The sequence below is a fragment of the Amycolatopsis sp. CFH S0740 genome (assembly GCF_004522315.1).
In the GTDB taxonomy this organism is placed as follows: Bacteria; Actinomycetota; Actinomycetes; order Mycobacteriales; family Pseudonocardiaceae; genus Amycolatopsis; species Amycolatopsis nivea.
On the sequence record NZ_SDLS01000029.1, the window covers coordinates 54,343 to 109,917 of the forward strand.

Here is a 55,575-nt window from a genome sequence, read left to right on the forward strand (position 1 = left end):
CAACAAGGCGCGAACTCGGGAAACAGGCACTCCAGCGCTTTCCGCTACCTCTTCCGGAGCCCGGCCAGCCCGCGGAAGCAGCGCGTCGTAGACCCGTGATGCCTCCGGACCGAGATTGTCCGTGGGCCGCCGACTCGACTCGGCCGCGGGAGCAGCGGTGCCGAACCTGCCCACGGTTTCGAGCACCTCGTCAACCGAAGTGACCAACGTGGCTTTGCAGTCCCGGATCAGTGCGTGGCAACCGGCTGAACTGCCAGAATGCACTGATCCCGGCAACGCCATCACGACCTTGCCCAGCGCACCCGCGATAGTGGCGGTGTTGCGCGCACCACTGCGGATTCCGGCCTCTACAACGACTGTGCCGTCGGTAAGACCTGCGATAAGGCGATTCCGCACCAGAAATCGATGGCGCGCGGGCGGGGTCTTCGGCGCGTACTCGCTGACGATCGCACCGCCCTCGGCGACGATGCGGTCCAACAAGCCGCTGTTCCCAACCGGATAGGAGTAGTCGACAGCGCAACCGAGGAGCGCGACCGTGATCCCGCCGCCGCTGAGCGCGCCTCGGTGGGCGGCGGCGTCGATGCCCAGGGCAGCACCGGAGAAAACCGGTACTTGGCGGGTTGCCAAGGCGTGGCCGATCTCGACGGCGTTGTGCAGGCCGTAGTCCGTGGCCATCCGAGCGCCGACGACCGCCACCGCGCGGTCCGCGACTTCCGCCAGGCTCGCGTCGCCGCGCACCCAGAGCCCGAGCGGTGCCGCCACGTGCTTCACACCGTTTCCGGTTGCTACCGCTAGCGACAGCAGTGGCCACGCGGGCCATTCGTGGTCTTCGGGAACCACGAGCCGGGCACCGGCTTTGGCGGCTGCCTCGAGATCTTGTTCCGCGATCGTGGATTCCCGCCGCGCGGCCGTTTCGCGGAGAACCTTCTCGGGACAGTCCCCGGCCCGGACGCGCTCGGCGGCCGCGACCGGGCCTTGTTCGCCGACGAACTCCAGCAGATGCGGTGCCGGTGGTTCCGCGACGCCGAGCAGATACGCGCGGGCGAGGCGTTCGGAGTCGGTTGCCGCGGTCTGGTCCTCGACAGCGATGCTCACGCCGCACCTCTTCGGCTGCCGGGGTTTTCGGGGCGGACGACGGCGAGGTGGCGGTGCAGCGCCAACCGTTCTCGGACCCGGACCGGATCGTGTTCGGGGCGGACTTCCCGGTGCCGGACCGGATGCAGATGCCGGACGATCTTGTGCTGCGGCGTCTTCGGCCTGCGGTGCCGGGTGCGCGGGGACGAGGACGGGATGGCTCGGTGGGACATGGTGCTTTCCTTTCGTTGGGATTCCGGACGGGCAGGCTTGCCGGTCCGAGACTGGGGGCCACGGCCGCGACTGGGCTGGGCTGGGCTGGGCTGGGCTGGGCTGGGCTGGGCTGGGCTGGGCTGGGCTGGGCTGGGACGCAGGATTGCGGATCTAGGAGTTGGGACATCTGGTCCGGACATCGGCGAGAAAGCGCTGGGCGGAGCTCCGGGGATCGCCACCGTCAGCGCGCATGGCCGCTTACTCGGCCTGTTCGCCGGGCACGGCTGAGCAGACGGCAGAACCTCTTGCCGGAGGCGGACCCTGCACCGAAGCGAGCTGATACCTGCCGAAGTTTCCTGGCACTCGCCTTGGGCAGGCTCGGCCTACGGGGTGGATCAGCCGGTTTTGCGTTCTCGGAAGTCCAGGGCCGCGGTGACGTGGTCGGTGTCGGGTTGGGGCAAGGCCGCCAGGTCGGCCAGCGTCCAGGCGATGCGCAGGCATCTGTCGGCTCCTCGGGCGGTCAGCAAGCCTCGGTCCAGGGCTCTGTCTAAAACCGCGGTGGCGGGGGGTGGCAGGGCGAAATCTCGGCGCAGGATCGGGCCTGGGACTTCGGTGTTGGACTGCCAGCCGTGTTCGTGCCAGCGGTGTTTGGCTCTTTCGCGGGCGGCCAGGACGCGGGCTCGGACGGTCGAGGACGGTTCTGGGGCGGTGGATTGGTGGGCGGAGATCGCAGTCAGAGGGCGCAGGCGGACGCGGAGGTCTACTCGGTCCAGGAGAGGGCCCGAAAGGCGCGACAGGTAGCGGCGGCGGGTGGGTACTGAGCAGGTGCAGTCGGTTTCTCGCGGTGGGGCGCAGGGGCAGGGGTTGGTGGCCAGCACCAGTTGGAACTGGGCGGGATAGCGGACGACGCCCTTCGCGCGGGCGATGCGGACTTCGCCTTCTTCCATGACGGTGCGGAGCGAGTCGAGGCGTTGGTTGCCGAATTCGCAGGCCTCGTCTAGGAAAAGGACGCCTCGGTGGGCTCGACTGATGGCACCCGGAGCCGCTAAGCCGGTGCCGCCGCCGATTAGGGCTGGTGGGCTGATCGAGTGGTGTGGGGCGACGAAAGGCGGGACTGTTACCAGGGGCGATGACTTGGACAGGGAGCCGTCTACTGAGTGGATGGCGGTTACTTCCAGGGACTCGGCTGGGGAGAGGTCGGGCAGCAGGCCGGGGAGGCGTCTGGCCAGCATGCTTTTGCCTACGCCAGGCGGGCCGGTGAGCAGGAGGTGGTGGCCGCCTGCTGCGGCGACTTCCAAGGCCCATCTGGCTTCTGGTTGGCCTACTACGTCGGCCAGGTCGGGGACTTCTACTGGGGCGGCGGCTGCGGGAGCGGCGGGTGGTTCCAGGTCGGCTTCGTCTTTGAGCCAGGCGATGAGTTCTGCCAGGCGGGTTACTCCGGAGACTTCCAGGCCGTCTACCAGGGCGGCTTCTACCAACGACTCGGTGGGCACGACGGCGCGTTCGTGGCCGGCGGCTTTGGCTGCCAGCAGGCCGGGGAGGACGCCGCGTACGGGGCGGATTCGGCCGTCCAAGGCCAGTTCGCCCAGCAGGATTGTGTGCAGGAGTTTTCGGGCTGGGACGGCACCGATGGCGGCTAGGACTGCGGCGGCGATGCCCAGGTCGTAGCCGGAGCCCATTTTGGGCAGGTTGGCGGGAGACAGGGCCAGCGTGATCTTGCCGTCGGGCCAGGATTGGCCGGAGTTGCGGACTGCGGAGCGGACGCGGTCTTTCGCCTCGCGGAGGCCGGCGTCGGGCAGGCCGACCAGGGTGACTCGGCTCAGGCCTCCGCCTAGATCGGCTTCGATTTCCACCACGCGGCCTTCGATGCCGAGCAACGCGACGGACCAGGTTTTGGCGTGTGGCATCAGAAAGCACCCACCAGGTGCCGGACGACCGGCTCTTCGCCGTCGGGGGCGTAGACGGTCACGACGTCGTAGCGGATGCGGCACCAGCCGACTCGATGTTCCTTGAGCCAGCGCATCGCGGCTCGGTGCACGCGGTCGATCTTGTCCTGCGTAACGGATTCGGCGGGAGTGCCGTATTCAGTGCTCGATCGGGTTTTGACCTCGCAGAAGATCACCCGGTCGCCCTCGGACAGGACTAAATCCAGCTCGCCCTCGCGGCAGTGCCAGTTCCGGCTGAGCAGGACCATGCCGGCGGCCTGCAGATGCCGGGCGGCGAGGTCCTCGCCCCAGCGGCCGAACGTCCGTCGCCAGGCCGCGCCGGGGTGCGGGCCGTCGTTCATGGTGTCCCCCTCGGACAGCGTGAGCACCGTCGATCACGGTGCGTGTGCTTTCACGATCGCAGTGTGATCAAACGCAGCGCCAGGGGGATTCCGAGCAACTGTGGATAAGCCGGGGGTTGTGGATCAAGCGCTGGTCTACGGGCGAGAAAACCGGCGGATTGTCGGTGCGGTGTGCATGAGGGCAGAGAACGACGAAGGCCACCCGGGCAGGTGCCGGGTGGCCTCGTGGTGAGAGAAAAGCGGGGGTCAGCCCGAGAACGGACCGTCCTCGGGGAGCCGCAGGTCGGGCTTGTCCAGTTCTTCGACGTTGACGTCCTTGAAGGTGATGACCCGGACGTGCTTCACGAACCGGGCGGGGCGGTACATGTCCCACACCCAGGCGTCCGACATGCGCACCTCGAAGTACACCTCGCCCCCGCCGTCGCGGACCTGGACGTCCACCGCGTTGGCCAGGTAGAACCGCCGCTCGGTCTCCACCACGTACGAGAACTGGCCCACTATGTCGCGGTACTCGCGGTACAGCGAGAGCTCCATCTCGGTCTCGTACTTCTCGAGATCCTCTGCGCTCATGAAATCCGCGCCCCTCCTCGCATTCGTCCTGCTCCGGCGGCGGAGCGTTCATTCTTACCCACCGAGCGGCCCGGGGCACGGACCGGCCCGCCCGCTTTTTCCAGGGCATTCTCCAGTGCAGCGTAGGTGAGCACGACCGGATGCGGGGCAGTGAGTCCGTGTGCGAGGGCGACAGTGGCGACATTCGTGTAGGACCAGCGGTGCGCCGGGCTCGGGCCGTGCTCACTCAGCGCAGCCAGATGGTCCGAGGTGCTGTAGCCCTTGTGCACGTCGAAGCCGTACGCCGGCAACTCTTCGTGCAGGCCGGCCATGATCCGGTCCCTCGTCACCTTCGCCAGGACCGACGCCGCCGCGATGCTCGCGACGCTGCGGTCTCCCTTGATCACCGCGACATTCGGCGCGGGAATGCCGGGAACCGGGAAGCCGTCGGTGAGGACGTACCCGGGATGCGTGCGCAGTCCGGCGACGGCGCGGCGCATGCCTTCCAGGTTCATCACCCGGATGCCGAGCAGGTCCACCTGCTCGGAGGGGATGACGATCACCGAGTAGTCGAGGGCGCGCTGCAGGACCCGGTCGTAAACCCGGTCCCGGGCCTTCGCGGTGAGCATCTTCGAATCGGTCAGTTCGGGCAGGCGCGCGCCGTCGCCGGGACGGAGCACGCAGGAAGCCACCACGAGCGGGCCCGCGCAGGCACCGGCGCCGGCTTCGTCCACGCCGGCGACCGGGCCGAGGCCGCGTCGTTCGAGTGCGCCTTGCAGACCCCAGAACAGCTCGCCGCGCACCACGGCGCGCGGCGGGCGCAGCGGTTCCGCCGGAGTGCGGGGAGGAGGGAGAGTCACCGAAACACCACCCGGGAGTCGCGGACGACGGAGCGCACCGCTCAGCGTCTCCGGCCGGCCGCCTTGCGGAGGCCTGCCTTCAACCGGCGTCCGACGAAGAGCGTCGGCACCGCGGTGGCGAAACCGATGCCGAGCGGCAGCCCTTGCTGCCACGCGGGCGCGCCGAGCGCGACCGGCTGGGCGTTCTGCTGCGGATTGTGGTCCGAGATCCCGCCCCAGCGGCTCGGCGGCAGCACGATGATGCGGGCCTTGCCGATGACGTCGTCGACCGGAACCGCGCCGTTGGGCCCGCCGCCGCCCTGATAACGCGAGTCGGCGGAGTTGTTGCGGTTGTCGCCCATCACCCAGAGCGCGCCCTGCGGGACCTTCACCGGGGCGAACGACTCCTGCACGCGGTGGTTGTCGTCTTCCCAGTGGATGTAGGGCTCGTCGAGGGCCTTGCCGTCCACGATCACCCGGTTGCGGTCGTCGCAGCACTGGACGGTCTGGCCGCCGGTGGCGATGACGCGCTTGACGAAGTCCCGCTCGTCCGGCGGCGCGAAGCCGACCAGCGAGCCGAGACCGCGCAGCGCGCGCACGACGATGTTGCTCGACTCCTGCGGCGCGATCTCGTTCTCGGTCCACGCGGGCGGGCCCTTGAACACGATCACGTCCCCCGGGGAGGGGTCGGTGAAGTCGTAGGTGACGCGGTCGACCAGAATCCGGTCGCCGGTGCAGCTCGGGCAGCCGTGCAGCGTGGACTCCATGGATCCCGACGGGATCATGTAGACCTTGGCGAGGAACGCCTGGATCAAGATCGTGAGCACCAGGGCGATCACGATCAGGATCGGCAGTTCCTTCCAGAACGACCGCTTTTTCGAGGACTTGCCCCGCCGGTGCGACCCCCGACGCCCGCCGGACCGTTCCTGGTCCTCCTCCGGGCGTTCGGGGCCGTCCTCATCGGCGTTCCGCGACACAGGTTCGACCACGTCGCCAGGCTACCGGTAACCGGCTCGTCACTCAGGAGGCGGAGGTGGTCTCGCGGTTCTCGCGGCGCTCCTTGATCTTGGCCTTCTTGCCGCGCAGCTCGCGCAGGTAGTACAGCTTCGCCCGGCGGACGTCGCCGCGCTTGAAGACCTCGACCTCGGCCAGGTTCGGCGAGTGCACCGGGAAGGTGCGCTCGACGCCCACGCCGAACGAAACCTTGCGCACGGTGAAGGTCTCCCGGATGCCGCCGCCCTGACGGCGGATCACGACGCCCTGGAAGACCTGGTTGCGCTCGCGGTTGCCCTCGATGACGCGGACGTGCACCTTGAGCGTGTCGCCGGGGCGGAAGTCCGGGATGTCGGAACGCAGTGACTGCGCGTCCAGCGCGTCCAGGGTGTTCATCGGTGGTCCGTCCTCGTATTCGTGTGGCTTACGTACAGCTCGAGCGCGCAGCGGATCACTGCGACTAGCCCGGGGCTGATGGCATTCACGGTTGACTGCACGGTTTTCGCTTCGGACAGTGGCCAAAGTTCAAACTGACGCGGCACGCCAACCAATCCATTATGGCAGAGGCCCCCGGAGACCTCGCACGGGGCCTATCCGGGCTGGTCGTCCAGCCCTTCGAGGACCTCGCGGTCCCGCTTGTCCAGGCTGCCCTCGGGCAGCCGGTCCAGGAGATCCGGCCGCCGCTGAGCGGTGCGTTCCAGCGCCTGGTCGCGCCGCCAGCGGTCGATCAGCGCGTGGTTGCCCGAGCGCAGCACCTCCGGCACCGCCAGGTCGCGCCACACTTCCGGACGGGTATAGCTGGGGCCTTCGAGCAGGCCGTCGGAGAACGAGTCCTCGGCGGCCGACCGCGCGTTGCCGAGCACGCCCGGCAGCAACCGGACCACGGCCTCGACGATCACCAGCACCGCGGCCTCGCCGCCGACCAGCACGTAGTCGCCGATCGAGACCTCGTCCACCGGCATCCGGCGGGCCGCGTCGTCGACGACCCGCTGGTCGATGCCCTCGTAGCGGCCGCAGGCGAACACCAGGTGCTTTTCCTCGGCGTAGGAATGCGCCAGCTCCTGGGTGAACGGCTTGCCCGCCGGGGTCGGGACCACGAGCCGGGTCCCCTCGCCGCACACGTCGTCCAGCGCCGGACCCCAGATCTGCGGCTTCATGACCATGCCGGGACCGCCGCCGTACGGCGCGTCGTCGACCGCGCGATGCACGTCGTGGGTCCAGTCGCGCAGGTCGTGCACGCCGACCTCGATGAGGCCGCGGTCGATCGCCCGGCCCAGCAGCGCCGCGCGCAGCGGGTCGAGGTACTCGGGGAAAATGGTGACGACGTCGATGCGCAAGCGGTTACCAGTTCCAGTACTCGGTGGCCTGGGCGTGCCACGGGCTCGGGACGTCCTGGTCGATCGCGAAGGCCATGCCCAGCCCCTTCGCGATCTTGATGCTGCGGTGCAGGGTCTTGCGGATCGGCGACCCGGCGGGCAGCCCGTTGTCGTCCGACCACGTCTCGGTCTGTGTGACGCAGGTGCGCGCCCCGAAACGGGCGTTCGAGCACGGAGCGGGCGCGCCCCACGTCTGCAGGTGCTCGAAGTGGACGACCTTGCCCGAGCTCTTCTCGGTGATCGTGCCGTGCGCGACGAGCCGGTAATCGGTGGACGGCACCGTCCAGCGCACGTAGTGCTGGCGGCCGCCGTCGGACGGGATAGGCGTGCAGGTGGAGCCGGTGCACGCGAGTTCTTCGGTGACCCGCTCCGTGTAGTACGTGCCGTTGCCGTCCCAGCCGTCGATCAGCACCCAGTCGCCGGAGCGGACGAAGTGCTCGGCGGTCGCGGGCGGCCACGTGACCGGGTCGCCCCAGGTGATCTGCGATTCGGTGGCCGACTGCGGCGACCACGCCCATTGGAACGCCTTCTCCCCCGGCGGCGCGTACTGTCCGGCGCTGCGCTGGAACATCATCGAGAAGTCGCCGTACACCGGCGAAGCGGCCTGCGCGGGCGGCGCGGCGAAAGCGGTGGCCAAAACGGCTGCGAAGACAGCCTTCGTCCAGAACTTCACGAACTCCCCCTCAGTCAGCGTCGAGGAGGCCTTCGGGCGGATCGAGCACGACCCGGCCCTCCGCGACGTCCACCACCGGAACGATGGCGCGGACGAAAGGTACCAAGACCGAGCGTCCGTCATGATCGAGTTCGAGCAATTCCCCGGCCGGCGAGTGGACCACCTCGACGACCTTGCCCACGGCCGTCCCGTCGGCGAGTTCGGCGCGAAGCCCGGCCAGCTCGTGGTCGTAGAACTCGTCCGGGTCGCCGGTGGGCGGGAGCGTTTCGGTGTCCGCCAGCAGCAGGGCGCCGCGCAGGGTTTCCGCGACGTCGCGCGTGAGCACTTCCTCGAAACGCACCAGCAGCCGCCCGCTGTGTTCGCGGGCGGCTGCGATGGTGAGTTCTCTCGTGCTGCCGTCGCGCAGCTTCGTCGTGACGACCGCACCGATCGCGAACCGCTCCTGCGGCGAATCCGTGCGCACGTCGACCGCGAGCTCGCCGCGGATGCCGTGCGCCTTCGCGATACGGCCGACTACGACGTCCATACCTGACCGTTTCCGAGAATCTCAGGTCAGCGATCGGTGTCGACGACGTCCACGCGGACGCCTCGGCCGCCGATGCCGCCCATCACGGTGCGCAGAGCGGTCGCGGTGCGCCCGCCCCGGCCGATCACCTTGCCGAGATCGTCGGGGTGGACGTGCACCTCGAGCGTGCGGCCACGACGCGTGGTCAGCAGCTCGACCCGGACCTCGTCCGGGTTGTCGACGATCCCGCGCACCAGGTGCTCGAGGGAGTCGGCGAGGAAGCTCACTCGGACTTCTCGCCCTCGGCAGCCTCGGCCTTGTCGGCTTCGGCCTTCTTCGGGGCCGACTTCTTCTTCGGCGTGACGGCCTCGGTGGAGGGCTCCTCGCCCGCCGCGGCCAGCGCCGCGTTGAACAGGTCCTGCTTGGACGGCTTCGGCTCGGCCACCTTCAGGGTGCCCTCGGCTCCCGGCAGGCCCTTGAACTTCTGCCAGTCGCCGGTGATCTCGAGGATGCGCTGGACCGGCTCGGTCGGCTGCGCGCCGACGCCCAGCCAGTACTGCGCCCGCTCGGTGTCGACCTCGATGAAGCTCGGCTCTTCCTTGGGGTGGTACTTGCCGATCGTCTCGATGGCCTTGCCGTCCCGGCGGGTGCGCGCGTCGGCGATGATGATGCGGTAGTACGGCGCACGGATCTTGCCGAGGCGCTGCAGCTTGATCTTGACGGCCACGGGTGTGGGTACTCCTCAGTGCTGTGTGGTGCAGGGCGCGCGCGAAACCCGTGGGGACAGGCTCGCGACGCCCGGAGGTCAGGAGCTTCCACACGGCGAGAGGGTCCGGCGGAAGCGGGCAAGCGAACATTCTGCCAGATGCCGTCGTTGTGCCTGCGCAGGGGCCTCAGAAGGACGCGAGGCCGAGCGCGCCGAGCAGGATCGCGACGGCGGGCAGGAAGTTGTTGACCGCGTGCGCGACGATGCTGCCCGCCAGCCGTCCGGTGGACAGCCGGGCCAGCCCGATCGGGATGGAGATCACCAGCAGCAGCGTGGTGCGCAGCGGTTCCAGGTGGCTGGCCGCGAAGACCGCGGTGGACAGCAGGAACGCGGCGACCCGGCCCCAGCGCTCGCTGCGCCACTGCAGCCGCTCGACCGCGCCCCAGAGCAGGCCGCGGTAGATGATCTCCTCGCAGATCGGCCCGAGCAGCCAGAGGTAGCCGAACATCACCGCGGCGGCGGGCACGGACATCTTGCGGTCGTCGACCAGCGCGCTGATCGCCGACGTCGCGTCCGCCGTGCCGACCAGCTGGGTCCACACGTAGGCGCTCAGCGAGGTGAGCACGAGGCCGAGCATGCCGAATTTGAGCCCGGTCCAGACGTCCGCCCAGCGCCATTCGAGCCGCAGGTCGAGCTTCGGGCCGTTGCCGCGCACGACGGTGATCAGCACCGCGACGCCCGCGGCGATCATGGTGGGCAGCATCGTGCCGAGCAGCACCGTGCCGATCGGGAGCGGCTTGCCCGGAGCCGTGGGGCCGGCGAGCGCGCCGATGAACGCGGCCGACGCCAGCAGCACCGCCTCGACCAGCAGGAACGCCCCGAATCCCCAGCGATGCGCCGGGAACGCGGTCGGTTCGGCCACCAAGTCCTCCGGGGAGAGCGCGCGGGAGAAAGGTTCACGGGGCTGTGATGTGGTCACGCCCGCCTCCCCGTGCTCGCTCTGCTCACCGGTCGAGCCTAGCGGCCGAAATGGTTTCGCACAGTACTCGGCCGGTCACCGGTTTCCCTCAATGCCCGGTGAAGAGAAGGACGGCGGGCGGCAGGTTGTTCGCCGCGTGCGCGAGCACGCTCGCCGAGGTCCGGCCGGAAAAATGCCGCGCCAGCCCGAGGACGAGGCCCTGGCCGAACAGCGCGATCGTGCGCGTGGTCTCGCCGTGCAGCAGCGCGAACACCAACGAGGTGAGCACGAGCACCACCCACGGCGGGATCCGGTAGTGCAGCAGGGCGTTCCACAGCGCCCCGCGCAGCAGCAGTTCCTCGGTGAGCGGGACGGCGACCACCAGCACCAGAGCGGTCGCGATCAGCCAGACCGGGCTGCCGCCGGACACGTCGGGCAGGTCGGTGAGCGGGCTGTCGGACACCTCGTCGCCGCCGAAGACCGCGATTTCGGCGGCGTTCAGCACGAAGCCGACGACGAGCGCGAGCAGGCCGCAGGCAAGGCCGATGCGGAGGTCGCGGCCCCGGGTGCGGAGCCCGAAGTCGCGTTCGAGGCCGGAGCCGTACCGCAGCGAGGCGGTCGCCGGGCCGAGGCCGAGGACCAGGTTCGGCAGGAACGCCAGCAGGAGCAACGGTCCCGCGTACGCCTCGACCGGGTCGTCGTCGCCGACGTGCCGGTTGAACGCGGCCGCGGTGAGGAGGGTGACGAGGTAGTAGCCGGCTACTCCGAAGAAGAACGCGGCGAAAGCCCAATGGGCGCCCAGGATTCGCTTTCCCCCACCGTCTTCGGCCACGGGTTCACGCTATGTGGCTGGGGTGTGGCGCATCGAGGCGGGGTCGTCTCGTGTTCGCTCGCGGGGAGTTTCGCGGTAGGGGCGGGTGCGGATGTCGTGAGGGGAACCCTGAGGGAATCTGATTCTCTCAGGGTGGCCCTCACGGACGTCAACTGGAGCGAGGAAGCAAGGCGGCCCGGTCGACGCTGCGCATCCGCCGTACCGACGCCGCGCGCCGCTACTGAGAAAAACCCCAACGTGGCATTGGGTGCATGCGACGCACCGAATGCCACATTGGGTGCGTCAGATGCACCCAATGTGGCATTGGGGTGGTCAGTGGAAGACCGTGCCGCCCAAGACGATGTGAGTCGGGTGGTGCAGGGCGGCCAGGTCGACGCGCGGGTCGTCGGCGTAAACGATCAGGTCCGCTGGGGCGCCGTGTTCGATGCCGGGGTGGCCCAGCCATTCGCGCGCCTCCCAGGAAGCGCTCGCGAGAGCCTGCGTACGCGACATGCCCGCGCGGTGGAGCGCTTCGACTTCGTCGGCGATACGGCCGTGCGCGACCATGCCGCCCGCGTCTGTTCCCGCGAAGACGCGTACGCCCGCTTCGACCGCTGAGGACACCATCTCGCCCACACCGGCGTGCAGTGCGCGCATATGGGCCGCGTACGTCGGGTACTTGCCAGCCTTGTCCGCGATGCCCGGGAAGTTCTCGATGTTGATGAGCGTGGGCACCAAGGCGACGTCGCGGCGCGCGAGTTCGGCGAGCTGGTCTGGCGACAACGCGGTGCCGTGCTCGAGACAGTCGATGCCCGCACCGATCAAGCCTGGCAGCGCTGCTTCGCCGAAGACGTGCGCCGTGACGCGTGCGCCGAGATCGTGGGCAATACCGATGGCTTCAGCCAGCACGTCGTCCGGCCAGAGCGGCGCGAGGTCGCCTTGGCCGCGGTCGATCCAGTCGCCGACGAGCTTGACCCAGCCGTCGCCGTCGCGGGCCTGTTCGGCGACTGCTTCGGGCAGCAGGGCCGGGTCGTCCAACTCGATCGCGAAGCCGGGGATGTACCGCTTCGGCAGCGCCAGGTGGCGTCCGCAGCGGATGATCGTGGGCAGGTCGGCGCGGGATTGCAGCGGGCGGACGTCCAGCGGGAGGCCGCAGTCGCGGATCAGCAGGGTGCCCGCGTCGCGGTCGGTCGCGGCCTGGTCCGCCGCCTCCTCCACCGACAGTCCGCCGCTCGGGCCGAGGCCCGGGTGGCAGTGCGCGTCGACGAGCCCGGGGACCACGAATCCGCCGGTGGACAGCGTTTCCGCGCCGGGTACCGGCTCGAAGGACAGCTTTCCGTCCTGGATCCACAGGTCACGCGGTTCGCCGTCGGGCAGGACGGTTCCGTGCAGGTGCAGCGGGCTCAATTGTTCTTCGGGTCCTTCGGCAGCTTGAACTTGGACGGGTCGAAGCCGGGCACGTCGTTCATGCCGCCGAGCTGCGACAGGTCCGGCATCCCGCCGGGCATCCCGCCGCCGGGGGGCAGCATCGGCATGCCGCCGGGCATCCCGCCGCGCATCCTCGGCTGCGTGGGGCCTTTCTTGCCCTTCTTCCCCTTCTTGCCCTTGCGGTTCTTGCTCCCGCCGCCTCCGCCGCCGAAGCCGAACCGGCCCGCCATCTGCGCCATCATCTTGCGCGCCTCGAAGAAGCGGTTGACCAGGTCGTTGACCTCGCGGACGGTCACGCCGGAGCCGTTCGCGATGCGCAGCCTGCGCGAGCCGTTGATGATCTTCGGGTCGGCGCGCTCGGCGGGCGTCATGCCGCGGATGATCGCCTGGAGCCGGTCGAGCTGCTTGTCGTCGACCGCGGCGAGCTGGTCTTTCATCTGGCCCGCGCCGGGCAGCATGCCGAGCAGGTTGCCGATCGGGCCCATCTTGCGCACCGCGAGCATCTGCTCGAGAAAGTCCTCCAGCGTGAGCTGCCCGCTGGTGAGCTTCTGCGCGGCCTGTTCGGCCTGCTCCTGGTCGAAGTGCTGTTCGGCCTGCTCGATCAGGGTCAGCACGTCGCCCATGCCCAGGATGCGCGAGGCCATCCGGTCCGGGTGGAACGTGTCGAAGTCTTCGAGCTTCTCGCCGTTGGACGCGAAGAGGATCGGCTGGCCGGTGACCTCGCGGACGGACAGCGCGGCGCCACCTCGGGCGTCGCCGTCGAGCTTCGTGAGCACCACGCCGGTGAAGCCGACGCCGTCGCGGAACGCTTCGGCCGTGGTGACCGCGTCCTGACCGATCATGGCGTCGACCACGAACAGGACCTCGTCCGGCTGCACGGCCTCGCGGATGTCCGCGGCCTGCTTCATCAGCTCTTCGTCGACACCGAGACGACCGGCGGTGTCGACCACGACGATGTCGTGCTGCGCGTGCTTGGCCTCTTCGATCGCCCGGCGGGCGACGTCGACCGGGTCGCCGACGCCGTTGCCCGGCTCCGGCGCGAACGTGACGACACCGGCGCGCTCGCCGACGACCTGCAGCTGGGTGACCGCGTTCGGCCGCTGGAGGTCACAGGCGACCAGCATCGGCGCGTGGCCCTGCTTCTTCAGCCACATCGCCAGCTTGCCGGCCAGCGTCGTCTTGCCAGCGCCCTGGAGACCCGCGAGCATGATCACCGACGGCGGGTTCTTCGCCAGGTTCAGCCGCCGCGTCTCGCCGCCGAGGATGCCGACGAGCTCCTCGTTGACGATCTTCACGACCTGCTGCGCAGGGTTCAGCGCCTGGGAGACCTCGGCGCCCTTCGCGCGGTCCTTGATCTTCGCGATGAACGCCTTGACCACCGGGAGCGCGACGTCCGCTTCCAGCAGCGCGATGCGGATCTCGCGCGCGGTGGCGTCGATGTCGGCGTCGGACAGCCGGCCCTTGCGCGAGAGCGACTGCAGGGCCGAGGTGAGCCGATCGGAGAGGGTGTCGAACACGGGGGTGCACGCTCCAGCTGGGTCGAAAGTTCGCGTGCCGGGCGGTGCTCGGCACCCCCGGCATCTTCCGAGGGTAGCCGCCCCGGCCACCCGGCCTTCACGGGTACGGGAAGGGTACTACGCATGCGCGTACTAATTGACCACACGACAACAGCTCAACCACGCGAAAACCGGTCGACCAGCGTCCGAAATCAAGTAAACATAGGCGTATGACATCAGCTACGGCCCGGCGTCCGACGCTCGCCGAACCGGCAGGGGACGAGGACGACCAGGTCCCGTTCCGCCGCATCGCGGGCCTGTTCCGGCCGCACCGGCGGGCGCTGGCCGGGCTGTGCGCGCTGCTGGTCGTGCAGGCCGGGCTGGGCGTCACCTCGCCGTTCCTGCTGCGCGAGATGCTGGACGACGCGCTGCCGCACCGCGACGCCCTCCTGGTCAGCCTGCTGGCGGCCGGGATGATCGCCGCCGCGCTCGGGTCCGGCGCACTGAGCGTGCGGACCACCGGCCTGTCCAACACCATCGGCCAGCGGGTGATGAACGAGCTGCGGGTCGCGGTGTACAGCCATCTGCAGCGGATGTCGCTGGGCTTCTACACCCGGACCAAGACCGGCGAGGTGCTGTCACGGGTGTTCAACGACATCGGCGGCGTGGACAACGTCGTCACCGGGACCGCCGCGTCGATCGTGCAGAACGGCACGACAGCGCTGGCGATCGCGGTGGCGATCCTGGTGATGGACTGGCAACTGGCGCTGTTGTCGCTGGTCGTCGTGCCGTTGTTCCTGCTGTTCACGCTGCGCCTTGGCGGCAAGCAGCGGAAGCTCGCCCGCGGCCGGACCCGGCGGATGGCGCGGCTGACCACGATCGTCGAAGAATCGCTGTCGGTCACCGGCGTGCTGCTGGCCAAGACGATGGGCAACGCGAAGCTGATGCGCGACCGGTTCGCCGAGGAATCACGCGAGGTCGCGTCTCTGGAACGCAGTGCAGCGCTGGCCGGGCGGTGGCAGCGGGCGGCGCGGTCGATGAGCCTGACGATCATCCCGGCGCTGGTCTACTGGGCGGCCGGACTGGAACTCGCCGGGGGCGCGGCGCCGATCTCGCTGGGCACGGTCGTCGCGTTCACCAGCATGTTGAACCGGCTGCTCGCGCCTGCGACGGCGATGCAGACGGTGGGCCAGAACGTCTCGTCGGCGAAGGCGTTGTTCGGGCGGATCTTCGAGGTGCTCGATCTGCCGGTGGAGATCGACGACCGGCCGGGCGCACGGACACTGCACCCGAGCGGCGGGGCGGTCTCGATGCGCGGAGTCTCTTTCCGCTACGACGACGAGGGGCCGTGGACGTTGCGCGATATCGACCTCGACGTGCCTGCGGGGACGACGACGGCGTTGGTCGGGTCGACGGGTTCGGGGAAGACGACGCTCGCATACCTGGTCGCCCGGTTGTACGAGGTGACCGAGGGAAAGGTGTGCGTGGACGGGACGGATGTCCGGGATGTCACGCTCGCGTCGCTGGCCGCCGGGGTCGGGCTGGTGTCGCAGGAGACGTATCTGTTCCACGCGTCGGTGCGGGAGAACCTGCGGTTCGCGAAGCCGGACGCCACCGACGAGGAGCTGGAGAACGCCGCGAAGGCCGCGCACATCCACGACACGCTGGCCGCGCTGCCGGAGGGATACGACACCGTCGTCGGGGAACGCGGCTACCGGTTTTCCGGCGGGGAGAAGCAGCGGATGGCGATCGCGCGGATCCTGCTGCGCAATCCGCCGGTGCTGATCCTGGACGAGGCGACGAGCTCGCTGGACAATCGCACGGAACGCGCGGTGCAGGCGGAACTGGACCGGCTCGCCGCGGGCCGCACGACGATCGCGATCGCGCACCGGCTGTCCACTGTGAAGCACGCGGACCAGATCGCGGTGCTGGACGCCGGACGGATCGTCGAACGGGGGACGCACGCGGAACTCCTCGCCTCCGGCGGCCGGTATGCCGCGCTGGTGCGGGGAGAAACCGCCTAATGTGGCCGCATGGAGACCGAACCCGACGCGCACCGGGCCGACGAGCTGGCGACGCTGGCCCGGACGGTGCGCGAGGGCGTCGGGCGGCTGAACTGGCGGATGCGCTCCGAGGCGGGCTCGCCCGCCCCGGGACCGGCCGTGCTGGCGGTGCTGTCGCGGCTGTACCGCGGCGGCACGCACACGCCGGGCGAGCTGGCCGAGGCCGAGCGGATCCATCCGCAGTCGCTGACGCGGATCCTGGCCTCGCTGGCCGAACGCGAGTGGATCACGCGCACCCCGGACCCGGCGGACGGGCGGCGGTCGCTGATCGAGATCACCCCGGCCGGGCTGCGGGAACTGCGCACCTACTCGGTCGCGCGGGAGAACTGGCTGGCCGCGGCCGTCGAACGGACGCTGAGCCCCACCGAGCAGGAGCTGCTCCGGCTCGCGGCCGGGCTGCTGACGCGGATCGCGGATTCCTGAGGCCCGGGAGTTCCGGGGCGGCCGCTCCCCACGGCCGTCCCCGGAACCGTGGCGGAAGAGCTCACCTCCCCAGGAGGCCTTCCGCCGCGGGCACGCGGAGCGGTTCCCCCTCGGCCGCCCGGCGTTGGGGAGAAGTCTGCCGTCCGGGAGCGGGCGCGCGGCAGCGTGAAGTCCCCCAATCCGGACTGAGTAGGACTACTCAAACGCGGGTGTCGGGTCCCGCGGAGTCGCTCGCGAACTCGAAGAGCGGTTCGGCGTCGGCGAGTTCCTCGGCGGAACAGCTGACCGCGCAGGCGGCGGCTTGCAGGACCTCGGTGAGGACCTCGACCTCGGACGGCGAGACCGTGGCGAGCGCGGGATTGCGGACGTCCATGCGCCCGGCGAGACCGGCCAGGGCGTGGGACAGCGCGTGCTGGCCCGCGACCAGCTGGGTGACCACCTCGGAGAGTTCGCCGAGGGTGGCGGCGGATCCGTCGCCGCGGAGCAGGGCGGAGAGCTCCTCGGCGCAGGTGCGGAGGTGCCCGGCCACGACTGTCGGGGGCAGCGAAAGCTCCGGCAGGTTCTCGTGCCCTCGCATCCCGTTCACCTCGCCCCGTTGCCCGGACCTGCCATCCTGCCATCGGAACCGGGGTCGGCGCCGCCGACACCCCGGACGGGTGAGCCCGGATGGCGCAATGCGGCCGGGTCTGCCCTGGTCATTCGTCCGTGAAGGACTCCTTGACGGAATCTGATTCCCTCAAGGAGTCCTTCACGGACGGTCAGGAAACGGCGGCCAGGACGGCGTCGGTGATCGCGGTGCGCCACGACGGGGTGACGTGGCCGGAGCGCGGCGAGAGGGCGAACGAGTCGACGACGGCGCCGCCCAGGGTCGCGGCTTTCGCCCAGTGGACGTCGGCCTCCGCGCGGCGCAGGGCGCTCGCCACGCGGAACAGCAGGCCGATCCGGTCGGCGGCGCGCAGTTCCAGCACGACGGCGTCGGGACCGCTCGTTTCGTCGTCGAACCAGCGCACCACCGGCTTGACCACGACCGGCGACGCGGTCGCGTAGTCGCGTTCCTTCGCCGCCAGCCGCTGGGTGAGCGGCATCGTCCCGGCGACCGCGCGGGCGAACTGTTCCCGCAGCAGTGCGGGATCCGGCAGCGACCCGAACTTCGGCGACGCGGTGAACACGCCCGCCCGGCCGTAATGCTCGCGCAGGACCGCCGAGTGGACCTCCAGGGAGTTCAGCGCCAGCACCCCGGCCGCGGGAGCGAGCAGTTCGCGGTCCGCGGGGACGGCCAGGAGCACCGTGACGACCTTGCCGTGCGCGGAGATCCGGATTTGGCCGACGCCGGTCCGGGTGGCTTCGGCGACGAGCTCGCGTTGGTCGTCGTCCAAGGGCTCCGGCGGCGTGAAACCCTTGCCGTGCACGGCTTCCTCGCAGCCGCTGACCAGCTCGGCGAGCAGGCGGTCCTTCCAGTCGGTCCAGACGCCGGGTCCGGTGGCCAGCGAATCGGCGCGGGTGAGGGCGTGCAGGAGTTCCAGCAGGACGACGTCGCGGTCCAGGGTTTTCACCACGCGCGAGATGGTCGCGGGGTCGCCGATGTCGCGTCTGGTCGCGGTGTGCGGCAGCAGCAGGTGGTGGCGGACCATCGCGGAGACCGTCGCGACGTCCGCGGGCGGCAGGCCCAGGCGTTGCGCTACCGAGGCGGAGATCTTCGCGCCCAGCTCGGAGTGGTCGGCGTCGCGGCCCTTGCCGATGTCGTGCAGCAGCGCGCCGATCAGCAGCAGGTCCGGCCGCGACACGGTGGTGGTCAGTTTCGCTGCTTCGACGCACGCCTGGACGAGGTGCCGGTCGACGGTCCATTGGTGCACTGGCGACCGCGGCGGCAGGTCGCGCACGGCGCCCCATTCCGGGAACAGCCGGGCCCACAAGCCGGTGCGATCGAGGGCTTCGACCGCGTCGACCAGTCCCTCCCCCGCGCCCAGCAGTTCGACGAGGGCGTTGCGGGCGTCGTCCGGCCACGGTTCGCGCAGCTCGGGGGCGGACTCCGCGAGGGTACGCAAAGTGCCTGGTGAGATGGGTTTTCCGGTCCGAGCCGAGGCCGCTGCGGCGCGGAGCAGAAGCGCGGGGTCCCGGGCGGGAAGTGCGTCTCGGGCCAGCGCGACCTCGTCGCCGTGCAGTACGACACCCTCGGCCAGCGGGCGGCGAACCGGGCGTCGGCCGAAGAGTGGACGCGGCTGCTCCACAGTGGACCGAAGAGCGACATCGACGGCGTACGCGATGGTTCGGCCCGCGCCGGAAAGCTTGCGCGCCAAGGCGAATCGGTCGCCCAGCTCCAGTTCGTGCGCTACGACGTCGGCGTCGGCCGCGCTGAGGATGTCTCGTTCGCGACGTGCTTCGCGGCGGAGTTCGGTGCGGACGTCGAGCAGGAGTTGCTTGGCTGCCAACAGTTCTTCGCCCGGTCGCGCGGTGAGCTGTCCGGCCGCGAGGGCTTCCAGCACGCCGAAGTCGCGAAGACCGCCACGGCCGTGTTTCAAGTCCGGCTCGGCGGATTGGGCGATCTCCCCGCTGCGCCGCCATCGTCCGTGGACGGATTCAGCCAGCTCCGGCAAGCGTTTGCGGGCGGTGCGCCGCCACTGGTCGCGGGCGGCGGACGCGAGGCGTCCGGTGAGGCCCGGGTCGCCGGCCAGGTGCCGGGCGTCGAGCAGACCGAGCGCGGTACGCAGGTCCTCCGCGGCGACTTTCAGCGCCTCGCCGGGCGTGCGGACCGAATGGTCGAGGCCGACCCGCGCGTCCCACAGTGGGTACCACAGCGCGTCCGCGATCTCCCCGACCTGGTTGTTTCCGTTGTGCAGCAACACCAAATCGAGATCGGAGCACGGCACCAGCTCACGCCGCCCCAACCCCCCTACGGCGACCAGCGCGACACCTGGGTCCGCGGTGTCGACGCCGGCCGCCGTCGCTCCTTTCCCGAGCCAGAACTCGTAGAGATCGACCAGGGAGTTCCGCAGCGCGGGAGCTCCGTGCCGTCCTTCGAGCAGCAGCGCAGTGGCTCGGGCGAGTTCGCCCCCGTCGGTCATCGGCTACAGCGCGTCCGTGCCGCGTTCGCCGGTGCGGACCCGGATGACCGTCTCCACCGGCGTCACCCAGACCTTCCCGTCGCCGATCTTCCCGGTGTGCGCGGCGGTGGTGACCGCGTCGAGGACCTTCTCGACCACGACGTCGTCCACCACGACCTCGATCTTCAGCTTGGCCACGAAATCCACCGAGTACTCGGCCCCCCGGTAGACCTCGGTGTGGCCCTTCTGCCTGCCGTAGCCCTGGACCTCGCTCACCGTCATCCCGAGCACGCCCAGCTGCTCCAGCGAGGAGCGGACGTCGTCGAGCGTGAACGGCTTGACGATCGCGGTGATGAGCTTCATGCCTTGGTCTCCTCGAGTTTCGTGACGGGCTTGGCCGGGAACGTCGCCGAGTGGCCGAGGCCGCCCATGCCGGTGAAGTCGTAGGCGCTCTCCGCGTGCTGGCCCTCGTCGATGCCGCTGACCTCGTGTTCGGTGCTGACGCGGAATCCGCCCGCCTTCTTGATCGCGAAGCCGATGATCAAGGTCATGATGAACGAGTAGCCCAGTACCGCAAGCGCGGCGACCGCCTGGATGCCCAGCTGCTTGAAGCCGCCGCCGTAGAACAGGCCGTCCGCGCCCGCCGGGTTCACGCTCTTGGTGGCGAAGAACCCGATCAGCACGGTGCCGACGAGACCGCCGACGAGGTGCACGCCGACGACGTCGAGGGAGTCGTCGAAGCCGAAGCGGAACTTCAGCGAGATGGCGAGCGCGCACAGCACCCCGGCGATCACGCCGATCGCGATCGAGCCGAGCGGGCTCACGAAACCGCAGGCGGGGGTGATCGCGACCAGGCCGGCGACCGCGCCGGACGCCGCGCCGAGCGTGGTCGGCTTGCCGAACTTCAGCTGTTCCACGACGAGCCAGCCGAGCACCGCGGCCGCGGTCGCGACGGTGGTGTTGGTGAACGCGACGCCCGCGAGGTCGTTGGCGCCGAGCGCGGAACCGGCGTTGAAGCCGTACCAGCCGAACCACAGCAGCGACGCGCCGAGCAGGACGAACGGGACGTTGTGCGGACGGCCGGTGTCCTTCGGCCAGCCCTTGCGCTTGCCGAGCACCAGCGCGAGGGCGAGACCCGCGGCGCCCGCGTTGATGTGCACCGCCGTGCCGCCCGCGAAGTCGAGCGCCTTGAGCTGGTTGGCGATCCAGCCGCCCACCGAATCCTTGCCGGTGAATCCGTCGAACGAGAACACCCAGTGCGCGACCGGGAAGTACACGACAATGACCCAGATCGTCACGAAAAGCGTCCAGCCCCAGAACTTCGCGCGATCCGCGATGGCTCCGGAAATGAGCGCCGGGGTGATGATCGCGAACATCAGCTGGAACATGCAGAAAGCGAGCAGCGGCAACGCGTCCGGGCCGGGCCACGGGACGGCGGGCGGGCCCGCGCTGGCGAGGCCGACGAGCTTGCCGAACGCGTCCGTCAGGCCGGCGTAGTCGAAGTTCCCGACCAGGCCGCCGAAAGCGTCGTCGCCGAAGGACAGCGAGAACCCGAAGAGCACCCACAGCACCCCGACTATCGCGAGTGCGATGAAGTTCATCATCAACATGTTCAAAACGCTCTTCGCGCGGACCATGCCGCCGTAAAAGAACGCGAGGCCTGGGGTCATGAGCATGACCAGCGCGGCGCTGATCAGCACCCAGGCGGTGTCTCCGGCGTTCAGCACAATCGTCCTCCCGTGCCGTGGGCAACTGCAGAGGAAGTGTTGGCCGCGGGTGTTTCACCAGGCTTCGGTTCACGTTTCCCTCGCGTGAACTCCGGCACGTGGGTTGTTACGGGGACGTTTCCGGGGAGCCGGGGTGAAATGTCCGGTCAGGCAACCTCATGGTCGAATAGCGCCATGTCTTTGCCTGATCGGGTGATCGAAGCGCTGCGCTGTTCGGTGTGCGCGGAACCGGTCTCGCTGACCGGCCGGACGCTGCGCTGCGAGCGGCGGCATTCGTTCGATCTGGCCCGGCAGGGTTACGTCAATCTTCTCCACGCGCGCATCCCGGCCGGCACGGCCGACACCGCGCCGATGGTGGACGCGCGGGCGGCGTTTTTGTCCTCCGGGGCGTACGCACCGCTCGCCGAGGCGGTCGCTGAGGTTGGTTCTGCTCCTGGATTGATCATCGACGCCGGAGCCGGGCCGGGCTATTACCTCTCGCGAGTACTGGACGCCGCGCCGGACGCGGTCGGGCTCGCACTGGACGTGTCGGCGATCGCGCTGCGACGGGCCGCGCGGGCGCATCCGAGGCTGGGTGCGGCGGTGTGGAACCTGTGGGAACCGTGGCCGGTGGGCGACGGGGTGGCTTCGGTGGTGTTGGACGTGTTCTCGCCGCGGAACGCCGCGGAGTTCCACCGGGTGCTGGAGCCGGGCGGGAAGCTGGTGGTGGCGTCGCCGTTGCCGGGGCATCTCGCGGAACTGGGCGATCTAGTGCTCGCGGTGGACGCGCGTAAGGAAGAACGGCTCGAGGCCGCGCTGGACGGGTTGTTCGAGCGGGAGTCCGGGGTGGAGGTGGTCCGGACGCAGGAGTTCAGCGCGGCGCAGGTGCGGGATGTGGTGGCGATGGGGCCCGCGGGCTTCCATCTGGACCGGGACGGACGGCGGGAGCGCCTCGAAGCGGCGGCTGGACGGGACGTGACGCTGGCGGTTTCGGTGAGCACTTGGCGGAAGAGGGACGACGGGCCGTGAGCCGGGTGCGAGTGGCCGGGTTGAGCGACGTCGAGGCGATCTGCCGTTTCGGCGAGATGCACATCCCACCGCACTACGCCCCGCTCATCGGCGAAGCGGCAGCCCAGCGCCAAGTCCGCCGGTGGTGGAACGAAGCGCATATCGGCGCCGCCGTGACCGACGGGCGCGTGGTCGTCGCCGAAACCGAGGGGCGCATCGTCGGCGTCGGACAGCGCGGACCGGACCATGTCGTCTACAAGCTCTACCTGGATCCGGAACACCGCGGCCACGGATTGGGCCCACAACTGCTCGACGCCCTCGCCAGCCACCTGCCAGAAGGCGTCGACCGGCTGCGCATCGAGCACTTCGCCGCCAACGAGCGGGCCGCGGCGTTCTACGAGCGGGAAGGATTCGCGGTCGAGCGGGTCGAGCCGGACCCCGCTGGCGATCCGGCGCTCGCCGTGGTCTGGCGCGCCCGCCCGATCACTCTCCGGGAGGAATGGCCGCCACCGCCGCCGCTGGGTTAGCGTGGCCGTCGATGAGCGAACGTACCTGGGGCTTCCGCACCCGCGCCCTGCACGCCGGCGGCACTCCCGACCCTGCTACCGGGGCTCGTGCGGTGCCGATTTACCAGACGACCAGCTTCGTGTTCGAGGACGCGGCCGACGCGGCCAATCTGTTCGCGCTGCAGAAGTACGGGAACGTCTACAGCCGGATCGGCAACCCGACCGTCGCCGCGTTCGAGGAGCGCATCGCGAGTCTCGAAGGGGCCATCGGCGGGGTCGCGACGGCCAGTGGGCAGGCGGCGGAGTTCCTCACCTTCTCGGCGCTGGCGGAGGCGGGCGACCACATCGTGTCCGCCGCCGGGCTGTACGGCGGGACGGTCACGCAGCTCACCGGGACGCTCGCGCGGTTCGGCGTCGAGACGACGTTCGTGCACGGTGACACCGAGGACTACGCCAAAGCGGTGACCGACCGCACGAAGCTGATCTACACCGAGGTGATCGGCAACCCGAGCGGCGCGATCGCGGACCTCGCCGGGCTGGCCGATCTCGCGCAGTCGCACGGCATCCCGCTCGTGGTCGACGCGACGCTCGCCACTCCGTATCTCTGCCGCCCGATCGAGCACGGCGCGGACATCGTCCTGCACTCGGCCACGAAGTTCCTCGGCGGGCACGGCACGACGCTCGGCGGGGTCGTCGTCGAGGCCGGGACTTTCAACTGGGGCAACGGAAAGTTCCCCCGGATGACCGAGACCGTCGACAGTTACGGCGGGCTCAAGTACTGGGAGAACTTCGGCGAGTACGCGTTCTGCACGCGGCTGCGCGCGGAGCAACTGCGCGACATCGGCGCGGTGCTGTCGCCGCATTCCGCGTTTTTGCTGCTGCAGGGCGTGGAAACGCTGCCGCAGCGGATGGACGCGCACGTCGTCAACGCGCGGGCGATCGCGGAGTACCTGAACGCGGACCCGCGGGTCGCGTGGGTGTCTTACGCGGGGTTGCCCGATCACCCGGATCACGAGCGGGCGGCGCGGTATCTGCCGCAGGGGCCGGGCGCGGTGTTTTCGTTCGGGGTCAAGGGCGGACGCGCGGCGGGCGAGAAGTTCGTGGAGTCGGTGGAACTGTTGTCGCACTTGGCGAACGTCGGCGACGCGCGGACGTTGGTGATCCACCCGGCCTCGACGACGCACGCGCAGCTGTCCGAGGACCAGCTCGCCGCGGCGGGCGTCGGCGCGGACCTGATCCGGCTGTCGGTCGGGCTGGAGGACGTCGAGGATCTGCTGTGGGACCTCGACCAGGCTCTCGACAAGGCGGTGAACGCGTGAGCTACGACGTCGGAGCGGTCGAACGGCGGCGTCTTCTCGGGCGCACGAAATCGGTGACGGTCGTGGGCGCGTCGGCGAACCCGGCGCGGCCGAGCTACTTCGTGGCGACGTATCTGCTGTCTTCGACGCGGTACGAGGTCAACTTCGTGAACCCGCGGCTCGACACGTTGCTGGGGCGGCCGGTGTATCCGTCGCTGGCGGACGTGCCGGGCGAACTGGATCTGGTGAGCGTGTTCCGCAAGCACGACGACCTCCCCGGGGTCGCCGAGGAGGTCATCGAGGCCGGCGCGCGGACGTTGTGGCTCCAGCTCGGCCTGTGGCACGAACCGGTGGCGGACCGCGCCCGCGAAGCCGGGCTGGACGTGGTGATGAACCGCTGCGTGAAGATCGAGCACGCGCGGTTCGCGGGCGGGCTGCATCTCGCGGGGTTCAACACCGGGGTGATCAGCTCGCGGCGGCAAACCGCGCCCTGAACCGGCTAAGTTCGGCGAGGTGAACCCGAACTGCCCGCACGGCTGGCCGCGGCCGGAAACCGAGATGACCTGCCTGGACGACCGGGAAGTCGTGTTCCGCGGCGACCAGGTCTCGGTGCGGTTCGGCGAAGCCGCGGCCTCGCCCGGTTCCTCGACGGGCTCGACTTCCGCGGCTGGGAAGGCGAGCGACGCTGGGTCAACGCCGACCGCGACCTGATCGTCTCCGCGACCCACCACTCCGGCGGCCGCGTCGAACTGGCCTGGACGCTGCGGCCGTGGCGGCATTCCGTCTACGGCGAATGGGAAGCCACCGTCACGACCACGATGGAGGCGGGCGCGGAGAAGGACGACCTGGCCGCGCAGCTGCACGATTTCCTTACCGCCGAAGGGTTTCCGGTCGAATACAGCGACGCCGAGTTCAGCTGACCGTCGCCACCAGGAACTCCTCCCCCGACGTCTTCAGCCCGTCCGACCGACCGGACAGATACCGCTTGTTCAGCTCAGCCGCGCTGACATGCCGGACGTCCTGGAAACCGCACTCCCGCGCGAAATCCAGCATCTCGTCCGGCGCGAAGAAGCTCACGAACGGCGTCCCCGCCGCCTTCGCGCCCTTCATCGCCGCTGCCCTGGCCGCGCGATCGGGTTCGTCCAGGTACTCCTCCGGCATCTGGAACGTCATCGCCACCACGGTGCCCGGCGCGAAACCGGCGAGCGCGCGCAACGTCGCAGCGTTCGCCTCGCGAGTCAGGTACATGCTGACTCCCGTCGACGCCACCACGGCGGGCTTCTCCAGCTCGTAACCGTTGGCAGCCAAGCGTTCCGGCCACTGCTCGCCGGATTCGAAGTCGACCGGCACGAACCGGTACGGGGCGGGCAGCCCGAGCTCGGCCAGCCGCGCGCGCTTCCACTCCTGCGTGCCCGGCTGGTCGATCTCGAACACCCGCACGCCCAGCTCCGGTTCCCGCTGCGCGAACGTGTCCAGCCCGGCGCCGAGCAGGACGTACTGCGAGACCCCGCGTTCGCGCACCAGATCTTCGACAAACCGGCTGCGCAACGCGATTCCCGCGCGGAACCGGCGGGTGAAGTCCCGGTCCATGTCCGGCCGGGAGCGCCAGTCCGGACCAGGATCGGCCAACTGGAGCCCGATCTCGTCGGCCAGCGCGTGCGGCGGCGGATCGGCGAGCACGTGCAGCGCGCGCCACAACGCGACGCGCACCGCGGTGTGATCCGGCTCGCTCACTTCGGGGCCCGCAGGGTCCAGATCCGGCCGTCCGGGTCCCGCACGGTCATCTCGCGCGTGCCGTAGTGAGTGTCTTCGAACGGGGTGACGACGTCGAGTTCCGCGTCGACCGACTCGTCCGGCACCGCCACCACCACGGCCGTGCGCGGCTCCTGGTTTTCCGGCACCTCGACGACGAACACCGGCGCGCCGTCGCCGTTCGAGAGCTGGCCCGAGTTGTGGTCGGTCTCGAAATCGAGGCTGAACCCCACGCGCTGCAGGAACTTCGCGGTCTTGCCCCAGTTGTGCGTCTCCATGACGAACATCGTGATGCCGTCGCTCATGTCAGCCGTCCTCTCGTTGGTCGGGCGAGGTGCCGAGATAAGCCCGCAAGGCCGCGGTGACCAGCGCGGACAGTGACTGCTCGGTCTCGATCGCCCGGTACTTCACCTGCTTGATCAGCTCGACCGGCAGGTAGACGTTGAATTGTTTGACCTCTTCACCGGCCATTCTAGGATGCTAGCAATCTAGCCAGCGGCGGACAAGGCCCTCCCCTGGCGCTCGTGAGAAGGTGGAGGCATGGCGAAACCCTCCGGGCTGCAGATCAGGAACATCATCGCCGCCGTCCTGATGGCTGCCGCGTTCGTGTTCAACCTGGTGACCGGCGGCCCGTGGTGGGTCACCGCGATCGTCGGCGTCGCGGCCCTGCTGTCGTCCTTCTCCGCCTACCTGAACCGCCCCAGCGCGCGCGGCTGACCCGTCCGTCCCTTCCGGCCCGCACGCTCGGGCAGGAAGATCGTCCCGTTCAGCCTTCGTCCGCACGCACGTCGCCTCCGGTTCAGCCGCCGCTGCTCTACTCGGCGCGGCCCGATCGCGGCAGGCGAAGGAGTGTTGGTGGCAGGGAACGGCTTCACCGTCCACCCGGACGAGTTGCACACATTCAGCGAGTACCTGGACAAGACCACCGTGCCGACGGTGAACGACTCCGCGAAGGCGGTGGACGACGCCAACGGCGGGGACATCGACGCGTTCGGCGTCGTGCTCGCGCAGGTGCTCGCGATTCCGGCGCGCATCGCGCTGAAGGCCGTCTCCGACAATCTGCACGGCGTCGCGAAGGACGTGACCGACAGCGCGGACAAGACGCGACAGGCCAGCGAGCAGTACAGCAAGGGCGACCAGGACCTCGCGAAGGCGTTCGACAAGTTCAAGCCGGAGCAGGTGAAATGAGCGTCGTCGAGCCCATCACCGATGCGAACAGCACCACCGGCGCCGGGGTCGCGGACAGCTGGCACAGCGTCGTCTCGTCGATCCAGGAAATCCAGCACCTGCACGGCGCCGACGCGGCCGCGGTGGGGGTCGAGATCGGCGTCTCGATCGTCGGCGCGATCGCGGACACCGCGGCCTTCGTCCTCGACCCGTTCGGCAAACTGATCGCGGCCGGGCTCGGCTGGCTGATCGAGCACATCTCGTTCCTCAAAGAGGGCCTCGACAAGCTCGCCGGCGACCCCGCGGCGATCAAGAAGATGGCCGAGGAACTGCACAAGACCGCGCAGAACCTGCGCAACGCGGCGAAGGACCTCGACACCACGCTGCAGAAGACGGTCACCGACTGGCAGGGCGACGGCGCCGAGGCGTTCAAGAAGAACATCGGCGACCGGCGCGGCCAGATCGACAGCGCCGGACAGGCGGTCGACGTCGCCGGTTACGTCGTCGAGACGACGATGGCCCTGGTCACCGTGGTGCGTTCGCTGATCCGCGACCTGATCACGACGTTCCTCGGCGACGTCATCGCGACGATGCTGATCGCGCTCGCGATGGCGGCGTTCACGTTCGGCGCGTCGATCGTGGTCGGGGTCGGCAACGTGATCCGGTCGGGGATTTCGCTGGCGCTGACGATGGCGTCCAAGATCGCCCGGGTGGTCGGCCTGGGAGGGCGGACCGCGAGCCGGTTGGCGCAACTGGCGGAGAAGGTGAAACCCGGACGCGGCGGCGGCTCGCACGGCGGCGGGAACAACCACGAGATGACCGACCTGGGCGGCAACCACGGCGGCGGCCATGGCGGCGGGACCGGTGGCGGCGGTGGCGGTGGCGGTCAGGGCGGGCAGGGTGGTCACGGCGGGAACAACACGCCGCATGACGACACGCCGGGTGGCAACAACAACCACCACGACGACACCCCGGACGGGAACAACGCCCCGCACGACGACACCCCCGGCGGCAGCAACACCCCGCACGACGACACGCCAGGTGGCAGCAACCACCACGACGACACCCCGGGCGGGAACAACACGCCGCACGACGACACGCCAGGCGGCAACAACCACCACGACGACACACCGGGCGGAAACAACACCCCGCACGAAGAGCGGCCGAACAACCAGCCGCACGAGGACGATCCGTTCGACACCTGGCTGGCCGCGGATCAGCACTTCAACCCGCCGCCCAACCGCCCCCACGACACTCCTGGCGGCAATCCGCACCACGAAGACACCCCGGGCGGGGGCGGCAACCACGAGAACACCCCGGGCGGCCACGACAACACCCCCGGCGGGAACAACCAGCACCACGACACCCCCGGCGGCAGCAACACGCCGCACGATGAGACTCCCGGCGGGAACAACCACCACGACGACAACCCGGGCGGGAACCAGAACCACGAGACCAACGGCGACCATCACGGCGACAACGCGGGTGGCGGCAACCAGCACAACGACAACACCGGCGGCGACCACCACGGCGACAACGCAGGCGGCAATCACCAAGAAGGCAACGCAGGCGGCAATCACCAGGAAAACAACCAAGGCGGCGAGCACGGCAACACCCAGGGCAACGGAGGCGGATCCGGTCGTCCCCCAGGCCCGCAGTCGCCGCTCAAGCCTTACGAGTTCAGCTGGATGAAGAAGCACGAAAGCTGGCTCGAGAACATGTGCAACCTCCCCCAGGTCCAGAAGTACACCGGGGGCAAGAACGTCTGGAAGGACATCGTCAAGGCCCCGGACGAGTACTTCAAGACGCACCCGAAGCTCTACCCCTTCCTCAAGGGTCTGGCCGATGCCAAAAGCAGCAAGAACTTCGTGGGCTGGATCGGCAAGGACGCGATCAACTTCGACAAGGCGATCACCGACATCCACATGCAGGCCGAGGAAGCCTGGAAGACCTCCGACGAGGAGTGGCGCAAGGAGCATCCGGACCCGGCCGCCGAAGGAAGCACCGCGGAGTAACGAAAAAACCGTGCGGGTCACCCGGAAGGAATTCCAGGGTGACCCGCACGGCTGTGACCGAGCCGAAAGGTCAGTCGGACGTCTCCGCGAACCGTGCAGTCATGGCTTCCCTGCCGCGTTTGCTCAGTTCGCCGAACAGGCGCAGCCGGGCGAGGCCGCCGTCGGGGTAGATGTCCAGGCGGACTTCCGTTACCTCGGGGCCGTCGTCCGCCAGGGCGAAGCGGTGCCGGGTGTCGGGCTGCAACCTGGTGCGCGGCAACAGTTCCACCCACTCGCCCTCGTCCAGGCGGCCGCTCACCGACGCCCAGCCGGGGGCGTTTCCCTTGAGGTTGCTGGTGTCCAGTTCCACGAACCGGACCAAGCCCGCGCCCGCCAGGGAGACCGTCGCCCAGTCGTTGCCGTCGTCGCGGCGGCGGGCGGTTTCCCAGCCCTCTGCCTGGTGCGCGGCGAGGCCCGGCGACAGCATGTTGTTCGGCGACGAATAGAACATGTCGCTGCACCCGGTGACGACCGCGCCGTTCTCCAGTGCCGCCAAGTCCAGGGACCGCGGATCGAGCAGCGAAGGGTCGGGAACCGGCGAACCGTGCACACGCAGTCGGGCGACGCCGCCGTCGGGGTGCTGGGTGAGGCGCACGTGGGTGTAGCGCCGCGGGGACGTCACCTTGTAGTAGTTCTCCGAGTCACCGACTGCCGGTTCGTGGTCGACCAGGACGTCCCAGTCGGCGTCCTGCAGTTCGGCCGCGCTCGGGTAGCCGGGGACGGACGTCGCCGCCACGGACACGAACGGCGGGTAGTTGCCCTTGAAGAACGCCGTGTCCACCACTACCCCGGACACCACGCCGCCGAGGCCGAGGCGGATCAGGGCGTGGTCGTCGCCGGGTTCGCGGTGCCGCCGGGTCTCCCAGCCGTCGTACACCTGGCCTTTCGGGCCGAACGTTTCGGCGCGGTGCGCCGGCCGCCACGGGTTGACCAGGTTTTCCTTCTCGGCGAACAGTTCGTCGCTCGCCCACATCACGGTGCCCCCGAACAGGCGCGAGGCCAGATCGGGCTGGGTAGTCCACTCCGGACGGTCGGACACGTGCTCCTCCATCTCTTCAGCAATTGCCCCGGGTCAGCAGAGTCCCCCTCGGTTCGCCGCCGGTCACCGGCTCGCCGCGCAGCCACGTGCCGCGCACGACGCCGGCCAGCGGACGCTGGTCGTACGCGCTCACCGGGTTGCGGTGCTTGAGCTTCGCGACGTCCACGACGAAAGCCTCGTCCGGCGCGAAGACGCAGAAATCGGCGTCGCAGCCCACTTCCAGCTTGCCCTTGCGCGTCATCCCGACCTGCGCGGCCGGTCGCTCGGCCATCCACCGCACGACATCGACCAGACCGAAGCCGCGCTGGCGGGCCTGCGTCCAGATCGCGGGCAGACCGAGCTGCAGGCTGGAAATACCGCCCCAGGCAAGACCGAAATCGCCGGTGTCAAAGCGTTTCAGCTCGGGCGTGCACGGCGAATGGTCGCTGACGATCGTGTCGATCACGCCGTCCGCCAAACCCTGCCACAGCAATTCCCGGTTCGCCGCCTCGCGAATCGGCGGGCAGCACTTGAATTGCGTTGCCCCGTCCCGGATTTCCTCCGCGACGAACGACAGGTAGTGCGGACAGGTTTCCACCGACAGTGCGACACCCTCGCGGCGAGCACTGGAAATCAGCGGCAGAGCGTCCGAAGAGGACAGATGCAGGATGTGCGCGCGGGCGCCGGTGCGCCGCGCCGCTTCGATCACGTGCGTGATGGCCAGGTTTTCCGCGCCGCGCGGGCGGGAACCGAGGAAGTCGTGGTACTTCTCGCCGTGCGGGTCGGGAGCGGCGTCGATCGCGTCGGAATCCTCCGCGTGCACGATCATCTGCGCGTCGAACGATTTCAGCTCGCGCAGCGCGGCTTCCAGGCCGTCCGCGTCCAGTGGCGGGAACTCGTCGACGCCGGAGTGCAGCAGGAAGCACTTGAAACCGAAGACGCCTTCGTCGTGCAGCCCGCGCAAATCGCCTTCGTTGCCCGGAATCGCGCCGCCCCAGAACCCGACGTCCACGTGCACGCGACCGCTCGCCGCCTTGCGCTTGACCTCGAGCGCGGCCACGTCGACCGTCGGCGGCAGGCTGTTGAGCGGCATGTCCACGATCGTGGTGACACCGCCGGCGGCGGCCGCGCGCGTCGCGGTCTCGAAACCCTCCCACTCGGCCCGGCCGGGGTCGTTGACGTGCACGTGGGTGTCGACGAGACCGGGCAGCAGCACCTCGTCCTCGGCCAGCTCGACGAGCCGCGTGCCCGGCATCTCGACAACGCCGGGTTCCGCGGCGACAATCCGGCCGTCCCGCACGCCGATCGTCGCCGGCCCGAGACCGGCGGGGGTCACCGCACGCGCGGCCCGCACCACGAGGTCCATCGACGGTCTCCTCCACTTCCACGTTACGGAAAGACTCTTTCGCTCACCGAGATTAGACACGTCCTTCCCGGCTCGTCAACGCCGTCCCTCCCACGTTACGGTCACCGGGTGGAGTTGGAAGCCGAGTTCACCAGCGAGCCGTTTCGCGGCGAGGGCGCACCGCCGGAGCACGCCGTCCGCGCCCGCGACGCCGCCGACGCGGCTGGGCTCGACACCGACTTCGGCCCCCTCGGCACCCTGGCCCGCGGCACCGCCGACGAGCTGTTCGCCGCGCTGCCCTCGATCGCCCGCGCCGCCCTCGAAGGCGGGGCCACCCGGGTGACGCTGCAACTGCGCCGAACCGACGATTCCGACACCGTTCCGGCGGTCGAACTCAACAGCGCGCTGTCGCGATTGATCTCCGACGTGGAACGCGAACTCGGCTCGAAACTCCGCGATCTCGACCGCCCGGAAAAGCAGCGCGCGGTCCGCCTCCTGCGCGAGCGAGGGGCCTTCAACCTGCGGAAATCGGTTTCGGCGGTCGCCGAGGAACTGGGCGTCACGCGGTTCACGGTCTACAACTACCTCAACCGGGAAGCCGACTGAGCCGCGATTCAACAAAGTGTTGACGCACGCTCGACCCGGCCGTACGGTCAGCGGAACACCACCTCCCCGGAGGAGATTCCGTTGCCGCTCGCACTCGCCGAGTTCAACTCCGCATCCGCCGCCGAACTCCGGCCGACGCTCACCGCCTGCCTGGCCGTGCCGCGCTGGGTCGACACCGTGCTCGACGGCCGCCCGTACGCCGATTTCGCCGCGCTGAGCAAGAGCGCGGACAGCGCGACCCCGTTGCGCCGCAACGAGATCCGCGACGCGATCGCCGCGCACCCGAGGATCGGCGAACGCCCGACCAGCAAGGGCAGCGACGCCGACTGGTCCCGTTCGGAGCAGTCCGGCGTGGACAACGCGGACGAATTCGCCGCCGCCAACGCCGAGTACGAAGCCCGTTTCGGCCACGTCTTCCTGGTGTGCGCGAGCGGGCGCAGCGGCGAGGAACTGCTCGCGAACCTGCGCTCCCGGCTCGGCAACGACCCGGACACCGAACTCGACGTCGCCGGCGCGGAGCTGGCCAAGATCGCGCAACTGCGCCTCGCGAAAGCGGTAACGGCATGAGCCTTGTGACCACGCACGTCCTCGACACCGCCACGGGCAAGCCCGCCGCCGGGATCGCCGTGCGCTTCGAGCGCAAGGACGGCTCGCTCGTCGCCGAAGGCAAGACCGACGACGACGGCCGCATCCGCGACCTCGGCCCGGACACGCTCGACCCCGGGGTGTACCGGCTGATCTTCGACACCGGGAGCTACCTCGGCCAGGAGGCGTTCTTCCCCGACGTCACGATCGCTTTCCGGATCGTCGACGGCACGTCGCACCACCACGTGCCGGTGCTGCTGAGCCCGTTCGCCTATTCCACCTATCGCGGGAGCTGACATGGGAATCTCGTTGGGCCCCAACCAGTACGGCAAGGCCGAGGTCCGCCTCGTCACCGTCCGGCGCGCCGGCGGCGTGCACCACCTGCGCGACCTCACGGTGTCCTCGGCCCTGCGCGGCGACCTGTCGGCCACGCACCTCACCGGCGACAACTCCGCCGTGCTGGCCACCGACACGCAGAAGAACACGGTGTACGCGTTCGCCAAGCAGCAGGACATCGGCGAGATCGAGGACTTCGCGCTGCGGCTCGGCCAGCACTTCGTCGGCACGCAGGAAAAGATCACCGGTGCGCGGATTTCCGTCGAAGAGCAGGAATGGGACCGCATCACGGTGGACGGCGCGCCGCACGACCACTCGTTCAGCAGCTCCGGCGGCGAACGCCGCACCACGACCGTCACCGTGCACGCCGACCGCGCCTGGGTGGTGTCCGGAGTGGACGGTCTGGTGGTGCTCAAGTCCACCGGGTCCGAATTCCACGGGTACCCGAAGGACGAATACACCACGCTCGTCGAAACCGACGACCGCATTCTCGCCACCGCCGTCACCGCGCGCTGGCGCTACGAGGGATTCACCGGGATCGACTGGGCCAAGAGCCATCGGGAGATCCGGCGGACGCTCCTGGAGACGTTCGCCACCAAGCACAGTCTTTCGCTGCAGCAGACCCTGTACGCGATGGGCGAAGCCGTGCTGCGGGCACGGCCGGAAGTAGCCGAGATCCGGTTCTCCCTGCCCAACAAGCATCACTTCCTCGTCGATCTAAGCCCCTTCGGCCTCGAGAACCACAACGAGGTGTTCTACGCCGCCGACCGCCCGTACGGCCTCATCGAAGGCACGGTGGTCCGCGACGAAGCCGAAGAGCCCGGCCCGGCCTGGACCGACGCCGTGCTCTAGCCCCGAGTCCCCTCCGGGAGAGCGCATGTCAGTTGCACAGGAACGACCTTCTCGGCACCCCGTGGACGCGGCGCCTCCGCTGCCGCAGTTGATCCTCGGCGGAATCCAGCACGTAGCGGCCATGTACGCCGGAGTGGTGGCACCACCGCTCGTCATCGGCGCGGCCGTAGGCCTCTCCCCCGGCCAGCTCGCGCTGCTGATCAGCGCGGCGTTGTTCACCGCGGGGCTGGCCACTCTCTTGCAGACCCTCGGCTTCTGGCGCTTCGGCGCGAGACTGCCGCTGGTCAACGGCGTCACTTTCGCCGCTGTCGCCCCCATCCTGTCCATCGCGGCGCAGCATCGCGACGGCAACGCGCTGGGCGTCGTCTACGGCGCCACGCTCGTCGGCGGCGTGTTCGTCGTGTTCGCCGCACCGTTTTTCTCCAAGCTGACGCGGTTTTTCCCGCCGGTGGTGACGGGGACGGTCATCACGCTCATCGGGATTTCGCTGCTGCCGGTCGCCGTGCAGTGGATCGCCGCGCAGCAGAAATCGGCCAAGCCCAGCGGGCTCCTGCTGGCCGGGATCACGCTGGTCGCGGTGCTGGTGTTCACCCGGTTCCTGACCGGGTTCTGGAGCCGGATCGCGCTGCTGCTCGGCCTGGTCGCCGGTACCGCGGTGGCGTGGCCGATGGGCCAGGTCGACACCTCGACGCTGAAGCAGGCCCCAGTGTTCGGCATCGTGACGCCGTTCCATTTCGGCACGCCGGCGTTCGACATCGCGGCGATCGTCTCGATGCTCATCGTGATGCTGGTGATCATGGCGGAAAGCACCGCTGACCTACTGGCACTCGGCGAGATCGTGGACCGGCCGACCACCAGCCGCGTCCTGGCCGACGGCCTGCGCGCGGACGGGCTCTCCACCGCCGTCGGCACGATCTTCGGCGGATTCGCCTGCACGGCGTTCGCGCAGAACATCGGCCTCGTCTCGCTCACCCGCATGGTCAGCCGGTACGTGGTCGCGGCCAGCGGCGTCGTGCTCGTGCTGCTGGGCGTGTTCCCGGTGACCGGCGGGATCGTCGCGCTGGTGCCGCAGCCGGTGCTCGGCGGGGCCGGGCTGGTGCTGTTCGGCAGCGTCGCGGTCAGCGGCGTCCGGACGCTCGCGAAGGCGTCGTTCGAGCATCCGATCAACGTCGCGATCGTCGCCGCGTCGCTCGGGGTCGGGCTCATCCCGATCGCCATGCCGGACTTCTACTCCGGGTTCCCGGCGGCGCTGCAGGTCGTGCTCAACTCCGGGATCAGCGCGGGCTGCGTGACCGCGGTGGTGCTCAACCTGGTGCTCCGGCCGCGCTTGATAGAACGCTCTACTGTCCAGGAGCTATCCTCGGTGTCGTGACTGGCACCAAGGACCGGATCCTCGCCGCCGGGGCGGAACTGTTCCGGCAAGGCGGGTACGCGGGCACCGGCATGAAGCAGATTGTCGAAAAGGCCGGCGCGCCCTTCGGGTCGGTGTACCACTTCTTCCCCGGCGGCAAGGAGCAGCTGGGCGAAGAAGTGGTACGCACCTCGGGGATGCAGTACGCGCAGCTGTTCGAGGTTTTCATCGCGCCGGCGCCGGACCTGATCACCGGTCTCGAAAGCTTCTTCGCGGGCGCGGTCACCACGCTGCTCGACACGGACTACGTCGAGGGCTGCCCGATCGCGACCGTCGCGCTCGAAGTGGCGACCACGAACGAACCCTTGCGCAAGGCCACCGCGGACGTGTTCGAGGCATGGACCCAAGCGGGCACCAAGGGGTTCTCCGCGTTCGGGCTTCCCGAGGAGCACGCCCGCACGCTCACGCTCGCGTTGGTGACCAGCCTGGAAGGCGCGTTCGTGTTGTGCCGCTCCATGCGGACGACTGAACCGATGGCGGTCGCGGGCGCGGCGGTGGTCGACGTAGCGCGACGGCTGCTGACCGAACTGGGTGACGACGGGAAGCGCCGTCCTGCCGGCGGCTAAGCTGGAACCAGCATCCGGGTCCGCAGGAGGTGGCCGGTGTTCGGTCTCAGCATCGACCACATCGTGATTTTGCTGCTCGCCGGGTTGTTCATCCTCGGCCCGGAGCGGCTGCCCGAGGCGGCGCACTGGGTCGCGCAGGCCCTGAAACGCGCGCGCGGGTTCGCCGCGGGCACCAAGGCCCAGCTTGAGGCGGAACTCGGCCCGGAGTACCAGGAGCTGCGGAAACCGTTGCAGGAACTGCAGTCCCTGCGGATGGGCAACCCCCGGGCGGCCGTGACGAGGTACCTGTTCGACGACACTCCCCCGGCCGCGACGCCGCCGCCGGTCCCACCGGTCCCGGCTCCGGTTCCGTTGCGGGCGAACGAGCGGCCGCCGGTCGATCCCGACGCCACCTGATCATTCGGCCGCGCGCCACGCCCATCCGGCGAGCACGAGCAGTTCGACGAGTTCCAGCACGGCCATCAGCCGTTCCACGAGCCCGGTCGCGACGGTCGGCAGATGCTGCCCGAATGCGACATTGGCCGCGAACGGAATGAGAAACGGCAGAAAGAACGGCACGGCCGCCAACCCCAGAATACGCGACCAGCGCGCATAACCCCGCCAATCCGGCGAATTGCGGTGTGCCCGGCCGAGCAGCCATCCCGCTAACGGCAAACTCACGCAACTGATCCCGGTCGCGCCGAGATGCACTTTGCCGACCCACGACACCGCATTTCCCTGCGGGTCCTTCGTGAACAACGCGACCGCCGCGAGCCCGGCGCACCAGGCGGCCATCGCGACGACCGTCAGCGCTCCGCACAGCAGCCCGCGGCGGCGCAGGACCACGGCCACCACGACCGAACCGGCCGACGTCAGCAGCATCGCCGCCGCCCACATCCACCAGCCGGGAGTCCAGGCGTAGTCGCTGAGCATCGCGCTGACCGGGTCGATCGGGCCCCAGTAGCGGTCGACGTGCAGCACCACCAGGAACGCCGCGGCGAGCAGCACCGCGGCCACCGCCGCGCCGAGCGCGCGTTTCGCGGCTTTCGCCGACGGGGCCGACACCAGCACCGGAGTCAGTTCTGTCGTCACCGCTGGTTCTCCGCTCGCCCGCCCGCTTTCCCGAAAGCATATCCCGGCCGCGGTCCCGTCGCTTTCGGACAGTCCGCCCGAATTGCCGCGCATTCTCAGCGTCCTGCCAGAAATCGCGACTACCCTCGCGGCGGTTCACTGATTTCTACCGACGGGAAATCCATGCCTGCCGCGCGCGGTACGGAATTGCGGCTGCTTCTGTTCGCGGTGGCGATCGTCTGGTGCGCGTTCCTGCTCGTGGACGCGAACGCCTTGGCACGGCTCAGCTTCTCCGTCGTCGGCTACGGCGCGTCGTTCACCGCGGTGGTCGCGGCGGCGCACCTCGCGGTCCGGCGCTGGGCCCCGCACGCGGACCCGCTGATCCTGCCGTGCACCGTGCTGCTCAACGGGCTGGGACTGGTGGTGATCCACCGGATCGACCTCGGGCTCGCCGAACAGGCGGTGCAGCGGGGCAAGACGTACTCGGCCGTCGCCGGGCAGCAGGTGCTGTGGACCGTCGTGGCGCTGGCGTTGTTCCTGGCAGTGCTCGGTTTCGTTCGCGATCACCGCGTGCTGGCCCGGTACGGCTACCTCGCCGGGCTGGCCGGGATCGTCGCGGTGCTCCTGCCCGCGCTGCTGCCGTCGTCGCTGTCGGAGGCCAACGGCGCGAAAGTGTGGATCAGGATCGGCCCGCTGTCGCTCCAACCGGGCGAGTTCGCGAAGCTGCTGCTGATCGTGTTCGCCGCGACGACGCTGGTGGCGAAACGGGAGCTGTTCCGGGTCGCCGGGCGCAAGGTGCTCGGCGTCGAACTGCCGCGGGCGCGCGACCTCGGGCCGATCGTGCTCGCCGCGCTCGGCTGCGTGGCGGTGCTGGCGTTCGAGAAGGAACTCGGCGCCTCACTGCTGTTCTTCGGGATCGTCCTGGTGATGATCTACCTCGCTACCGAGCGGGCGGTCTGGGTGTATGCCGGGCTGACTGTGTTCGCCGGCGGCTGCGTGCTGGCGTACTTCCTGTTCAACCACGTGCGGCAGCGGGTCGCGAACTGGATCGACCCGCTCGCGACGTACGACCAGGCGGGCGGCGGGTACCAGATCGCGCAGGGCCTGTTCGGCCTCGGCACCGGCGGCATGGGCGGAACCGGCCTGGGCGCGGGCAGGCCGGACATCGTGCCCGAGGCGAACAGCGACTTCATCACCGCCAGCATCGGCGAGGAACTGGGTTTCCTCGGGCTGGCCGCGGTGCTGATGCTGTACCTGCTGATCGCCCTGCGCGGAATGCGCCACGCGCTCGCCGTCCGCGACAGCTTCGGCAAACTCCTCGGCGGCGGGCTGGCGTTCACCGTGGTGATGCAGATTTTCGTAGTCGTGGGCGGGGTGACAAAGCTGATCCCGGAAACCGGCATCACCGCACCGTTCCTGTCGAAGGGCGGTTCGTCGCTGCTCGCGAACTACATCCTGGTCGCACTGCTGCTGCGGATCTCGGACGCGGCCCGCAAGCCGAGCACGACGGAACCAGTGCAGGCGGTGCGAGCCCCACTGGCGGATGCCGGGACCGTGCTGGTCAAACGGACTCGGTGAGCTGTCAGTCTTCGCGGAGCCGAGCGCTCGCCTTCGCCAACTCGCCCGCAATCGACGTCTCGTCGGCCGTCCTGAGCTGGCCCGTCTCCACCACCGTTTTCCCGCCCACGAACAGCCTCCGCAGCGGCGGCGGCGCGGCCAGCACCAGCGCCGCGACCGGGTCCTCGATGCCCGCGTAGTTCAGCCCGTTCAGGTCCCACACCGCCAGATCTGCGAGCTTCCCGACCTCTACCGAGCCCATGTCGCGCTCCCGGCCGAGACACCGCGCGCCGCCCATTGTGCCTAGCCACAACGCTTCTCGCGTGGTCAATCCCTTCGGCCCGCCGCGTTGCCGGGCCTGCAGCAACGCCTGGTGCAACTCCTCCGCCAAGCCGCCGGACTCGCTCGAAGCCGCGCCGTCGACGCCCAACCCGACTGGAGCACCGGCGTCGAGCAGGTCGCGCACCGGGGCGATTCCGCTGCCCAGGCGGCCGTTCGACGTGGGGCAATGTGCGGAACCCGTCGCGGTCGCGCCGAAGCGGCGGATCGCGTCCGGCGCGAGGTGCACGGTGTGCGCCAACCAGACATCTGACGCCAGCCAGCCCAGCTTGTCCGCGTACTCCGCGGGCGTGAGACCGGTTTCGGCGAGGCATTGCTTTTCCTCGTCCTGGGTTTCGGCCAGATGCGTGTGCAGCCGGACGCCCTTGCGCCGGGCCAGCTCGGCCGAAGCGGTCATCAGCCGCTCGGTGACGGTGAACGGCGAGCACGGGCCCGCCGCGATCTGCAGGTGCGCGCCCGGCGAGGCGTCGTGGTAGCGGTCGATCGCGGCTTCGGTGCCGAGGAGGGCGTTATCGGCGGTCTCGACCAGGCTGTCCGGCGGCAGCCCGCCGTCCGATTCGCCGCGGTCCATCGAGCCGCGGACCAGGTGCAGCCGCAAGCCGATCCGCTCCCGTGCGGCGACGAGCGCGGCCACCTGGTCGCCGCCGTCGGACGGGAAGACGTAGTGGTGGTCGGCGACCGTGGTGCAGCCGCTCAGGGCGAGCCGCGCCATTCCGGCGGTGCCCGCGGCGTGCGTGATCTCCTCGTCCAGCTTGGCCCACACCGGGTACAGCGCGACGAGCCCCTCGAACAGCGTGTGGTCGGCGGCGAGGCCGCGGGTGGCCCATTGGTAGAGGTGATGGTGCGTGTTCACGAGGCCCGGCGTGACGAGGCAGCCGCTCGCGTCTACGCGTTCGTCCGCCTCGCCGGTGAAGGCGCCGTCGCCGACGGCCGCGATGCGGTCGTCCTCGAGCACGACGTGTCCGTTGCGGTATTCGGGACCGCTGACCGTCGCGATCGCGGCGTTCTCGACGACTGTCCTCATGCGACACTCACCTCCGGAAGGTCTCGTGAGTGGCTACCCCGAACCCGCGGCAGCCACTCACGAAACCCGTCACAACGCCTTGGCCGCGCGATCCGCCACCAGGTTCAGGAACCGGCTCGGGTCGCTCAGCTCGCCGCCCTCGGCCAGCAACGCCATGCCGTGCAGCAGCTCCGCCGTCTCGGCCAGCGAAGTGTCCTCCGGGTGCTCGGCGAACGCCTTGCGCAGACCGGTCACCAGCGCGTGCTCGGGGTTCAGCTCCAGCACGCGCTTCACCGGCGGCAGCTCCTGCCCCATCGCGCGGTACATCTTCTCCAGCGTCGGCGTCAGATCGCCCGCGTCGCCGACGATGCAGGACGGCGACGTCGTGAGCCGCGACGACAGGCGGACCTCCTTGACGGTGTCGGACAGCGTCGCCGACATCCACTTCAACAGGTCCTCGTACTCGGCCTTCTTCTCGTCGGACGTCTCGTCGCCGAGGTCGACCTCGCCCTTCGCGACCGATTGGAACGTCTTGCCGTCGAAGCCGCTCGCTGACTCCGTCCACATCTCGTCCACCGGGTCGGTGAGGATCAGCACCTCGTATCCCTTGGCGCGGAACGCTTCCAGGTGCGGCGAGTTCTCGATGACGGTGCGCGAATCGCCGGTCAGGTAGTAGATGTGCTCCTGGCCCTCCTTCATCCGCGACACGTAGTCGCGCAGCGAGGTGGGCTTGTCCGCGTGATGCGTCGAATCGAACGACGAGATCTCGAGGATCTGCTCCCGGTTCTCCGGGTCGTCGATCAGGCCTTCCTTGACCGCGCGGCCGAACTCGGACCAGAACGTCGCGTACTTCTCGGCGTCCTCGGTCATCATCGTCTTGACCGTGGAGAGGATCTTCTTCTCCAGCCGCCGCCGGATCGCGCGGATCTGCCGGTCCTGCTGCAGGATCTCGCGCGACACGTTCAGCGACAGATCCGCCGCGTCGACGACCCCCTTCACGAAGCGCAGGTAGTTCGGCATCAGCGCTTCGCAGTCGTCCATGATGAACACGCGCTTGACGTACAGCTGCACCCCGCGCTTCGCGTCCCGCATGAACAGGTCGACCGGCGCGCGCGAGGGCAGGAACAGCAGCGCCTGGTACTCGAAGGTGCCCTCGGCCTGCATCCGGACCGTCTCGAGCGGGTCGGTCCAGTCGTGGCTGATGTGCTTGTAGAACTCGTGGTACTCCTCGTCGGAGACCTCGTCCTTCGAACGCGCCCAGAGCGCCTTCATGGAGTTGACGGTCTCGAGACCGCTCTCTTCGTCATCCTTGGCTTCTTTGGCCATCTGCACCGGCCAGGTGATGAAGTCGGAGTAGCGCTTGACGATCTCGCGGACCTTCCACGGCGACGTGTAGTCGTAGAGGTGGTCCTCGTCGTCGGCGGGCTTGAGGTGCAGCGTGACCGACGTGCCCTGCGGCGCGTCGGAGAGGGACTCGATCGTGTAGGTGCCCTCGCCGGTGGATTCCCAGCGGACGCCCTCGTCCGTGCCCGCGCGCCGCGTCACCAGCGTGACCTTGTCGGCGACCATGAAGCTCGAGTAGAAGCCGACGCCGAACTGCCCGATCAGGTCCTGTCCGGCGGATTCCTTCGACTCCTTCAGCTTGCGCAGGAAGTCTGCGGTGCCGGATTTCGCGATGGTGCCGATCAGGTTGACGACGTCGTCGCGGCTCATCCCGATGCCGTTGTCGCGCACCGTGAGGGTGCGCGCCTCGGCGTCGAGGAGGATCTCGATGTGCAGGTTGTCGGTCTCGGCCTGCAGATCCTTGTCGCGGTACGTCTCCAGCCGCAGCTTGTCCAGCGCGTCGGAGGCGTTGGAGACCAGCTCGCGCAGGAAGATGTCCTTGTTCGAGTAGATCGAGTGGATCATCAGCTGCAGCAGCTGGCGCGCCTCGGACTGGAACTCCAGCGTTTCGACCGTCCCGGTTTCCTCAGCCATGTGTTTCCTTTCCCGCCCCTGAAAAGACCGGCGTGAAGTCTACCCAGCGCGACCGACAGAACGTGCGGAGACCGCGAAGTCCGATTGCCGCCAGCAGCGTCCGCCTGGGACGGCCAGGCTGATGCCCGTGACTGATCCCGCAGCCGTGCTCAACGGCATGTATCAAGCCGAGGCCGAGTATTTCGCCGCCGGCGGCCCCGGTTCGGCTTCGTTTGCCCCGCTGGCCCCGTATTTCGCCGAGGATGTCGTACTGCACCAGGCCGCCGGGCTGCCGTTCGGCGGCGACTGGCACGGCCACGCCGGGCTGGAGAAGTTCTTCCTCGAGATGAGCCGGATCTGGGAGTCGTTCGACATCGGCGACCAGGAGTTCCTTGCCGTCGGCGCGACGTCGGTGGTGCTCACCCAGGTGCGCGCCCGGACGAGGGCGACCGGGCGGGACCTGGAGTTCCCGATCCTTCAGGCGATCCGGATCGAGGACGGGCGGATCGCCGAGGTGCGGCCGTTTTACTGGGACACCGCGGCGATCGCGAGTGCCTGCGCCGAGTAGCACAGGCACTCGCGACCGTTCAGGCTTGTCGCCGCGCGTACGCGTCCAGCCGCGCCGGTTCGAACGGCAGCTCCGACTCCGCCAGCGCACCGCAGTGGAATCCGCCGAGCAGATACCGGGCCAGCGCTTCCGCCGTGGCGGGCTCGTCCAGCACTCCCCCGGAGGTCTTCGACGCGTAGTCCTGCAACCGCTTGGCCGCCGCCGGGGCGCCCTCGCGGTAGAAGGCGTACGTCGCCGCGTACCGGGTCGGCAACTGGTGCGGATGCAGGTCCCAGCCCTGGTAGAAGCCGTTCTCCAGCGACCGCCGCACCAGGCGCAGGTGCTCGGCCCACGCGCCCGGCAGGTCGTCGCCCACCGGGAGCCGGTTGGTCGAACCGTCGGACAGCCGCACGCCCGTTCCGGCAGCCGCGACCTGCATGAACTGCTTCGCGAAGTCGGCGGCGGGGTGCGCCATGCTCTGGTACGCCGCGCTGATGCCGAGACCCGCGCTGTAGTCGTAGGTCCCGTAATGCAGCCCGGAGCACCGGCCGTCCGCGGCCTGGATGATCTGCGCGACCGAGACCGTGCCGTCGGTCGAAAGGATCGACTGCGCGGTCTCGATCTGCACCTCGAACCGCAGCGCGCGGTCCGCCAGTCCGTACGCGGTTTCCAGCCGCCCCAGCACTTCCGCGGCGACCTCGACCTGCTCCACCGCGGTGACCTTCGGCAGCGTCACCACGAATCCGTCCGGCAGCGATCCTTCGGACAGCAAGCCGGACAGGAACAGGTCGAGCGTCCGGATGCCCCGCCGCCGCGTCGCGGCTTCGAAGCTCTTGAACCGGATTCCGACGAACGGGGTGCCGCCGGTGGTCGCGAGGGTGCGCCCGGCGGCCTCGGCGGCCGCGTCCTCCGCTTCGTCGCCGGGACGGCCGTAACCGTCCTCGAAGTCGATGCGGAGGTCCTCGATCGGCTCGGTGAGGAGCTTCTCGCGGACCCGCTCGGCCACCGCCGGGTCGAGGTTCAGCAGGTCGCCGTGCTCGACGAAGACCCGCATCGCCTGCTTGCCCCAATCGGCGACCAGACGGGTGCGGTACTGCGACGCCGGCACGTAAACCGTGTGCACCGGACGACGGCCCGGAGACTCGCCGGGATACCGCGCCGCCACGCGCGCGTCGGCCTCGGCCAACCGCGCGTCGGCGGTGCGGTAGACGTCCTCGGCGAGTCGTCCGCCAGCCATTACTGGATGTGCTCGTACGCCGGCAGGGTCAGGAAGTCCGGGAACTCGTCAGCCAGCGCGACCTGCTCGAACAGCTCGACCGCGGGCTTCAGCAGGTCGTCGGAGACCTCCGCCGCCAGCTCGCCGCGGACGTCGGCGACGACGCCGCGCACCAGCTCCGCGGTGACCTTCTCGCCGTTGTCCAGCTGCGTGCCGTTCTTGACCCACTGCCACACCTGCGACCGCGAAATCTCGGCCGTGGCGGCGTCCTCCATGAGGTTGTGGATCGCCGCCGCGCCGTTGCCGCCCAGCCACGAGGCCAGGTAGCGGATGCCGACGTCGACCGCCGCGCGCAGACCGGCCGCGGTGGCGCTGCCCGGCGTCGAGGCGACGTCCAGCAGCTGGTCGGCGGTCACGCTCACCTCGTCGCGAGTGCGGCCCAGCTGGTTGGGCTGGTCGCCGAGGACCTTGTCGAACTCTTCCTTGCAGAGTGCGACCATGCCCGGGTGCGCGACCCACGAACCGTCGAAGCCGTCCCCGGCCTCCCGCGACTTGTCGGCGTGCACCTTGTCGAAGGCGCCCTTGTTGACTTCCGGGTCCTTGCTCGGGATGAACGCGGCCATGCCGCCGATCGCGAACGCGCCGCGCTTGTGGCAGGTGCGCACGAGCAGTTCGGTGTAGGCGCGCATGAACGGCGCGGTCATGGTGACCGAGTTGCGGTCCGGCAGCACGAACTTCTCGCCCGCGTCGCGGAAGTACTTGATGACGCTGAACAGGTAGTCCCAGCGGCCCGCGTTGAGGCCGGAGGCGTGCTCGCGCAACTCGTAGAGGATCTCTTCCATCTCGAACGCGGCCGGGATGGTCTCGATCAGCACGGTCGCGCGGACGGTGCCGTGCGGGATGCCGAGCGCCTTCTCCGCGTGCGTGAACACGTCGTTCCACAGCCGCGCTTCGAGGTGGCTTTCCATCTTCGGCAGGTAGAAGTACGGGCCCTTGCCGCGGTTGAGCAGCTCCTGCGCGTTGTGGAAGAAGTACAGGCCGAAGTCGACCAGCGCGCCGACGCCCTTGCGGCCGCCGAAGGTCAGGTTGCGCTCGTCGAGGTGCCAGCCGCGCGGGCGGACCACGATGGTGGCGTGCTCGACGTCCGGCTTCAGCTCGTAGTGCTTGCCGTTCTGGTCGAGCGTGATGGTGCCGCGGATCGCGTCGGACAGGTTGACCTGGCCGCCCACGACGTTCGCCCAGTGCGGCGTGTTGGCGTCCTCGAAGTCGGCGAGCCACACCTTGGCGCCGGAGTTGAGGGCGTTGATGGTCATCTTGCGATCGGTCGGGCCGGTGATCTCCACGCGGCGGTCGCGCAGCGCTTCCGGCGCGCCCGCGACCTGCCAGTCGCCCTCGCGGATCTCCTTGGTCTCGGCGAGGAAATCGAGGCGGCCGGTGGTCCGGGCCTCCTCGCGCCGCTTGCCCCGCGCGACGAGGAGTTCGTCGCGCCGCGCGGCGTACTCGTCGTGCAAGCCCGCTACGAAAGCGAGGGCTTCCGGCGTCAGAATCTCGTCCCCACGCTCGACGGACCCGCCGAGAACCTGGACCTCAGACATGCGCAACACCCCGAGTAGTGCTTTGGATAACGTCCCTACGGTTTTTACCTGACGGACTATAGTTTCTGCATAGCGGAACATCAATCGGGTCTGTGAGGAGGACCACTGGTGGCGGCTGAGAAGAGCGGACGAGACGGCGGCGTCCAGTCCCTGCAGCGCGCGTTCGAGCTGCTGGAGCACCTGGCGGACACCGGCGGCGAGGCCAGCCTGTCGGAGCTGGCGACCCTGTCCGGGCTGCCGATGCCGACGATCCACCGGCTGATCCGCACGCTGGTGTCGCTGGGCTACGTCCGGCAGAACACCAACCGGCACTACGCGCTGGGCGCCCGGCTGATCCGGCTCGGCGAGAACGCCAGCATGCAGTTCGGCGCGTGGGCGCGGCCGCTGCTGGTGGAGCTGGTCGAGGAGGTCGGCGAGACGGCGAACCTGGCGGTGCTGGAACGCGACGAGGTGGTGTATGTCGCACAAGTGCCCTCGAAGCACTCGATGCGCATGTTCACCGAGGTCGGCCGGCGTCTCCTGCCGCACGGCACCGGCGTGGGCAAGGCGATGCTGGCGGAACTGCCCGCCGACGAGGTCGCGTCGCTGCTGGAACGCACCGGAATGCCCGCGTACACCGAGCACACCTTCACCGACCCGGACGCGCTGGCGGTGGAGCTGAAGAAGATCGCCGGACAGGGTTACGCGCTGGACGAGGCGGAGCAGGAATTGGGCGTGCGCTGCATCGCCGTCGCGATCCCCGGCGCGCCAGTGCCCGCCGCGGTGTCGGTGTCGGGCCCGTCCGGCCGCCTGACGGCGGACGCGGTGAGCCACATCGCGCCGGTGGTGCAGAAGGTGGCGGACCGGCTTTCGCAGCAGCTGCCGGTTACTTGAGTTCGCCTTTGAGTTCGCCTTTGAGGAGGTCCATCAGCAGACCGTCGTGCCAGGTTCCGTCCGGCCCTTGCTCGTAGTCGCGGAGAATCCCGACGCGCCGGAAACCGAGCTTCTCGTACACGTGAATCGCACGGTGGTTGGCCGCCGCCGGATCGATGGTGATCCGGTGGTGCCCCTGGTCGAACAGACGCTGGGCGAGGATCCGGATCGCCTCCGAACCGAGCCCGAGCCCGTAGTGGCCAGGGTGCACAGCGAGGTCGATCCCGGCGTGCCGGTAGCGGGGGGTGGTTTCTTCCCAGCTCTGGATGATGCCGACGGTCTGGCCGTTGTGCTCGATGGCGTAGGCGTGTTCTTCGTCCTTGGCGAGAAGCCCGTCGGTTTCCTCGTCGGGATCGCCCCACCACTGCGAAACTTCCGGGGCGGAGAGGATCTCGCGCACTCGCGACCGGTCGGCTTCGGTGAGCTGGCGGAGGGTTACCCGAGTCACTGCATGGGTTTCTGATCGACCTGGACGTTGTACTTCACCTCGGTGCCCTTCACCGCGCCGATTTTCGCGGTGAGCCCGACTTTCTGTCCACCCGCGGTGAGGACGCAGCGCATCGACTCCCCCTCGACGGCCTTGATCGGCCCCGGGCAGGCGACGGTGTCCGGCCGCTTGCCGACGCTCCCGCGAGAGATGTCCGCTTTAGCCCGTATTCACCCAGCCAGGCGAATCAGCCCAGCAAAGCGTCCACGAACGCACCAGGCTCAAACGGCGCCAGATCATCCGGCCCCTCGCCCAGCCCCACCAGCTTCACCGGCACTCCCAGTTCCTTCTGGACCTGGAACACGATCCCGCCCTTGGCGGTGCCGTCCAGTTTGGTCAGGACGATGCCCGTCACGTCGATGACCTCGGCGAACACCCGGGCCTGCGCGAGCCCGTTCTGTCCGGTCGTCGCGTCCAGCACGAGCAGGACCTCGTCCACTCGCGCCTGCTTTTCCACGACTCGCTTCACCTTGCCGAGTTCGTCCATCAGGCCGGTCTTCGTGTGGAGGCGGCCCGCGGTGTCGACCAGGACCGTGTCCACGCCCTCGCTGATGCCCTGCTTGACCGCGTCGAACGCGACTGCCGCCGGGTCTGCGCCTTCCTTGCCTCGCACCACCGAGGCGCCCACGCGTTCGCCCCACGTCTGGAGTTGGTCGGCGGCCGCGGCGCGGAACGTGTCGGCCGCGCCCAGCACCACAGTGCCGCCCTGGGCCACCAGCACTCGCGCGAGTTTGCCGGTCGTCGTGGTCTTGCCGGTGCCGTTCACGCCCGCCACCAGCACGACCGCGGGCTGCTTCTTGCCGTCTACCTCGTGCGGCAGGGCCCGGACGGAGCGCTCGGCGTCCGTGGACAGCGCCGCGGTCAGCACCTCGTGCAGCAGTTCGCGGGCTTCGTCCGATGTGCGCACCGCGCGGCGGTTCAGTTCGTCGCGCAGCCGGTCCACGATCTGGGTCGTCGTGGCTGCGCCGAGGTCCGCCATGAGCAGCGTGTCTTCGACGTCCTGCCACGAGTCCTCGTCCAGGTCGCCGCCGCCGAGCAGGCCCAGCAGGCTCTGCCCGAACACCGACCGGGACTTCGACAGGCGGCCGCGCAGGCGCTCGAGCCGGCCGGCCGGGGACTCGATCTCCTCGATCGGCTCGACCGTTCCCGGCACGACCGCTTCGGGAGCTTCTTCCTCGACCGGTTCGGGGAGCTTGACGTCGCGCACCGTGCGCTGGTCGGAGTCGCGCGGGACCGCGGCGTCGTCGCCGACCGCGGGCTGGCCGTCGACTTCCGGCCGGTCCTCGACGGGGTGCTCGACCACCGACTCCTGCGAAGGCTCCGGCTCCGGCGAAGGAGCAGGCTCGGGTTTCGCCTCGACGGCCGTTCCGCCGGACGCGAAGGAGATCCCGCCGCTCGCGGCGTACCCGCCGCCCTTCGGCTTCTCCTCGACCTTGCGCTGTTCGGCGATGCTGATCCGCCGCTTGCGCGCGATGAGCAGCCCGGACACCAGCACGGCGACCAGGACGACGACGGCGACGACAACGATCCAGAACCAGGTGCTCGACACGCCACCATCCTGTCATCCGCGTGCACAAGCCACCGGACACCCCACCGCGAGGCCAACGAGTAACGCGAACGGTTCCGATTCGGCCAAGACTCCACGAAGCGTCTTGCGCCACCCCTTCCGCGTTGACTAGACCACATCGGATGACCACCCCCGCCGGCCACTGTTTCCGCGTCCTCGGGCTGCTGTCGGGCACGTCCGTGGACGGAATCGACGTCGCGGTCGCCGAAATCCGCGAAGACGACGGGACCGTCGTCCTCACCCCGCTCGGCGAGCTCGACATGCCGTATCCCGCCGACCTCCGCGCGGACCTCCTCGACGCGTTCCCGCCGCGGCCGAGCAGCGCGCGGCAGCTGACCGTCCTCGACACCCGGGTCGGCCAGGCGTTCGCGGACGCGGCCGCGCGCGGGATCGCCGCGTACGGGCCGGTGGACGTGATCGCCTCGCTCGGCCAGACCGTCTACCACTGGGTCGAAAACGGCGTCGCGCTCGGCACGCTCCAGCTCGGCCAGCCGGCGTGGATCGCCGAGCGCACCGGCGTGCCGGTGATCGCCGACCTCCGCATCCGCGACATCACCGCGGGCGGTCAGGGCGCGCCGCTGGCGAGCACGCTCGACGCGATGTGGCTGCGCGGCCTCGCCGAGGAGACCGGACGTCCGGTGGCCGCGCTCAACCTCGGCGGCATCGCGAACATCACCGTGGTCACGCAGTCGGACAAGGTGCTCGCGTACGACACCGGCCCGGCCAACGCGCTGCTCGATCTCGCCGCCGCCCACGTCAGCGACGGCAAGCTGTCCGCCGACGTCGACGGACGGCTCGCGCTCGCCGGCTCGGTCCGGAAGGACCTGCTCGACCGGTTGCTCGCCGACCCCTATTTCGCCGCCCCTCCCCCGAAATCCACTGGCAAAGAGCACTTCCACGGCGGATACCTGAACGCAGCCCTGTCCGGTCTGCCGTCGTTGTCCGCGGAGGATCTGCTGGCGACGCTCACCGAGCTGACCGCCGCGACGGTCGCCGCGGAATGCCGGCGGCACGGCGTCGCGACCGTTGTCGCGTCCGGCGGCGGCGTCGCGAACCCGGCGACCATGGCGGCGCTGGCGCGGCATCTTCCCGAAGGCGCGCTCCGCACCAGCGACGACCTCGGCCTCCCCGGCTCCGGCAAAGAGGCCTACTTGACCGCGCTGCTCGGCTGGCTGAGCTGGTGCGGCGTCCCGGCGACGCTGCCCTCGGCCACCGGTGCGAGCGGTCCCCGCCTGCTCGGCGCGCTGACGCCGGGTGCGGCGCCCCTGAATCTCCCCGCCCCGCTGGGGGGCGCCGCGACCCGGCTCCGGGTCGCGGAATCCGGGCAACCACGGTAGGAGAACCCCATGAATCCAGTCGATCTGGTGATCGTCATCGTGTACCTCGCGGCGATGCCGGTCATCGGCGTGCTGGTCGGACGCAGACAGAAGTCCGCGAACGACTACTTCGTCGGCGAGCGCAGCATGCCCTGGTGGGCGGTCACGCTCTCGGTGGTCGCCACCGAGACGTCCACGCTCACCGTCATCTCGACGCCCGGGCTCGTGTTCGGCAGCGCCTTCCTGTTCCTCGAAGTCGCGTTTGGCTACATCATCGGCCGCGTGATCGCCGCGTTCGTGCTGCTGCCGCGCTACTTCCGCGGCAACTACGTGAGCGCGTACGAATTCCTCGGCCGCCGCTTCGGCCGCGGGCTGCAGGGCACCGCGTCGGTCACCTTCGTGGTGACGCGGCTGCTCGCCGAGGGGCTGCGGCTGTTCGCCGGGGCGATCCCGATCAAGGCGATCCTCGGCCACTACGGCATCCACACCGAGTACTGGCACATCGTCGTGCTGCTGACCGCGCTGACCGTGGTCTACGCGTTCGTCGGCGGCATCAAGTCGGTGATCTGGGTGGACGTCATCCAGTGGTCGCTCTACATCCTCGGCGCGATCGGCGCGGTGATCTTCCTGTCCACGAAGCTGCCGTCCGGCTGGACGCAGATCGCTTCGAGCCAGGGCCGGTTCCAGCTCACCGACTTCGCGTCGAACCTGCTCACCAACCCGTACGCGTTCCTCTGCGCGGTAGTCGGCGGCGCGTTCCTGTCGATGGCTTCGCACGGTGCGGACCAGCTGATCGTCGGCCGTCTGCTGTCCTGCCGGAACCTGCGCGACGGCCAGCGCGCGCTGATCGGCTCGTCCATCGTGGTGTTCATCCAGTTCGCGCTGTTCCTGCTCGTCGGCGCGATGCTGTGGGTCTACACCGGCGGCAAGACCGGCGCGACGGCCACCGCGGTCGCGGCCGGGAAGATGTCCGGCGACGACGTGTTCTCCAACTTCATCGTCAACGACCTTCCGGTCGGCCTCGCCGGGCTCTTGATCGCCGGCATTCTCGCGTCGACCATGGGCGCGCTCGCGTCCGCGCTCAACGCGCTGTCCACCTCCACGATCGCCGATCTCTACCAGCGGTTCACGCACAAGTCGATCGAGGACGCCAAACTGCTCCGGCACGGTCGCATGTGGACACTCATCTGGGCGGCCGTGTTCGCGGTGTTCGCCTCGATGTTCACCAACTCGAAGGACCCGGTGATCCAGCAGGGCCTCGGGATCGTCGGCTACACCTACGGCGCGCTGCTCGGGTCGTTCTTCCTCGGCCTGCTGGTGCGCAAGGCCCGCCAGTCCGACGCGGTGATCGCGTTCGCCTGCTCGGTGGTCGGGATGGCCTTCCTGATCCTGTTCGTGAAATTCGACAAGGCGACCACCGAGGTGCACATCCAGTTCGGCGCGGCGACGAAGACGCTCGTGCCGCTGGCGACGTATTGGTACACCTTCGCCGGCGTGCTGATCACGCTGATCGTGGGCGGGCTGCTGTCGCTGCGGCGGCGCGGTGCCGACCCGAACGTCGAGCAGGTCGAGGAGCCCGCGGAAACCCCTGCCTAGCAAGGGCTTTTCTCTCGCCGGGTTCCCTCGGGAGCCCGGCGAGAGCGCGTTTACGGCTGTGTGTAGAAGACCATGCCGTCCTTGTCGCAGCCGATCCGGCCGCTGCCCTGCGCGCCGGTGTCGGCCATGCACCGCCAGCCGCTCACGTTCAGCACGTGCGCGGTGCCCTCGGCCTTTTTCGGCGCGTCCTCGAAGTACTGGGTGATCACGTTGATCGCCTCGGTGCAGCCAGGGCGACCGGCCTTGGTCTCGGCGGCGGCCAGGCCGACCTTTCCGTTGGGCGCGTCGATCGGGCCGCAATCGACCGGCGGGCCGACCGTTTCCCCAGCGTCCGAGCTGCTGTCCTGGGATTCGCCCGGGCTGTGCGTCTTGCTCGACGGCGCTGCTTTGCTGCTCGGCAGGGGGCTCGCCGGCACGGACGTGACAGTGAGCGCGACCGACGGCGGGGACGAGACGGCGGCCGCCGGGTCGCTGCTCCCGCCGCAAGCCGAGAGCAGGGCGCCGAACGCGAGAATCGACGCCGTGACAACGGCTTTGGGCACCATCGCGCGCATGAAGAAGTACCTCCCCGGCTCTCGGCCGCCGTTCGGCCGGATTCACTCTATGGGGCCAACGCCGGGTCGGCAGTGTGACAGCGAACGGCCCGGCCTCCCCTCGATGCGGGAAAGCCGGGCCGCCGGCGGAATCGCTTAGTGGATCACGACCTGCCGCACGTGCACGAAGTTCAGGTCGCCGCCCTGCCAGCGCCCGAGGTCGGTCCGGCCGCCGTCCCAGTACAGGGTGACCGAGTTGTTGCCGGAGTCGACCCGGGTGACGCCGCCCAGGTCCACGTACGTCGCGCCGCTGTTGGCGAAGCAGGCGACATCGCTGCCGTCCCACGGGCTTCCGCCCGCGAGGCGCAGCTGGACGAAGTCGGTGCGGCCGTTGCACGCGACCCGGTCGATGGCGAACGCCTGACCGGCCGGAACGGTGACGGCCAGCGCGAGCGCCGCGGCGCCGCCGATCGCGAGTCTCTTGACGAGTGAAGGCATGATCGCTGTGGAACCTTTCTCCCAGTGCTGCCTTGAAGGTGCGCCCGGCTCAACCGCGCCGCCGGACAAGACCGACCGTGCCAGCCCCGGACGGCGAGCGGACAGCCGCGGCGCCCGCTTCTACCCGTTCGTACCCGGGGCGCGAGAGAAAAGTGCCGCACTCACACGGCCTTGCCGTGGAACGAAAGACCCTTGCTGCCGCAGAAAATCTGCTTGCTGCCGCCGTTTCCGCCGTCGTATCCGCAGTTCCAGCCGTCGACGTCGAGGAAACGCCCGGTGCCCTCGGCCTTGGTCGGGGCCTGGGCCAGATAGTCGGACATCACGTTGATCGCTTCGGTGCAGCCGACGGTTCCGGCGGGCATCGCCTCGGTCACCACGTCGACCTTGCCGCCGGGGCCGTCGATGGGGCCGCAGTCCGCGCCGTTGCCGAGTTCTCCCTTGCCCGGCAAGCGGTCGCCGGGCTGTTCCTTGGCCGGGGTCGAGCGCGGCTTGGGCTTGCTCTGGTGCGCCGGGGCCTGGGCGGACGGCGTGGGCGTCGCGGAAGAAGTCGGTGCGGCCACGGAAGAAGCGGTCGGCGCGGCCGAGAGCGCAGTCGGCGCGGCTGCGGCCTGCCCGGTCGGCGAGCCGCCGCCGCACGCGGCGACCGCGAGGGCGGCGCCGAGCAGCGAACCGGAAATCAGGGTGCGGGCCACGATGGTGCGCATTGTCGAATCCCCTCCAGGATGTGGTGCTTGCGAACACCCCTGAAGACGCACGGATCCGGCAGCAGTTGGCCGATCGGACAGCAGTCCGGCCAGCCCTGCCCGTTCGGGCAGGATCGGCTGAACGGCGCAACCCCGCTCAGGAAGCCGGGACGGGTTCCTCTTCCGCCGTGCGCAGCCGCTGCGAGATCACCTTGGTGATGCCGTCGCCCTGCATGCTCACGCCGTACAGCGCGTCGGCGATCTCCATCGTCGGCTTCTGGTGCGTGATGATGATCAGCTGCGACGAATCGCGCAGCTGCTCCAGCAGGCCGATCAGCCGGCGCATGTTGGTGTCGTCCAGCGCCGCCTCGACCTCGTCCATCACGTAGAAGGGCGAAGGGCGGGCGCGGAAGATCGCCACCAGCATGCCGACCGCCACCAGCGACTTTTCGCCACCGGACAGCAGCGACAGCCGCTTGACCTTCTTGCCCGGCGGGCGCGCCTCGACGTCGACGCCGGTGGCGAGCAGGTCGTTCGGCTCGGTGAGCACCATCCGGCCCTCGCCGCCGGGGAACAGCACGCCGAAGACGGTCTCGAACTCGCGCGCCACGTCGGCGTAGGCCGAGGTGAAGACCTCCAGGATCTTCTCGTCGACCTGCTTGATGACGGCCTCGAGGTCCTTGCGGGTGTCCTTGAGGTCTTCCAGCTGGGTGGAGAGGAACTTGTACCGCTCCTCCAGCGCCGCGAATTCCTCCAGCGCCAGCGGGTTCACCTTGCCCAGCAGGGTCAGGTCCTTCTCCGCGCGCTTGGCGCGGCGGGCCTGGGTGTCGCGGTCGTACGGCATCGGCGGCGGCGGGGTGACGTCCTCGCCGCGCTCCTTGGCCGCCTCGTACTCGGCCATCTCGCCCGCGCTCGGCGGCACCGGCACGTTCGGGCCGTACTCCTCGACCAGGTCCGCCAGCCCGATGCCGAAGTCCTCGGCGATCTTGGCTTCCAGCGTTTCCAGCCGCAGCTTCTGCTCGGCGCGCAGCACCTCGTCGCGGTGGACGGCGTCGGTCAGCTTCTCGAGTTCACCGGACAGCTCGCGCACCTTCGCGCGCACCGCGGTGAGCGCGGTTTCGCGGGTTTGGCGCTGCGCCTGGGCTTCGTCGCGCTCGGCAGCCGCGCGCTGCACGGACAGCTCGATCCGCTCCAGCGCGAATTCACCGGCGTTGACGACCGCGTTCGCGATTTCCGCGCCACGCTCGCGCGCTTCCCTGGCCTTGGCCGCGCGCTCGCGGGCCTGCTGCTCGGCATAGGCTGCGCGGCGCAACGATTCCGCGCGCCCGGCGATGCTGCGCGCGCGTTCCTCGGCAGTGCGCTGCGCGAGCCGCGCTTCGACTTCTTCCTGCCGCACCACGGCAAGCTGCTCGGCAGCCTCGTCGCGCTCGGCAGTGTCCGGGTCGTCTTCGACCGGCTGCTCGGCGACCGCGGCGAGGCGTTCTTCCAGCTCTGCCAACTGTTCCAGCGCCTGCTCGCGGCTCTGCTCGACCTTCGCACGCTGCTGGGTCAGCCGTTCGACCTCGGCCTGCGCGGACCGCGCCGCCTGCTGCAACCGGTTGAGCCGCTCGGAGGAACGGGCCTTGCGCACCTTGGCTTCGCCCAGCGCGTCCTTCGCCTGTCCGACCTCTTCACGCCGGGACTGCTGCTCGGCGCGGGCGCCTTCCAGTTCGGCGGAGTACTGCTCCAGCGCGCGTTCGGCCGTACGCAAGCGTTCCTGCGCCTCGTCGACCGCTGCCTGGACCTCGATCACGCTCTCACGAGCGGCGGAACCACCGGCGATCCAGTCGGCCCCGAAGACATCGCCCTCGGCGGTGACCGCCCGCACCTGAGGGTGCTGCGCCACGAGCTGGCGCGCGCTTTCCAGATCCGGCACCAGCGCGAGCCGGTCCAGCGCCTTCTCGACCGCGGGACGCAACTGCTCCGGCGCGCTGACGACCTCGCGAGCCCAGCGGGCGCCCTCGGGCAGCGGCGGCCACGAGCTGGTGTCCACAGTGGACCCAGCACCGGCAGGCACGATCCCGGCGCGGCCGGAATCGGTTTCCTTCAAGTACTTCAGCGCGGACAGCGCGTTCTCGCCGCCGGACACCGCGACCGCGTCGGCCACCGGTCCGAGCGCGGCGGCCAGCGCGACCTCGTGCCCCGGCTGCACGGTCAGCAACGCGGCGACCGAACCGAGCAGGCCCGGCAATTCCGCGGACGCGCCGAGCAGCGCACCCGCGCCGTCCTTGCGCTTGAGCCCCATCGACAAGGCCTCGACGCGAGCCTTCTCCGACGCGATCTCGCGCTCGGAACCGCGTTCGGCCTTCACCAGTTCTTCGACGCGAGCCTTGGCGGCGTTGTTCGCCTCCACCGCGCGGTCGTGGCGCTGCTGCAGCTCGGCGTCGTCGGATTCTTCCGTGCCGCCAACGGCTTTGGCTTCTTCCAGCTCCTCGACCGCGATTTCCGCGCGCTCGGCCGCTTCCTGCAGCCCGACGGTGAGCCGGTCGACCTCTTCCGCGGTCGCGCCGTTCTTGCTGCGCAACGCTTCGACCTGACCGGTCAGCTTCGCCATGCCCTCGCGACGGTCGGCGATCGCGCGGACCGCGGCCCAGTGCGCGCGCTCCGCGGCCTGCACCCGCTGTTCGAGATCTTCCCGGCGCAGCACGGTTTCCGCGAGAAGTTCGCGGGCCTCCATGACCGCCTCGGTCAGCTCCTGCTCGCGCTCCGCGGCCTGTTCCGCCTCGGCGAGCAGTTCCTCCGGGTCACGGCCGCCGGTGGGCGCGGAGACGTCGGAAGAAAGGTGCCGCTGCCGCTCGACGGCCAGCCGCACGGTGCCGCGCAACCGTTCGGTGAGCGCCGACAGCTTGTACCAAGTCTCCTGCGCGATCTGCAGCCGCGGCGCGTCCTCGGCGAGCGAAGCCTCCAGCTCGGTTTCTTCCGCGGACACGATTTCCAACGCCTGCTCGACCTCGGCGCGGCGCTGGCGGGCGGTGCGCTCGTCGGCTTCGTCCCGCTGGATCGACTCGCGCTGGGTGACCAGGTCGTCGGCGAGCA

General features: G+C 69.5%; 59 protein-coding genes and 1 pseudogene (2 of these 60 cut by a window edge). 22 read left to right on the plus strand and 38 right to left on the minus strand.

The window, feature by feature from the left end:
• The 17 genes from dprA to ffh form a co-directional block, all read right to left on the minus strand.
• Nucleotides 1–1,095: the 5' portion of a DNA-processing protein DprA gene (dprA, locus tag EIZ45_RS35770; RefSeq protein WP_051728739.1), read on the minus strand. The gene continues 78 nt to the left of window position 1, outside the view; the window shows 1,095 of its 1,173 coding nt (coding positions 1–1,095); the start codon lies at nt 1,093–1,095; its stop codon lies off the left edge, out of view.
• Nucleotides 1,092–1,307 (minus strand): hypothetical protein, encoded by a 216-nt coding sequence (locus tag EIZ45_RS46285; protein WP_037810308.1) that lies wholly within the window; start codon nt 1,305–1,307, stop codon nt 1,092–1,094. The genes dprA and EIZ45_RS46285 overlap by 4 nt, the downstream gene beginning before the upstream one ends.
• Before the next feature lie 375 nt (nt 1,308–1,682).
• Entirely contained in the window at nt 1,683–3,194 is a 1,512-nt protein-coding gene (locus tag EIZ45_RS35780; protein WP_134668063.1) for a YifB family Mg chelatase-like AAA ATPase, read from the minus strand.
• A complete protein-coding gene (locus EIZ45_RS35785) occupies nt 3,194–3,574 on the minus strand; it encodes a YraN family protein (protein WP_037810446.1) in 381 nt (126 codons plus the stop codon). Before EIZ45_RS35785 ends, EIZ45_RS35780 begins: the two co-directional genes overlap by 1 nt.
• A 246-nt stretch (nt 3,575–3,820) precedes the next feature.
• Nucleotides 3,821–4,144: a DUF2469 domain-containing protein gene (locus EIZ45_RS35790; RefSeq protein ID WP_003096226.1), complete on the minus strand. Its 324-nt coding sequence runs from the start codon at nt 4,142–4,144 to the stop codon at nt 3,821–3,823.
• Nucleotides 4,141–4,929 carry a ribonuclease HII gene (locus EIZ45_RS35795; protein WP_051171578.1) on the minus strand — a complete coding sequence of 263 codons (789 nt, stop codon included), beginning with the start codon at nt 4,927–4,929 and terminating at the stop codon, nt 4,141–4,143. The genes EIZ45_RS35790 and EIZ45_RS35795 overlap by 4 nt, the downstream gene beginning before the upstream one ends.
• Nucleotides 4,930–5,024: 95 nt before the next feature.
• Nucleotides 5,025–5,951: a signal peptidase I gene (gene lepB, locus EIZ45_RS35800; protein ID WP_037810276.1), complete on the minus strand. Its 927-nt coding sequence runs from the start codon at nt 5,949–5,951 to the stop codon at nt 5,025–5,027.
• 31 nt (nt 5,952–5,982) lie between these two features.
• Nucleotides 5,983–6,351 carry a 50S ribosomal protein L19 gene (rplS, locus tag EIZ45_RS35805; RefSeq protein ID WP_009074470.1) on the minus strand — a complete coding sequence of 123 codons (369 nt, stop codon included), beginning with the start codon at nt 6,349–6,351 and terminating at the stop codon, nt 5,983–5,985.
• A 194-nt stretch (nt 6,352–6,545) separates the two neighbouring features.
• Nucleotides 6,546–7,292 (minus strand): tRNA (guanosine(37)-N1)-methyltransferase TrmD, encoded by a 747-nt coding sequence (trmD, locus tag EIZ45_RS35810; protein WP_134668062.1) that lies wholly within the window; start codon nt 7,290–7,292, stop codon nt 6,546–6,548.
• A gap of 4 nt (nt 7,293–7,296) precedes the next feature.
• Complete coding sequence (locus EIZ45_RS35815; RefSeq protein ID WP_043827768.1) at nt 7,297–8,004, minus strand: hypothetical protein; 708 nt, start codon at nt 8,002–8,004, stop codon at nt 7,297–7,299.
• Nucleotides 8,005–8,014: 10 nt separating this feature from the next.
• Nucleotides 8,015–8,530, minus strand: coding sequence for a ribosome maturation factor RimM (gene rimM / locus EIZ45_RS35820; protein WP_134668061.1), 516 nt, complete (start codon nt 8,528–8,530; stop codon nt 8,015–8,017).
• 26 nt (nt 8,531–8,556) lie between these two features.
• Entirely contained in the window at nt 8,557–8,796 is a 240-nt protein-coding gene (locus tag EIZ45_RS35825) for an RNA-binding protein (protein ID WP_003103110.1), read from the minus strand.
• Complete coding sequence (gene rpsP, locus EIZ45_RS35830; protein ID WP_037810269.1) at nt 8,793–9,236, minus strand: 30S ribosomal protein S16; 444 nt, start codon at nt 9,234–9,236, stop codon at nt 8,793–8,795. The genes EIZ45_RS35825 and rpsP overlap by 4 nt, the downstream gene beginning before the upstream one ends.
• Nucleotides 9,237–9,402: 166 nt before the next feature.
• Nucleotides 9,403–10,194: a CPBP family intramembrane glutamic endopeptidase gene (locus EIZ45_RS35835; protein WP_037810267.1), complete on the minus strand. Its 792-nt coding sequence runs from the start codon at nt 10,192–10,194 to the stop codon at nt 9,403–9,405.
• Nucleotides 10,195–10,282: 88 nt separating this feature from the next.
• Nucleotides 10,283–11,005, minus strand: a complete 723-nt coding sequence (locus EIZ45_RS35840; protein WP_043827770.1) for a CPBP family intramembrane glutamic endopeptidase — start codon at nt 11,003–11,005, stop codon at nt 10,283–10,285.
• A 312-nt stretch (nt 11,006–11,317) separates the two neighbouring features.
• Nucleotides 11,318–12,391 carry an amidohydrolase family protein gene (locus tag EIZ45_RS35845; RefSeq protein ID WP_134668060.1) on the minus strand — a complete coding sequence of 358 codons (1,074 nt, stop codon included), beginning with the start codon at nt 12,389–12,391 and terminating at the stop codon, nt 11,318–11,320.
• On the minus strand, nt 12,388–13,929 hold the full coding sequence (gene ffh, locus EIZ45_RS35850) for a signal recognition particle protein (RefSeq protein ID WP_037810264.1): 1,542 nt from the start codon (nt 13,927–13,929) through the stop codon (nt 12,388–12,390). The genes EIZ45_RS35845 and ffh overlap by 4 nt, the downstream gene beginning before the upstream one ends.
• 209 nt (nt 13,930–14,138) lie before the next feature.
• On the opposite strand from ffh, the gene EIZ45_RS35855 reads away from it, so the two are divergent.
• Both EIZ45_RS35855 and EIZ45_RS35860 read left to right on the plus strand, forming a co-directional pair.
• Nucleotides 14,139–15,932, plus strand: a complete 1,794-nt coding sequence (locus EIZ45_RS35855; protein WP_134668059.1) for an ABC transporter ATP-binding protein — start codon at nt 14,139–14,141, stop codon at nt 15,930–15,932.
• A 9-nt stretch (nt 15,933–15,941) separates the two neighbouring features.
• Nucleotides 15,942–16,394, plus strand: a complete 453-nt coding sequence (locus tag EIZ45_RS35860; RefSeq protein ID WP_043827773.1) for a MarR family winged helix-turn-helix transcriptional regulator — start codon at nt 15,942–15,944, stop codon at nt 16,392–16,394.
• Nucleotides 16,395–16,593: 199 nt separating this feature from the next.
• Here EIZ45_RS35860 and EIZ45_RS35865 read toward each other — a convergent pair whose 3' ends face one another.
• From EIZ45_RS35865 to EIZ45_RS35880, 4 genes are all read right to left on the minus strand, one after another.
• Entirely contained in the window at nt 16,594–16,971 is a 378-nt protein-coding gene (locus EIZ45_RS35865; RefSeq protein WP_037810443.1) for a hypothetical protein, read from the minus strand.
• Between the two features lie 181 nt (nt 16,972–17,152).
• Nucleotides 17,153–19,456 carry a [protein-PII] uridylyltransferase gene (locus tag EIZ45_RS35870; RefSeq protein WP_134668058.1) on the minus strand — a complete coding sequence of 768 codons (2,304 nt, stop codon included), beginning with the start codon at nt 19,454–19,456 and terminating at the stop codon, nt 17,153–17,155.
• Nucleotides 19,457–19,459: 3 nt separating this feature from the next.
• Entirely contained in the window at nt 19,460–19,798 is a 339-nt protein-coding gene (locus tag EIZ45_RS35875; protein ID WP_043827775.1) for a P-II family nitrogen regulator, read from the minus strand.
• Complete coding sequence (locus tag EIZ45_RS35880; protein WP_167756657.1) at nt 19,795–21,162, minus strand: ammonium transporter; 1,368 nt, start codon at nt 21,160–21,162, stop codon at nt 19,795–19,797. The genes EIZ45_RS35875 and EIZ45_RS35880 overlap by 4 nt, the downstream gene beginning before the upstream one ends.
• A 174-nt stretch (nt 21,163–21,336) precedes the next feature.
• Here EIZ45_RS35880 and EIZ45_RS35885 point away from each other — a divergent pair, with 174 nt between their 5' ends.
• From EIZ45_RS35885 to EIZ45_RS47075, 5 genes and pseudogenes are all read left to right on the plus strand, one after another.
• On the plus strand, nt 21,337–22,170 hold the full coding sequence (locus EIZ45_RS35885) for a putative RNA methyltransferase (RefSeq protein ID WP_134668057.1): 834 nt from the start codon (nt 21,337–21,339) through the stop codon (nt 22,168–22,170).
• A complete protein-coding gene (locus EIZ45_RS35890; RefSeq protein WP_134668056.1) occupies nt 22,167–22,676 on the plus strand; it encodes a GNAT family N-acetyltransferase in 510 nt (169 codons plus the stop codon). The genes EIZ45_RS35885 and EIZ45_RS35890 overlap by 4 nt, the downstream gene beginning before the upstream one ends.
• 11 nt (nt 22,677–22,687) lie before the next feature.
• On the plus strand, nt 22,688–23,974 hold the full coding sequence (locus tag EIZ45_RS35895; protein ID WP_134668055.1) for an O-acetylhomoserine aminocarboxypropyltransferase/cysteine synthase family protein: 1,287 nt from the start codon (nt 22,688–22,690) through the stop codon (nt 23,972–23,974).
• Nucleotides 23,971–24,447 (plus strand): CoA-binding protein, encoded by a 477-nt coding sequence (locus EIZ45_RS35900; protein ID WP_037810257.1) that lies wholly within the window; start codon nt 23,971–23,973, stop codon nt 24,445–24,447. The genes EIZ45_RS35895 and EIZ45_RS35900 overlap by 4 nt, the downstream gene beginning before the upstream one ends.
• Nucleotides 24,448–24,516: 69 nt before the next feature.
• Nucleotides 24,517–24,771 (plus strand): annotated as a pseudogene (locus tag EIZ45_RS47075) (DUF6228 family protein); the annotation flags it as partial.
• 94 nt (nt 24,772–24,865) lie between these two features.
• Here the strand turns inward: EIZ45_RS47075 and EIZ45_RS35910 are convergent.
• The 3 genes from EIZ45_RS35910 to EIZ45_RS35920 are packed head-to-tail and all read right to left on the minus strand — an operon-like array spanning nt 24,866 to nt 26,176.
• Nucleotides 24,866–25,687 carry a class I SAM-dependent methyltransferase gene (locus EIZ45_RS35910; protein WP_167756658.1) on the minus strand — a complete coding sequence of 274 codons (822 nt, stop codon included), beginning with the start codon at nt 25,685–25,687 and terminating at the stop codon, nt 24,866–24,868.
• Nucleotides 25,684–26,010 (minus strand): glyoxalase, encoded by a 327-nt coding sequence (locus tag EIZ45_RS35915; protein ID WP_037810255.1) that lies wholly within the window; start codon nt 26,008–26,010, stop codon nt 25,684–25,686. The genes EIZ45_RS35910 and EIZ45_RS35915 overlap by 4 nt, the downstream gene beginning before the upstream one ends.
• Nucleotide 26,011: 1 nt before the next feature.
• Nucleotides 26,012–26,176 (minus strand): ribbon-helix-helix protein, CopG family, encoded by a 165-nt coding sequence (locus EIZ45_RS35920; RefSeq protein ID WP_134668052.1) that lies wholly within the window; start codon nt 26,174–26,176, stop codon nt 26,012–26,014.
• Nucleotides 26,177–26,245: 69 nt separating this feature from the next.
• Between EIZ45_RS35920 and EIZ45_RS46290 the strand changes: the two genes are divergently transcribed.
• From EIZ45_RS46290 to EIZ45_RS46295, 3 genes are all read left to right on the plus strand, one after another.
• Nucleotides 26,246–26,422 (plus strand): hypothetical protein, encoded by a 177-nt coding sequence (locus tag EIZ45_RS46290; RefSeq protein ID WP_167441866.1) that lies wholly within the window; start codon nt 26,246–26,248, stop codon nt 26,420–26,422.
• A 138-nt stretch (nt 26,423–26,560) separates the two neighbouring features.
• On the plus strand, nt 26,561–26,893 hold the full coding sequence (locus EIZ45_RS35925; RefSeq protein WP_051171583.1) for a type VII secretion target: 333 nt from the start codon (nt 26,561–26,563) through the stop codon (nt 26,891–26,893).
• A complete protein-coding gene (locus EIZ45_RS46295; RefSeq protein ID WP_167756659.1) occupies nt 26,890–28,887 on the plus strand; it encodes a hypothetical protein in 1,998 nt (665 codons plus the stop codon). Before EIZ45_RS35925 ends, EIZ45_RS46295 begins: the two co-directional genes overlap by 4 nt.
• A 70-nt stretch (nt 28,888–28,957) precedes the next feature.
• Here the strand turns inward: EIZ45_RS46295 and alc are convergent, their stop codons facing one another.
• Together alc and allB are read right to left on the minus strand one after the other, a co-directional pair.
• Nucleotides 28,958–29,977 (minus strand): allantoicase, encoded by a 1,020-nt coding sequence (gene alc, locus EIZ45_RS35930; protein ID WP_037810253.1) that lies wholly within the window; start codon nt 29,975–29,977, stop codon nt 28,958–28,960.
• Nucleotides 29,978–29,981: 4 nt separating this feature from the next.
• Entirely contained in the window at nt 29,982–31,310 is a 1,329-nt protein-coding gene (gene allB / locus EIZ45_RS35935; RefSeq protein ID WP_134668051.1) for an allantoinase AllB, read from the minus strand.
• 108 nt (nt 31,311–31,418) lie between these two features.
• On the opposite strand from allB, the gene EIZ45_RS35940 reads away from it, so the two are divergent.
• From EIZ45_RS35940 to EIZ45_RS35970, 7 genes are all read left to right on the plus strand, one after another.
• Nucleotides 31,419–31,895, plus strand: a complete 477-nt coding sequence (locus EIZ45_RS35940) for a helix-turn-helix domain-containing protein (protein ID WP_043833120.1) — start codon at nt 31,419–31,421, stop codon at nt 31,893–31,895.
• A gap of 81 nt (nt 31,896–31,976) precedes the next feature.
• A complete protein-coding gene (gene uraD / locus EIZ45_RS35945) occupies nt 31,977–32,462 on the plus strand; it encodes a 2-oxo-4-hydroxy-4-carboxy-5-ureidoimidazoline decarboxylase (protein WP_037810249.1) in 486 nt (161 codons plus the stop codon).
• Nucleotides 32,459–32,776: a hydroxyisourate hydrolase gene (gene uraH / locus EIZ45_RS35950; protein WP_134668050.1), complete on the plus strand. Its 318-nt coding sequence runs from the start codon at nt 32,459–32,461 to the stop codon at nt 32,774–32,776. Before uraD ends, uraH begins: the two co-directional genes overlap by 4 nt.
• Nucleotide 32,777: 1 nt before the next feature.
• Nucleotides 32,778–33,668: a factor-independent urate hydroxylase gene (pucL, locus tag EIZ45_RS35955; RefSeq protein ID WP_134668049.1), complete on the plus strand. Its 891-nt coding sequence runs from the start codon at nt 32,778–32,780 to the stop codon at nt 33,666–33,668.
• A gap of 25 nt (nt 33,669–33,693) precedes the next feature.
• Complete coding sequence (locus tag EIZ45_RS35960; protein ID WP_051728724.1) at nt 33,694–35,040, plus strand: nucleobase:cation symporter-2 family protein; 1,347 nt, start codon at nt 33,694–33,696, stop codon at nt 35,038–35,040.
• A complete protein-coding gene (locus EIZ45_RS35965; RefSeq protein ID WP_134668048.1) occupies nt 35,037–35,645 on the plus strand; it encodes a TetR/AcrR family transcriptional regulator in 609 nt (202 codons plus the stop codon). The genes EIZ45_RS35960 and EIZ45_RS35965 overlap by 4 nt, the downstream gene beginning before the upstream one ends.
• A 36-nt stretch (nt 35,646–35,681) precedes the next feature.
• A complete protein-coding gene (locus EIZ45_RS35970) occupies nt 35,682–36,041 on the plus strand; it encodes a Sec-independent protein translocase subunit TatB (protein ID WP_037810243.1) in 360 nt (119 codons plus the stop codon).
• Here the strand turns inward: EIZ45_RS35970 and EIZ45_RS35975 are convergent, their stop codons facing one another.
• Nucleotides 36,042–36,716, minus strand: a complete 675-nt coding sequence (locus tag EIZ45_RS35975) for a DUF998 domain-containing protein (RefSeq protein WP_167756660.1) — start codon at nt 36,714–36,716, stop codon at nt 36,042–36,044.
• A gap of 162 nt (nt 36,717–36,878) precedes the next feature.
• Between EIZ45_RS35975 and EIZ45_RS35980 the strand changes: the two genes are divergently transcribed.
• Nucleotides 36,879–38,273: an FtsW/RodA/SpoVE family cell cycle protein gene (locus EIZ45_RS35980; RefSeq protein WP_134668046.1), complete on the plus strand. Its 1,395-nt coding sequence runs from the start codon at nt 36,879–36,881 to the stop codon at nt 38,271–38,273.
• Nucleotides 38,274–38,277: 4 nt separating this feature from the next.
• Here the strand turns inward: EIZ45_RS35980 and EIZ45_RS35985 are convergent, their stop codons facing one another.
• Both EIZ45_RS35985 and htpG read right to left on the minus strand, forming a co-directional pair.
• The gene (locus EIZ45_RS35985; RefSeq protein WP_134668045.1) at nt 38,278–39,615 is read right to left on the minus strand and encodes an 8-oxoguanine deaminase; all 1,338 of its coding nucleotides are present in this window, start codon (nt 39,613–39,615) and stop codon (nt 38,278–38,280) included.
• 69 nt (nt 39,616–39,684) lie between these two features.
• Nucleotides 39,685–41,571, minus strand: a complete 1,887-nt coding sequence (htpG, locus tag EIZ45_RS35990; protein WP_037810239.1) for a molecular chaperone HtpG — start codon at nt 41,569–41,571, stop codon at nt 39,685–39,687.
• A 121-nt stretch (nt 41,572–41,692) separates the two neighbouring features.
• Between htpG and EIZ45_RS35995 the strand changes: the two genes are divergently transcribed.
• Nucleotides 41,693–42,118: a nuclear transport factor 2 family protein gene (locus EIZ45_RS35995; RefSeq protein ID WP_134668044.1), complete on the plus strand. Its 426-nt coding sequence runs from the start codon at nt 41,693–41,695 to the stop codon at nt 42,116–42,118.
• Between the two features lie 19 nt (nt 42,119–42,137).
• Here EIZ45_RS35995 and EIZ45_RS36000 read toward each other — a convergent pair whose 3' ends face one another.
• Together EIZ45_RS36000 and aceB are read right to left on the minus strand one after the other, a co-directional pair.
• Nucleotides 42,138–43,334, minus strand: a complete 1,197-nt coding sequence (locus EIZ45_RS36000) for an aldolase/citrate lyase family protein (protein ID WP_134668043.1) — start codon at nt 43,332–43,334, stop codon at nt 42,138–42,140.
• Entirely contained in the window at nt 43,334–44,908 is a 1,575-nt protein-coding gene (gene aceB / locus EIZ45_RS36005) for a malate synthase A (RefSeq protein ID WP_037810234.1), read from the minus strand. Before aceB ends, EIZ45_RS36000 begins: the two co-directional genes overlap by 1 nt.
• 108 nt (nt 44,909–45,016) lie before the next feature.
• Here aceB and EIZ45_RS36010 point away from each other — a divergent pair, with 108 nt between their 5' ends.
• Nucleotides 45,017–45,781 (plus strand): IclR family transcriptional regulator, encoded by a 765-nt coding sequence (locus EIZ45_RS36010; protein ID WP_043833101.1) that lies wholly within the window; start codon nt 45,017–45,019, stop codon nt 45,779–45,781.
• On the opposite strand, the gene EIZ45_RS36015 is transcribed toward EIZ45_RS36010, so the two are convergent.
• From EIZ45_RS36015 to ftsY, 3 genes are read right to left on the minus strand one after another with little or no spacing between them, the layout of a single operon-like run.
• On the minus strand, nt 45,774–46,268 hold the full coding sequence (locus EIZ45_RS36015) for a GNAT family N-acetyltransferase (protein WP_134668042.1): 495 nt from the start codon (nt 46,266–46,268) through the stop codon (nt 45,774–45,776). The two genes, EIZ45_RS36010 and EIZ45_RS36015, sit on opposite strands and share 8 nt — an antisense overlap.
• Complete coding sequence (locus EIZ45_RS36020) at nt 46,265–46,477, minus strand: DUF4333 domain-containing protein (RefSeq protein ID WP_134668041.1); 213 nt, start codon at nt 46,475–46,477, stop codon at nt 46,265–46,267. Before EIZ45_RS36020 ends, EIZ45_RS36015 begins: the two co-directional genes overlap by 4 nt.
• 17 nt (nt 46,478–46,494) lie before the next feature.
• Nucleotides 46,495–47,856: a signal recognition particle-docking protein FtsY gene (gene ftsY / locus EIZ45_RS36025; RefSeq protein ID WP_134668040.1), complete on the minus strand. Its 1,362-nt coding sequence runs from the start codon at nt 47,854–47,856 to the stop codon at nt 46,495–46,497.
• 140 nt (nt 47,857–47,996) lie between these two features.
• On the opposite strand from ftsY, the gene EIZ45_RS36030 reads away from it, so the two are divergent.
• Nucleotides 47,997–49,211, plus strand: coding sequence for an anhydro-N-acetylmuramic acid kinase (locus EIZ45_RS36030; RefSeq protein ID WP_134668039.1), 1,215 nt, complete (start codon nt 47,997–47,999; stop codon nt 49,209–49,211).
• A gap of 9 nt (nt 49,212–49,220) precedes the next feature.
• Nucleotides 49,221–50,786, plus strand: a complete 1,566-nt coding sequence (locus tag EIZ45_RS36035; protein WP_134668038.1) for a sodium:solute symporter — start codon at nt 49,221–49,223, stop codon at nt 50,784–50,786.
• A 50-nt stretch (nt 50,787–50,836) separates the two neighbouring features.
• On the opposite strand, the gene EIZ45_RS36040 is transcribed toward EIZ45_RS36035, so the two are convergent.
• The 4 genes from EIZ45_RS36040 to smc form a co-directional block, all read right to left on the minus strand.
• Nucleotides 50,837–51,340, minus strand: coding sequence for a hypothetical protein (locus EIZ45_RS36040; protein ID WP_037810227.1), 504 nt, complete (start codon nt 51,338–51,340; stop codon nt 50,837–50,839).
• A gap of 135 nt (nt 51,341–51,475) precedes the next feature.
• Entirely contained in the window at nt 51,476–51,817 is a 342-nt protein-coding gene (locus EIZ45_RS36045) for a beta/gamma crystallin domain-containing protein (RefSeq protein WP_134668037.1), read from the minus strand.
• A 161-nt stretch (nt 51,818–51,978) separates the two neighbouring features.
• Nucleotides 51,979–52,521, minus strand: coding sequence for a hypothetical protein (locus EIZ45_RS36050; protein ID WP_205670229.1), 543 nt, complete (start codon nt 52,519–52,521; stop codon nt 51,979–51,981).
• 136 nt (nt 52,522–52,657) lie between these two features.
• A protein-coding gene (smc, locus tag EIZ45_RS36055; RefSeq protein ID WP_134668095.1) for a chromosome segregation protein SMC crosses the window boundary here: on the minus strand, nt 52,658–55,575 show its 3' portion. Its footprint extends 685 nt past the window's final position; only the last 2,918 of its 3,603 coding nucleotides appear in the window; the start codon falls outside the window, past its right edge — the gene reads right to left on this strand; the stop codon is at nt 52,658–52,660.

Bases quoted from the DNA above. Each gene is read 5' to 3' on its own strand.
- EIZ45_RS46285 (WP_037810308.1), bottom strand. From the start codon at position 1,307: ATGTCCCACCGAGCCATCCCGTCCTCGTCCCCGCGCACCCGGCACCGC.
- EIZ45_RS35780 (WP_134668063.1), bottom strand. From the start codon at position 3,194: ATGCCACACGCCAAAACCTGGTCCGTCGCGTTGCTCGGCATCGAAGGC.
- EIZ45_RS35785 (WP_037810446.1), bottom strand. From the start codon at position 3,574: ATGAACGACGGCCCGCACCCCGGCGCGGCCTGGCGACGGACGTTCGGC.
- EIZ45_RS35790 (WP_003096226.1), bottom strand. From the start codon at position 4,144: ATGAGCGCAGAGGATCTCGAGAAGTACGAGACCGAGATGGAGCTCTCG.
- rplS (WP_009074470.1), bottom strand. From the start codon at position 6,351: ATGAACACCCTGGACGCGCTGGACGCGCAGTCACTGCGTTCCGACATC.
- rimM (WP_134668061.1), bottom strand. From the start codon at position 8,530: ATGGACGTCGTAGTCGGCCGTATCGCGAAGGCGCACGGCATCCGCGGC.
- EIZ45_RS35855 (WP_134668059.1), top strand. From the start codon at position 14,139: ATGACATCAGCTACGGCCCGGCGTCCGACGCTCGCCGAACCGGCAGGG.
- EIZ45_RS35860 (WP_043827773.1), top strand. From the start codon at position 15,942: ATGGAGACCGAACCCGACGCGCACCGGGCCGACGAGCTGGCGACGCTG.
- EIZ45_RS35865 (WP_037810443.1), bottom strand. From the start codon at position 16,971: ATGCGAGGGCACGAGAACCTGCCGGAGCTTTCGCTGCCCCCGACAGTC.
- EIZ45_RS35870 (WP_134668058.1), bottom strand. From the start codon at position 19,456: ATGACCGACGGGGGCGAACTCGCCCGAGCCACTGCGCTGCTGCTCGAA.
- EIZ45_RS35875 (WP_043827775.1), bottom strand. From the start codon at position 19,798: ATGAAGCTCATCACCGCGATCGTCAAGCCGTTCACGCTCGACGACGTC.
- EIZ45_RS35885 (WP_134668057.1), top strand. From the start codon at position 21,337: ATGTCTTTGCCTGATCGGGTGATCGAAGCGCTGCGCTGTTCGGTGTGC.
- EIZ45_RS35895 (WP_134668055.1), top strand. From the start codon at position 22,688: ATGAGCGAACGTACCTGGGGCTTCCGCACCCGCGCCCTGCACGCCGGC.
- EIZ45_RS35915 (WP_037810255.1), bottom strand. From the start codon at position 26,010: ATGAGCGACGGCATCACGATGTTCGTCATGGAGACGCACAACTGGGGC.
- EIZ45_RS35920 (WP_134668052.1), bottom strand. From the start codon at position 26,176: ATGGCCGGTGAAGAGGTCAAACAATTCAACGTCTACCTGCCGGTCGAG.
- EIZ45_RS46290 (WP_167441866.1), top strand. From the start codon at position 26,246: ATGGCGAAACCCTCCGGGCTGCAGATCAGGAACATCATCGCCGCCGTC.
- EIZ45_RS46295 (WP_167756659.1), top strand. From the start codon at position 26,890: ATGAGCGTCGTCGAGCCCATCACCGATGCGAACAGCACCACCGGCGCC.
- alc (WP_037810253.1), bottom strand. From the start codon at position 29,977: ATGGAGGAGCACGTGTCCGACCGTCCGGAGTGGACTACCCAGCCCGAT.
- allB (WP_134668051.1), bottom strand. From the start codon at position 31,310: ATGGACCTCGTGGTGCGGGCCGCGCGTGCGGTGACCCCCGCCGGTCTC.
- uraH (WP_134668050.1), top strand. From the start codon at position 32,459: ATGAGCCTTGTGACCACGCACGTCCTCGACACCGCCACGGGCAAGCCC.
- pucL (WP_134668049.1), top strand. From the start codon at position 32,778: ATGGGAATCTCGTTGGGCCCCAACCAGTACGGCAAGGCCGAGGTCCGC.
- EIZ45_RS35960 (WP_051728724.1), top strand. From the start codon at position 33,694: ATGTCAGTTGCACAGGAACGACCTTCTCGGCACCCCGTGGACGCGGCG.
- EIZ45_RS35980 (WP_134668046.1), top strand. From the start codon at position 36,879: ATGCCTGCCGCGCGCGGTACGGAATTGCGGCTGCTTCTGTTCGCGGTG.
- EIZ45_RS35985 (WP_134668045.1), bottom strand. From the start codon at position 39,615: ATGAGGACAGTCGTCGAGAACGCCGCGATCGCGACGGTCAGCGGTCCC.
- htpG (WP_037810239.1), bottom strand. From the start codon at position 41,571: ATGGCTGAGGAAACCGGGACGGTCGAAACGCTGGAGTTCCAGTCCGAG.
- EIZ45_RS35995 (WP_134668044.1), top strand. From the start codon at position 41,693: ATGCCCGTGACTGATCCCGCAGCCGTGCTCAACGGCATGTATCAAGCC.
- EIZ45_RS36000 (WP_134668043.1), bottom strand. From the start codon at position 43,334: ATGGCTGGCGGACGACTCGCCGAGGACGTCTACCGCACCGCCGACGCG.
- aceB (WP_037810234.1), bottom strand. From the start codon at position 44,908: ATGTCTGAGGTCCAGGTTCTCGGCGGGTCCGTCGAGCGTGGGGACGAG.
- EIZ45_RS36030 (WP_134668039.1), top strand. From the start codon at position 47,997: ATGACCACCCCCGCCGGCCACTGTTTCCGCGTCCTCGGGCTGCTGTCG.
- EIZ45_RS36035 (WP_134668038.1), top strand. From the start codon at position 49,221: ATGAATCCAGTCGATCTGGTGATCGTCATCGTGTACCTCGCGGCGATG.
- EIZ45_RS36040 (WP_037810227.1), bottom strand. From the start codon at position 51,340: ATGCGCGCGATGGTGCCCAAAGCCGTTGTCACGGCGTCGATTCTCGCG.
- EIZ45_RS36045 (WP_134668037.1), bottom strand. From the start codon at position 51,817: ATGCCTTCACTCGTCAAGAGACTCGCGATCGGCGGCGCCGCGGCGCTC.
- EIZ45_RS36050 (WP_205670229.1), bottom strand. From the start codon at position 52,521: ATGCGCACCATCGTGGCCCGCACCCTGATTTCCGGTTCGCTGCTCGGC.